Origin of the sequence: Pseudomonas sp. R9.37, assembly GCF_963878885.1 — a bacterium.
Lineage (GTDB): Bacteria > Pseudomonadota > Gammaproteobacteria > Pseudomonadales > Pseudomonadaceae > Aquipseudomonas.
Genome location: NZ_CAWNZA010000008.1, coordinates 56,849 through 101,442, shown reverse-complemented (window position 1 = coordinate 101,442; position 44,594 = coordinate 56,849). Strand labels below are relative to the sequence as shown.

Genomic DNA, 44,594 nt, shown 5'->3' with positions numbered 1-44,594 from the left:
ACCCATTAATCTGTGCCCATGTTGAACGCAACGCCAAACCAACCCAACTAAAAAAAGGATTTCAACCATGAGCACTCCAACCCTCAGCCGCTTGAACAAAGACGACGCCGTAGTTCTGCTGGTCGACCACCAAACCGGCCTGATCTCGCTGGTGCAGGACTTCTCCCCCAACGAGTTCAAGAACAACGTGCTGGCCCTGGCGGATTTGGCCAAGTTCTTCAACCTGCCGACGATCCTCACCACCAGTTTCGAGCAAGGCCCTAACGGCCCGTTGGTGCCGGAGCTGAAGGAAATGTTTCCGGAGGCGCCGTATATCGCTCGCCCGGGTCAGATTAATGCGTGGGATAACGAGGATTTCGTTAAGGCGGTCAAGGCGACTGGGCGCAAGCAGATCATCATTGCGGGTGTGGTGACGGATGTGTGTGTGGCGTTCCCGACGTTGTCGGCGCTGGCGGAGGGGTTTGAGGTGTTTGTGGTGACGGATGCGTCGGGCACGTTCAATACCACGGTGCAGCAGGCGGCGTGGAGCCGGATGACGCAAGCCGGTGCGCAGTTGATGAATTGGTTTTCGGTGGCGTGTGAGTTGCAGGGCGACTGGCGCAATGACATGGAAGGGTTGGGGAATTTGTTGTCCCAGCGGATTCCTAACTACCGGAATTTGATGAATGGGTATGCGGCGGTGACGGCGCGTCAGGGCTGAGGTTGACGGGATTTCCCCAAAAACCTGTGGGAGCGGGCTTGCCCGCGATGGCGGTGAATCAGTCGATATATTCGGTGACTGATACACCGTCTTCGCGGGCAAGCCCGCTCCCACATTTGATCTTCGCTGCCTTGAGTATTGGTGCAGACCCGCTCACCACGGAGGCGCTGTTTGCCCTTACTCAGTCGAGGATCAGGTGCGGCAAGAACCGGCTTGAGTCTTTGGTGATCAAGCTATTGTCTTCTCGCACGCCAATCCCCGCGGCTTGATCGCCAATCACCCACGACCCGATCAGCGTGTAGCTGTCGCCAAAGCGCGGCAGCGGCGCGAATTCCTGGAGGATGAACGGCGCGTCGGTGTAGGGGCCGTCTTCTTTTACGATCAGGCCGTCGGCGGTTTGCAGTTCGATGTTGGCGCCCTCGCGGGAGAAGAACGGTTTGCGCACCCAGCCCTTTGGCACGGCTTTGCCGGGGTCGGTATCCAGGTGGGACGCGAGCAGGTTGGGGTGGCCTTTGTTGAATTCCCACAGCAGCGGCAGGATGCCTTTGTTGGAGAGGATGGCTTTCCAGGCGGGCTCGAAGAACTGGGTATCGCACTCGGCAATCGCGGCGCCGAAGGGCTCGTGGAAGATGAATTCCCAGGCGTGCAGTTTGAACAGGTGCGGGATCCAGCGATCTTCGAGGTCGACGAAACGGCCATCACTGGTCAGGCCGATGTCTTCGATGTCGATGTGGCGTGATTCGATGCCGACTTTTTCCGCGACCAGGCGCAGGTAGTCGGTGGTGCCTTTGTCTTCGACCGAGTCTTTCATCGAGGCGAAGTAGAACGGCTGGTTGACCTGCAATTGGGCGAAGGCCTGGTGCAGTTTGGTGTCGATGCTGTTGAACTGGTCGGCATGCTTGGGCAGCAGGCCGCGTTCGATACATTGTTCCAGCCAGCCCCATTGAAACGCCGCCGCCTCATAAAGGCTGGTCGGTGTGTCGTAGTTGAGTTCCAGCAGCTTGGCGGGCCCGGTGCCGTTGTAGGAGAAGTCCATGCGCCCGTACAGGTGCGGGTGGCCTTCGAGCCATGAGGTTCGGATCATCTCGAAGAACGGCGCGGGAATGCTCAGCCGCTCAAGCAACTCTTCGCTCTGCACCACGCGGGCCACGAGGTCCATGCACATGTCATGGATCTCGGTGGTCGGGTCTTCGAGGTCGCGCTCGATTTGCTTGAGCGTGAACCGGTAGTAGGCGCTTTCGTCCCAGTAGGGTTCGTCGTCGATGGTGTGGAACAGGAAGCCGAGGCTGTCGGCGGTCTGTTTCCAGTCATGACGCTCTGCGCAGTGGATCTTTTTCATGGCCCGTTTTCCTTAACTGCTCGACCCGCCGCCGCCCCAGCCGCTGCGGGCGCTGGCTTTGCTGCCAAAGCCACCACGGGAGGTCGAGGACGCCACGGACACCGGCTTGCTGGAGGAGCGCAGCGTGTTCGTGTAGTTGCTGCTGCCGTACCTGGCCTGGTTGGACCGGCCAAACGTCGCCCCATTCGAGACCCGCTGGTTGAGCGTCGAAGAGCCGTAATCGCCGCGATCATCGCGGTAGCGGTAGATCGGCTCGGAGCGGTAGCTGTTGCGATTGTTGCTGAGCATGTTGCCGATCAGCAGGCCGGTGAGCAGGCTGCTGGTGGAGAAGCCTGAGCCGCCACTGTTCGCTTGGGCGCCGCCGGCTTGAGCGTTGGCCGCATCGACCTGGGATTGCGTCACCTGGCCGGCGGCGGTCAGTTCGAAACCGCCCAGTTTGGGGATGAACTTGCCGTTGGAATCCTGCTGACACCAGTTGGCGACAAAGTCGGCATCGCAATCGGCTTGGCTGTCGTACACCGGGGCAATGCGCCGATGCTCGGCCATGGCCGTCATGTAGGCGTCCGAGCACACGTCCACCGGCAGTTTTTCATCGGCGCATTGCTGAACCGACTGGAAGTTGTACTTCTTTTGCAAATCGTAGGTTTTTTCGGTCGGCCCGCAGCCGGATATCGCCATCGCGACCGACGCTGCCAGCGACAACTGGACGTACTTGCTTCGTTTCATCGGGGGCTCCGTGCGCGATCAGTTCTGGGTAGGCGTCATGCACGCGGCATTCAACATGCCGACGCTGATGGACACGGCGGCCACGTAGATACCGGCGGCGAGTTCGCCATTCTTGATGCGCTCGGACGTGCCTTTGAGCACCAGGCTGGTCAGCAGAAACGCCAACAATTGGACGACGGCGGCGATCACCGCCCAGACGACGAAGTCGAGGAGGCTGATCGAGTAGGCAATCACGTTGCTGGCCGGAATGGCGAAGCCGATGATGGCACCGCCCAGCGCGACCGCAGCCGACACGTTGCCCGCGCGGATCAGTTCGAACTCCTTGTGCGGCGTGATGCGGGTGTAGATGAACTGGAACAGTGCGAACAGCACGGCCGCACCGAGGATGTAGGTAACAAAGCCAAACACAGCGGCTTTGTTCAGAGAGATAGAGAGCGCTTCCAGCATGGGGGTTTCCTTTTTTAAAGCGTAGTCAGGTCAGTTGTGTACAGCGAAATGCCCAGCGACGTACTCAGGCTGACGGTGCCCTCTGCGTCTTCTTCGACGGAAAACAGCAGAAACTCGCGACGATCAGTCAGACCCGTGTCGCGGGCGTACAGCATCGAACGGTGCTCGACGTTGTAGGCGTCCTCGGGGTTTACAACCTGTTCGGTCATCGCCACCAGCTCTGTCTGGCCAGCTTCGCTGCCCCACACACGGGCGTATTCGACGCCGTTGTGGGTGTAGGTCGGCAGCCCGATCAGGCTCTGTGGCCCCGCCAGTCGACGCAGTTCCGCTTCACTGCTGATGGTGACGACACTGAGGTAGTTGAACAGGATCACCGACTCGACCTGCCCGGCGATCTCGCCGGTGGTGTGCACCTGCAGCCAGTAATCTTCGTCGTTCATGTAATAGCGCGACAGCCAGGTCGACTGGCCGAGGTCTACGGTGCCGTTGGCCCAGATTTCCTGGGAGCCGGGGATCACCACCGTGGTTTTTTCATCGAGCAACAATTTCAGGCTCGCGTCGAACATCACGCCTTTGCCGGGTGCCAGGCCTAGTGGCCCGGTGGCCGGCTGGGTGTTGCCGGCTGTCCATTGCGGCGCTGTATTCGCTTTCGGGGCCTCAAGCCCCATCAATTGTTTAAACCATCCCATTGGAGATTTCCTTGAGGCGAGCGGAGGCGATGCAGAAGCGGGGAAAGAGGGAGGCGGCGCGCAGGCGCAACAAAAGAAACATCGACATTTGGCCCCTGACTCCCTGGGTATTTGATTGCGAATGACAAGATCGCCTCGGCGTGTGGAGGCTCAAGCGCGTTCACCCGGCATTAAACCTGCTGCGCGGCGAGGATAGAAGTACCTTGGCTGCAATAAACCCGGCGAACGCGCCAAAGAAGTGCCCCTCGAACGAGATCCCCTGCCGAGGCAGGAAACCCACGACCAGGCCACCATACAGCACCGCTACAACACCGGCCGTTATCAGGTTGCTCCAGCTTCTATGAAACCAGGCGCGAGACAGCAGGTAGGCCCAGAGCCCGAATACCCAGCCGCTGGCACCGATGTGTACGCCGCTGAAACCGAACAGCCAGACCAGCGAACCGCCCAGCAGAATAATGATCGCACTGACGGCAATGAACCGATGGACTCCATCGACAATGACCAAGGTGCCCAGGACCAAAAAGGCGATCAGGTTTGCGCTCAGATGAGCAAACGACGCGTGCAAAAACGGTGAGGTGAGGATGCCGAGCAGCCCCTGCACCGTTCTCGGGATCAGGCCGAATGCCATGAGGCTGTAACCGGTCGCCACATTGACCAGTTGCAGCGCAACCATCAACAGGGCAAGGCCTGCGATTGTCTTGAAACCCTTCAGGGCATCCATCCTGACCTCGATGTAAAAAAAGAAGGGCAGAGCCTGCCCTTCTTGCTTCGGCGCGGCTTACTCGGCCGACTTTTGCTTCAGGCGTTCCAGAATCGCATTGGCGCTGCCTGTGTCCGGCGTGATGCCGGCGTCGCGCAGCTTGCGCTCCAGGTCGGTGCCCGTGGATGCCTCAGCCAGTTCATCCTGGGCTTGCAGCTCAGCGGCACGTTGCTGCTGTTTGGCCTGCAAGCGATTCAGCGTACCGACGGCGGTTTCCAGCTTGCCGTTGGCGCCACCACTGGCGATGGACGCACTGACCTGGGCCTTCTGTACGCTTTCGCGCGCCTTGGCCATGTCCACTTGCTGGCGCAGGCTTTTGATCCGACTTTCGGCTTTGGTGATGTCCTTGCGCATGCCGTCGGCATAGCCGCCGAACTCGGTGGCCTGCTTTTGCTCGACGTCACGTTCGTTGGTCAGGGTCGAAATGGCTTCGGCCACTTCCATGGCCAGGTCTTCACGATTGGCCTGGATAGCGGCCATGGCCTTGGACTCCAGGTCCTTGATCTTGGCGTCGTACTCTCCGACGCGATCAGCCGCCAGTTTGTGCTTGGCCATGATGCTCACCAGCTCACGCTTGGCGTTGGCCAGCGCCGTGTCGGCGTCGCGAATTTCCTGGTCGAGGATGCGCAGGGCTTGTTGGTCGACGATCGATTCGCCGACTTCGCTGGCACCGCCACGCAGCGCGGTGAACAATTTGCTCCAGATGGACTGAGTCATTGGATACTCCCGAATACTTAATTGAAGAAACGTTCGAAGGCTTCGCTGGCGCGCTGCACGTTGTCGACCAGGGTTTTCACCTCAGTCACGATGTTGGTCAGGCTGGAGTCGGAGCTCAACGCACCGAACATGTTGTAAACAACTTGGCCGTTAGGCATGGACTCGATGCCGATCGAAGAAAGCGGGAACATTTCCCGGCTGCGCAGCACCGCGTCATTGAACGCCGTTACGTCATTGATGGACTCGACGTCGACCAGCACGGTGTCCACGATGATCTGTTCGCCGACCACCGCGATGTAAATCGGCAAGCCCCCGAAGTCGTTCATTTCCAGCTTGATGCTGGACTCGGCGCCCTGAACGAGAGAAAGGGTAATGTCGTTGGAAACCACTTCATCCAGAGCCTGAAGCGCTGTGAAGAGGCGATCGATATTCCAGTTAGTACCTGCGCTCATGAAATTCTCCGACATGAATGAGCCAGCCAGAATCGGTTGGCGAAGCTGTTTCTCCATTTGCTTGAGCAGGCTTCGGTTTTCGGGAAGCACCCAAGTCTCGTGTTTCACATAACCGGCGGCCGCCAGGCCCGTGCGCATCTGCTTCATGTAAAAGCTCGATGGTTTTTTCGCGGGCGACTTCAAGCGCTCTCCCTTGCGGCTTGCTGAATCAGGATCGGGCCCTGCTGGCGGGCTCGATGGAGAGCTGCTTTTCATGGTGCTGACCTCGTTGTGAAAAACTCACGCGTGAGAAAATCTACAGACAATGTTGGCGATGCTCAATAGCTCACGCGTGAGATTTTTTCTGGTTCGTCGCACCTGTCAAAAAGCACCCTCTGCTTAAGAATGTCTCTGCCGTCATTGAAATCTGATGAACGGTTCTTCGACGGGAGCGGTGTACCACCACCCAGCTCGACGCGCTCTACGATAAGCCCGCGTTGAACGTCAGGCTATTTTGCCTATACGCGCCCTACGCCATAAATGTTCCGAAATAACCTCGCCGTTGTGAATTGTTGTGAAGGCTTTGCGAATTGGCTAAAAGTCCGTGTTAAGTTCCGTCACGTCATCTTTCACAGCAGCAACGCCCAGCGGCCAACCAACTAAGGCCGCCCTCTCGTTATTCAATAAACCACCTCGGGTAAGTTACCTAGGAAGTTGTGCGGCCCTGCGCGTTTTAAAAGGGGCAGGCGTAATAATTAGATCAGGAGAAGTACCATGGTAGCGAAGGTAGAAACGACCCCAAAGGACGCAGCGGTCACTCAAAAAAGCTCCGTCGCTGCCTGGGAAAAATCCGTCGAAAAAGCGTCTGCACCCAAAGACGAGTTGGGTAAAGGGCAGAAACGCCCCGAAGGTGATACCCGCTCAGCCCAGCAAATTATTGATGACACCCCGCTGCTCGCCCAACTCGGTAATCAAAGTGGCGTGAAAGACAACCTTAAAAAGCAGGTCGGTGATTTTGAGAAAGACGCGGACGCAGCCTATCGCGCCTCGAAAGTGCTGGAGCATGTCGAATACATCGACGAAAACGGCAAGCTGACCGATGGCAAGGATGTGGGCAACAGCAGCATCGACGGCTTCACCAAGGATGGCGAGGCGCGGCATGGCACTGAGGCGGGCCGGCTGCAGGATTTCGGCAAGTATGGCTATTCCAGCCTGCGCGGCGAGGTGGTGAAGTCGGACTTGGGTGACCAGCAGAAGCGCCCCGACGGTGACACGCGCTCGGCCAAGGAAATTATCGACGCCACACCGCTGCTGAAAAACCTCGGCAACCAGAGCGACGTGAAGGACAACCTCAAGAAGCAAGTGGGCGATTTCGAGAACGACGCCGACGCCGCGTACCGCGCCACCCAGGTGCTGGAACATGTGGTGAGCATCGATGAAAACGGCAATTTGCTCACTGGCATCGACGCCAGGAATAAAGACAACGACAGCATCGACGGTTTCACCAAAGACAAGGAAGCCCGCCACGGCACCGAGGCCGGGCGCTTGCAGGATTTCGGCAAGTACGGCTATTCGAGCCTCAAAGGCGACCTCATGCACGTCAAAGACGCGACGCACACCGACAAGGCCGCGCCGCCCGATGAGCCCGAAGACGTGCAGGCCCTGCGCGACAAATACAACATCCCGACCTTCGGTGCCGAAGGGCTGATGGACATGGAGTTGCCCAACGACAAGACCGTGGGCGGCCAGACGGCCGAGAACTTTGTGCAGGGCATTCGCGATGACATCAAGAGCGGCAAGCTGGCCGAAGACTCGGATGAAGCCAAGATCGTCAAGCTGATGGACGCCCAGGCCGCGCTGGACAACGGCTACGACCTGTACGGCTACGCGGAGAGCATCAACCTGGGCAGCGGCACATACCGTGAGACGGATAAGACCCCGACCCAGTTGAACGGCAAAGACGTCAAAGAGATGGTCGACGAGGACAAACTTGCCAAAGAAATTTCCACGTTGATGGGCAAGGAAGGGATTAAGGACCGCTACGACGCAGAACTAAAGAAAAGTGTCGGTAGTTTATCGGAAGATCGGTTGAATGAAGTTCGCGAACAAGTATTCCCGGCCCTCTTCAAAGACGGCACCCGTGATGCCAACTTGAACTTCGAAGAATATGTGATCGCGATGAATGACTCGGGTGATCCGAAGAAATCGGAAATGGCCGAGTTGGACGTCGACCGCTATTTCGAGTCGCTGCGCATTCTTGAACCGGACAGCTACACCGCGCGCAAACAGACGTTCGACCAGAACATGATGACGCACCAGCTCAACACGTACATGGAAAACCCCGACAAGGTCTCGCCGGAAAATACCGAAAGTGGGCTGAAGGCCTCGTTCACGATGATCAAGGGCGGTATCAACGCCGCCTTGGGTGGCCTGGACAAGGGCGACAAAGCCTACGACATGTACAAAAAGATGAAGGATGAGATCGACATCCTCGACGGCCATATCAAAGGGCTGACACCGGCGGAGAACAAACAGATCGCAGCGGCCATTCGTCTCGCGGCTGCCAGCGGCGACCCGAAAGCCATCGACAAGGTGGTCGACACCCAATTGAAGGGCCTGGGCGCCAATCGCGAAGCGGCCGCCGGTTCCTTGAAGACAGTGCTGCACACCGCCAGCTCCACCGGCGGGCTCAGTGCCATGGCGGGCACCATGAACCTGGTCAGCGGCGCGCTGCAGCTCGCCAATGGCGGCGGCAACATGACCGACGACCAGAAGATCGCCGCCGCGAAAGACCTGGTCGCCGGCTTGAGCTTCACCAACGACTTCCTCAAGTTCGGTTCGAACATTGTGGAAACCCTGGGTGGCACTAAACCCTATGAACCTGACGTGGACAAAGACGGTAAAGGCCCGGCAAAAATCAAAGCCACTGAATGGCTCGGCCTGATCGATGAGAACCTCCCGGACATCTGGGGCAAGAAAACCACAGAAAAATCTGACGCGCTGGCCGCATCCATCAGCACCCGCGTCAAGGAAGCTTCCGACACCCTCAAGAAACTCGACGTGGGCAACCTGTCGGCCGATGAAGTGAAGGAGTACGACAGCGCCGCCAAAACCCTCGGCGAGCACATGGGCGTCAAGGACCTTCCCGGCAAAGGTACGCCAGCGTCCAAATCCGAAATTGCGATCGCCTCGGGGCGTTCGTTCCTGCGGTTTATGGGCGGCTCCGGCCTGGACTTGACCGGCGGCGTGATGGACATCGTTTCCGGCGCGCGCAAACTGAAAAACGCCAAGACCGCACTGGAAAAAACTGACGCGGCCTTCACGCTGGGCGGGGGTGCGTCCGGTACCGGCATGGCGATCGCCAATACCATCGCGATGTTCGCCCCCAAAGGTGCTCACCTGGCAGGCAAACTGGCCGGTGATGTTGCCGCGACGGTCATACGCGGGCTCGCCATCGGCGCGCGCGTGGCGGGTCCGATTTTCGCAGTGGCGGGTGTGATCTTCGGGGTCGCAGGCACCCTGATTGCCGAGGCGGTCGAGCATGCCAAAATGCAAAAACTCACCGATTCCCAAGGCAAGTTCTTCAAAGACCTCGCCGACGCCGGCGTGACCAAGGACGACTGGGGCGACAAGCTCGAATACGCGCGCTATGCCACCTATATGTACGGCGGCCGCGACACGCCGGACGACAAGTCGATGTTCGAGTATCAGTCGGATGAGTGGAAACACTTCCAGGAAACCGCAGACAAAAAAGGCAGCTCGCTCGCGCGACTGGCGCCCTACCTGCACAAAGACAGCGACCCGGACAGCAAAAACCTGTGGGAAAAATTCCTCGCAGGCGGCACCAGCTCCAGCGGGCCGCATGGCAGTGAACGGCACACCGACGATTGGCGGCCTTGGGGCAGCACGGACATGGAGACGGGGAGCAAGCACACGGCTTGATGTTGCGTAGGCATTTATCAGACGAGCCCATGCTGTTCAGTCAAGCGTAAATCCCTGTGGGAGCGGGCTTGCCCGCGAAAGCGGTGGTTCAGTCAACATCAATGTTTGCTGGGCTGACGTCTTCGCGGACAAGCCCGCTCCCGCAGTTGATCTTCGCTGCGTGGCGTATTGCGTTCGCTTAACTGAGCGGCCTTGAGGCGCGGCATGGTCCGGCGCTTGACTCTCCCCTATACGGCACACCCTACCCTGAAGGCCCCCTTTTCAGGACCTCATCCCATGCCCCAGCGCATCCTGGTCATCCTCGGCCACCCTTGCGGCACGAGCTTGTGCTCAGCCTTGGCCGATGCCTACATCCACAGTGCAAAAGTCGCCGGCCACCAGGTACGCGTCCTACCCTTGGGCGACCTCTCTTTCGACCCCGTGCTTCACCACGGCTACACACAGATCCAACCATTGGAACCTGACTTGCTCAGCGCCCAGTCCGACCTCCTCTGGGCCACCCATCTGGCATTCGTTTTCCCGATCTGGTGGGGGGGCATCCCGGCGTTATTGAAAGGGTTCATCGACCGTATTTTCCTACCCGGCTTTGCCTTTAAATACCGCGAAGGCAAGTCATTTCCTGACAAGCTGCTGCTCGGCCGAACCGCGCACGTGTTGGTGACCCTGGACACGCCGCCGTGGTATTACCGCTGGTTCTACCGCATGCCCGGCATTCATCAGTTACGCAGCACCACACTGGCGTTTTGCGGCATCAAGCCGACCAAGACGTTGATGTTCGGGCCGGTGTTGGCCTCTACGCCAGCGCAGCGGGCAAAGTGGCTGACTCAGGCTGGCGGACTAATGGGAAAAGGGAGTTTTCATGTACATCGGCAAAGCCGCGCAACTGTCGGGCACGACCATCAAGGCGATTCGTCACTATGAGGCGATAGGCCTGTTGCCTGCGCCGCAGCGGGAAGGGCGTTACCGGGTCTATTCGGCGCAAAGTGTCGAGCTGCTGGCGTTGATCAAGTGCGCCCAGCAGTTGGGGTTCAAGCTCAAGGAGTTGCAGGGAATTCTGCACGGGCACGAGGGCGATGCCTTGCCTTGGGAGCGTGCAGACCAGGCCATCGCCAGCAAGAAGCGCGAACTGGCCGGGAAAATTGCCGGGTTGCAGCAGATGCAGGCGGAGTTGATAGCGTTTGAAGCGCAGCTCAAGGACGCGCAGGGGCAGTGCCCGTCAATAAGCATTTTCGCCAGTTAAGGTAGCCTTTAGCCTCGAATTGACACCGATTTTTTCGTTCTCTACGCCGTCCCTTTCTGATTTTTCCAGCCGTTCATCCAGGCGCTTTTTCCTGCGGCATGCTCCGACGCCTTGCCATTTTGCCGAGACGTCACGGATGACCCACGCCGCCCACATTGCCTTTATCGAACATGAGCTCAATGGCTTCCATCAGAGCCTGGCGGAGTATCGCCAGCAGATGGGCGCCTGGTATGCGCGGGCGCTGGACTCGGTCAGCCATGCAGCGGACATGCCGTCGTTGCTGGGGATGGACAGGGTATTGCGGGTGGGGGATTCGCAACGTTCCTTCAGCATTTCCGATGCGGATTTTTCCACCGTTGCGCGCTGCCCAGCGGGTGGCGAGCTGAAGATCGAGAGCAAGTTCGAGTCGGTGTACGACGTGCCGATCGGCGAAATCCCGGTTGAGGTTATTCGCCTGGAGGACGGCAGCTCTACGCGGGTCATGCTGGATGAACATGGCAAGGCTTCCCACACCTGCGTGGCCGGTGGGCGCTATCAGGTGCGGGTACAGGGCGGCGTCTCCGCACAGCAGGTAGACGCGTTGTTTGCCTCCTACGCTGGGTTGACGGCGGACTTGGAGCAATGGCTGCGCGAGCAATGGAACGGCTTCAAACCGTCCTGGCAGCAATCCACCGCCAGCGCGATTGGCAGCGGCGTGCTCGCGGGCAGTTGGGCGGCAATCAAGGAGGTCTGGGACAGCATCAAGCTGGTCCAGGCGATTCTTGCAGACCCCATGAAGTTCGGCGAGCAACTGGGTGCCGAGGCCGCCAAGTTGGCGCAGTTGGCCACCGATGCGCCGCAGGTCATGGAAAAGGCCATGTTGCTGGCCAGTGACGAGGCGGCGCTGTACCTGATGGTGCGCACGGCGATGCTGTGGCTGGACGCGTTGCCACCGGGCGATATTGCCGAGGCGGCGGCGGGGTTTGTGGTGTCGCTGCTGATCGACCTGGTGATTGGCGCGGTGCTGATGATCGCGCTGCCTGCGGCGGGTGTGGCGTATCTGAGCTTGCGGTTGGTCAAGTATGGCGCACAGGTTCTCGATGCCGCAGTTGGCTTTGTGCGCGGCCTGCTTGGGATTCTGACCAAGTTCATGCAGGCGGTGGATCGCTACAAGGCCGTGGCGGTTCGCGGCGTCGTCGGTGGGCTGAAGCAAGGCACGATGCAGATGCGCTGGCGGGCGCGGCAGAACGCGGTGTTGAAGCAGAAAGAGCATGTGGATGATGTGCCTGCGGCTGCGAAGAATCCCCGTGGAGATGCAGCGGCACCTGCGGACAAAACCGCCACCCATGGCTGCCCGGTGTCGATGGTCACCGGGGAGGAATTGCTGACGCTTACCGATGGTGCGCTGGACGGGATTTTGCCGTTTGAGTGGACGCGGTTGTATCGCACCAGTGCGGTGGAAGCGGATTGTGGGTTGGGGTTTGGCTGGAGTCATGCGCTGGCACAAAGGCTAGTGGTGACGGGTGACTCGGTGGTTTGGACGGATCATGAGAATCGATCGACTGCCCTGCCCTTGCCTACCGCTGCCCGACCGGCGATCACCAACAGCCTGGCCGAAGCGGCGATCTATTTGGGTGCCCTGCCCGATGAGTTGGTGCTGGCCCAGGCATCACGGTTTTATCACTTTCACGACGGTCAGCTGACGGCAATCAGCGATGCGTATGACAACCGGCTGCGGATTTCTCGTGATCATTTGGGGCGGATTGAGCGGCTGGATAACGGCGCGGGTCGGTCGCTGTTTTTGCGCTATGAACTCGGTCGCATTGTGGCGGTTGACTATCAGGTTCATCGCGCCAAAGGCCGTGAGCCGTATGTATGGGTGACGGAGCAGAACGTCGTTTCCTACGTCTATGACGAGGCAGGACGATTGGTTTCGGCGACCAATGCCGTAGGTGAAAGTGAGGTTTATCGGTACGACGATCAGCACGTCATTCTTGAGCGGCAATTGGCCGGTGGGGCGAGTTTCTTTTGGGCGTGGGAACGGTCTGGCAAGGCCGCGCGATGTGTTCGGCATTGGGCCAGTTTTTCGCAGATGGAAACGCGCTATGCGTGGGAAGACGGCGGCAGGGTCACGGTTCACAACGCTGATGGTAGCCAGGAAGTGTATGTCCACGATCAGCGGGCGCGGCTGGTGCAGCGGATTGATCCCAATGGCGCGGAGCATTTCAAATCCTACGATGACAAGGGCCGGCTGACGGTTGAGCAGGATCCGCTGGGGGCGGTGACGGCGTATCAGTATGACGAAGCCGGACGTTTGGTGGCGCTGTTTCCGGGGGAGGATGAGCCGACATCCTACGAGCATGACAACGGGTTCGTACGGGTTGTACGGCGGGGTGAGGCGGTTTGGAAGTATGAGCGTAACGAACAAGGCGACGTTACGCGTCAGACAGATCCTGACGGCCACATTACGGACTACACCTACGACAAACACGGGCAGCTGATTGGGGTTTGGTATCCGGATAACGGCTGTCATCGGCTGGTCTGGAATGAGCGTGGGCAGCTCGTTGAGGAACAACTGCCGAATGGTGGGGTTAAGCGTTATCGCTATGACGATGTTGGACGACAAGTTGCGCGTGAGGATGAGCATGGCGCGCTGACGCAGTATCAGTGGGACGGTGTGGGTCGGTTGGTTCGTGTCGTACTTCCAGGCGGTGCCACGCGGGAATTCAGCCACAACCCCTACGGAAAAATCACCTCTGAACGTGACGAATTGGGCCACGTCACCCGCTACGAATACGCCGACGGCCTGCACCTGATCAGCCGCCGTCTCAACGCCGATGGCACCCAGGTTAACTACCGCTACGACAACACCCGGTTACTACTGACCGAAATCGAAAACGAAGTCGGCGAAACCTACCGACTTGATTACCACCCCAACGGGCTGATCCAGCAGGAAATCGGCTTTGACGGTCAGCGCACGACTTACGTGTATGACCTCAGCGGCAACTTACTGGAGAAAACCGAACACGGCGATGACGGCAGTCAGCTAGTCACCCGCTACGAGCGAGATTTTTCCGGCCGCCTCGTACGAAAAACTCTTCCAGACGGTGGAGTGGTCGATTACGCCTACGACCGCCAGGGCAACCTCCTCAGCGTCGACGACGGCCACTGGGCGTTAGCCTACGAATACGACAGCCAAAACCGCCTCATCGCCGACCACCAAGGCTGGGGCACCCTGCGCTACGGCTACGACGCCTGCGGCCAATTGAAAAACCTGCGCCTGCCGGACAACAACCGCCTCACCTTCAATCACGACAAAAGCGGCCACCTCGCCACCGTCGAACTGAATGGCAAAACCCTAACATCCCACCTCTTCAACACCGGAAAAGAACGCCAACGCCAGCAAGGCCAACTGCTCAGCCGCTACCACTACGACGAGCAAAACCGCCTGCACGCCCACGCGGTGACCCAGGAAGAACACAAGCTCTACCGCCGCCACTACGACTACGACAAAACCGGCAACCTCACCCGCCTGCTCGACACCCGCAAAGGCGAACACCACTACCACTACGACCCCCTCGCCCGCCTGACCCGCGCGGATCATTCGCAAGACGTGCAAGAGCGCTTCGGCCACGACCCGGCTGGTAACCTGCTCATGCAGGATCGTCCCGGTCCGGACATCGTGGCGGGAAATCGGTTGGTGATTCAGGGCGATCATCATTACGACTATGACGCGTTCGGCAATCTGATCCGTCAACGGCGCGGTAAAGGCCATCAACTCGTCACCGAGTACCGCTACGACTGCCAGCATCGGCTTATCGGCATTACCCAGCCGAACGGGCAAACGGCCAGCTATCGCTATGACCCGTTCGGTCGGCGTATCAGCAAAACCGTTGATGGGATAACCACTGAGTTTTTCTGGCAAGGCGACAGGCTGGTTGCGGAGCATCACGCGGACAGGCATCGCAGTTACATCTACGACCCGGACAGCTTTCGGCCGTTAGTACTGCTGGAAGGCTTTGGTCCAAAAGACACCCAGCCCTTCCACTATCAACTGGACCACCTCGGCACCCCGCACGAACTCACCGCCCCTGACGGCGAAATCGTCTGGTCCGCGCATTACCGCGCCTACGGCCAAATCAGCCACCTAGACATCAACAAAATCGACAACCCGCTGCGCTTCCAAGGCCAATACTTCGACCCGGAAAGCGGGCTGCACTACAACCGCCATCGCTACTACAATCCAGATATTGGTCGTTACCTGACACCCGACCCGGTGAAGCTGGCCGGTGGGATCAACACATACCAGTACGTGCCTAACCCTACGGGGTGGATAGATCCGCTAGGATTGAACACATGCCCTGGCGGGGGTGGCTGCACGCCAAGCGTCACCGAAAAAAGCCCGGCAGCTGGTGTTAACAACCGAGAGCCTGCATTACCACAACTGTCACGCGCAGAACGACAGGCGAGAATTGATGATCTTGCAGAGGCAAACGCGTATAGAAGATTGGATGAGCTCGAAAAATCGACACCAGGCGCGCATTTCCTGGAGAAACACGGTAAGCAGACAACGCTCGCCTCTCAACTTGAAAGAGTAATGACAGCTAAAAATCCTACCACCGGAGAAATTGAAAGATTCACAAGAGGACCAAGAAGTGGAGAGCCTAGACCCCCGAGCGCAGCCACTCACTTTTTAAGCCACAGAGATCAATTAAATGCAATTCACCGTGCCCAACTCATTTTCAAATGGACCGACTTATCAATGTCCAAAGCACCAATGAACATGGGAAAGATAATCGGAGAAGGATACAAACGGGACGGCTACGAATATGGAAAACAGAAAAAAGCCAGAGTTTTTTTGAATGAAGACGGAAACCCCATAACAGCCTTTACGGATTTCGAATGAAAATTAAACCAAGCCTCTCAACAATCCAAGGTCTGCTTTTTACATATTGCATCGAAAATACAAGAAACCCTGACAGAGAGGAGCTTATTGCTCTCACAGATGTTAACAACTCGAAAGAGCTTAAAGACCTGTTTGACAAGCTGACCAGACCAGAATTTATCAGATATAAATATGAAGAAAGACAGCGACACATCCAGACCCTAGAACATTTTCTAAATACTGAGGAAACATTCGAAGCTGTTTTTTACCTTTTCGACACTTACTTCAATGACGAAATCATTGATAAAAGACAGTTCATGAAAGTATTACTTGAGTGCCTTATACGTTACAACTTAGAAGCCAACGCATAAACCGTAACGTTGCTCGCGTTGGGCTGCGAAGCAGCCCCAATAAACCCTACGCGTTTCCCAAGCAAAACCCGCATCGCCAGTTTTGAGGCTGCTGCGCAGCCAAACCAAAGGCAAGCCTGTTCGCCACAATAAGCCTGCTCATCACAACAAACCTACTCACCAGATACCAAGGTTCACCCTCAAAAAATGAGTGAACCCGGCGCCCCAATCAACTCATCACCAAATATCGCTACGACTGTCAGCGCCGGCTAATTAACATCACCCAACCCAACGGGCAAACAGCCAGCTACCGCTATGACCCGTTTGGTCGGCGCACCAGCAAAACCGTCGACGACATAACGACGGAGTTTTTCTGGCAAGGCGACAAGCTGGTTGCGGAGCATCACGCGGATCGTCATCGCAGTTACCTCTACGAACCGGGCAGCTTTCGTCCGTTAGCACTGCTGGATGGCTTTGGTCCAAAAGACATTCAGCCGTTTCACTACCAACTCGACCACTTGGGCACACCACAGGAACTCACCGCCCCGGACGGCGAAATCGTCTGGTCCGCGCACTACCGCGCCTACGGCCAGATCAGCCGCCTAGACATCAACAAAGTCGACAACCCGCTGCGCTTCCAAGGCCAATACTTCGACCCGGAAAGCGGGCTGCACTACAACCGCCATCGCTACTACAATCCAGATATTGGTCGTTACCTGACACCCGACCCGGTGAAGCTGGCCGGTGGGATCAACACATACCAGTATGTGCCCAACCCTACGGGGTGGGTGGACCCTCAGGGCTTGCATAGCTGCCCGGGTGAGAACGGTTGCAAGCCCCAAACAGGTGCGGACGATACAGCCCAAATTAACCGGGTAGATGAAGGGCTCCCTCCCGCTCCTCTTATCCATGGAGTTGATGCAGAAACGTTGAGTCGGACACACAGCATTGAAGGGAAGCGTTCAACCAAAAAGGTTGAGGAGATTTCTGGCAATATGCGAAGCAATGGATACGATATTAACCAACCCATTGAAGTGCTTGAGCATAACGAACGGCGCTACATTATAGACGGCCACCATCGAGCTGCAGCCGCCAGACGAACACATACGATGGTCACCATAAAACTGATTGAAAATATAGAAAGCCACGAAAGCGTGTTTAATAACACCAAGGAAGTGGTGGATGCGTCAAATACAGCTGGGCTGGATAGGTTAAATAGGCCAAGACGATGAAAGCTCATACGCTTGAAAATTTGATCGCAGAGTATTTAGAGCACGTAAAGAAGGCAACTGATTTGCTTGAGTGCTCATTCGGCACTAAAAATATTCTCCGACTGTGGCGAACCAACAAAATCCCGCGGTGCGGGAAGGTTAATGGTGATGTAACCTACGAACTGCACGGAATTGGTTGCTGTGTTTACCTATCCGAAATATGTATCGACTTTGATTATGGCCCTGACGGAAGAGTCGACGGCTTCGACGCATGGCGGCTGTACATGTACGCATGTGAGTTACCATGCAAATACAAAAAATACACCAACAAAGAATCTTTGGAACGCGAATTCAACGAGTACCTAAAAAAGGGAAAAGCCAAGAAAATCGAAGGTTCCACATCTAATTTATACTTTATACAGCCTTGAAAGGTGTTGAAAGACTACCTCTAAATAGCCCATTCGATCTTTACCTGTGGCGAGCGAGCTTGCTCGCGCTGCGCAGAAACCCCAATAAGGGCAACGCGCTTTGAAAGCCAAAACCGCGCCGCCAGTTTCGAGGCTGCTGCGCAGCCGAACCAAGGGCAAGCCTGCTAATCACAACAAACCTACTCACCAGATACCAAGGTTCACCCTCAAAAAATGAGTGAACCCGGCGCCCCAATCAACTCGTCTCCGAATATCGCTACGACTGTCAGCACCGGCTAATTAGCATCACCCAACCCAACGGGCAAACAGCCAGCTACCGTTATGACCCATTTGGTCGGCGCAGCAGTAAAACCGTCGACGACATAACGACGGAGTTTTTCTGGCAAGGCGACAAGCTGGTTGCGGAGCATCACGCGGATCGGCATCGCAGTTACCTCTACGAACCGGACAGTTTCCGTCCGCTGGTCCTGCTGGAGGGCTTTGGTCCAAAAAATACCCAGCCGTTCCACTACCAACTCTACCACCTTGGCACCCCGCAGGAGCTCGCCGCCCCCGACGGCGAAATCGTCTGTCTGCGCACTACCGCGCCTATGGCCAGATCAGCCGCCTAGACATCAACAAAATCGACAACCCGCTACGTTTCCAAGGCCAGTACTTCGACCAAGAAAGCGGGCTGCACTACAACCGCCATCGCTACTACAATCCAGATATTGGTCGCTACCTGACACCCGACCCGGTGAAGCTGGCGGGTGGGATCAACGCGTACCAGTACGTGCTTAATCCTACGGGGTGGGTAGATCCGCTAGGCTTAAACACCTGCCCCGGCGCCAATGCATGTAAACCCGAAGATAAAGCCGAGAGCCCAACACGGAACGCAAAAGCTCCCGATGGCGAGCCAACGTTACCAGTTACCACATCAAACCAAGAAAAAACCGTAAGGCTACGACACTATACGAGCAGAGCTGGCTTGGAAGGCATTGAAAAAGAGGGAGCAGGACAACAATAGAGTTTTTCTTGAGCCCGCAAAGAGCAAAGTACTAAACCCGACAGAAGCGCAGAACAAATATCAAATCAAAAAAAATAAAGGTCGAGATTACATTGAAACGGATGTAGAGGAATCACAATTGGAGTTGATACAAACCCCAGATATAACTCTACTGAGCTAACCCTAAAAAGAAACTTGACGTTAAAAAACCCAAAATTCACAAGGAGAAAGTAATGTTAGAAAAAAATGAAAAAATAGAACTTCCCGGAAAAGAAGCACTTGACGCGCTTAAAGAGATCGAGTTTATATTGATATCCTTACACAAAATGGGCAGTTATTATGCTGAAAAGCCTGGTGCTCTAGAAGAGTATCGAAAAGCAACCACTGACTTCATCGACGATTGCGCTGTTACACAGCGCTTGGCAAAGGTACGCCGGATCATATCTATGCCCTTTGACGACTCTCTCGGTGATGATGAGATGGATGACATGGAAAGATATTTCTCCGATTTGAAATTCTGGGAGCCCAGTCAACCGATGAATCGAATAAGCCATAGCACTGAAGAGATTACTATCTCAAAGGGAATCATCGAACAAGTCACTTGCAAAAGAAATGAATTACTAGTTTTTTTTACGGACCAACAAGATCAATCACTGCTGATCACTTTTCATAACGCGGCTGCCTTTAAAAGTATAAATGCGATCACCTCTCGATGTGAGATACACGAGGAAAAGGATTCTCACCTTTCGCAAGAGGTAGCACGCATCGCACCAGACAAATCAGGTAAAAGTTATTGCTTCAAGGACAGCAATAGCGGCGAAGTTATCTTTTCAGTGATAGCGGGTAGCTACAGCATTGAGAGGATATGAGATTAACTGAACACCTGTCTCGGATGTATGGCCGACTTTGTAGCCAGCGACTCGGTAACGGATGGATGAGAAGCTATATCAGCCGGGGAGCACAGACAGTGGATAAATACTCTAAAACTGCCAGCTACCGTTACCCATTTGGTCGACGCAGCAGTAAAACCGTCTACGACATAACGACGGAGTTTTTCTGGCAAGGCGACAAGCTGGTTGCGGAGCATCACGCGGATCGTCATCGCAGTTACCTCTACGAACCGGACAGATTTCGTCCGTTAGCACTGCTGGATGGCTTTGGTCCAAAAGACATTCAGCCGTTCCACTACCCACTCGACCACTTGGGCACACCACAGCCCCCGTCAACCGCTCCAGGCTTGGTATTGCACAATGAGTTACCTAGAAGCAGAGATCGACGAAAGCTTAGAAAACCTGGGTATTCAGAGTAGAAAACTTGCTCCCAAAAACCTAGATATATTAATCACATCTCTTGGCAACGTGTTTTTCTGCGAAAGTGCCAACCCTCTTGATCCAATTCAATTACGGGTTAACCGCACGGAGTACAAGCCTGATTTCTGGCAAGAGGTATCAAAAAACATTGAAAGTGATCAGTTGATTTTCGTTGTGTTCGACACGTCCTATAGAGCATGGGAAATCGCCTCTCCCCAACACCTTGAGCGTATTTTATCTGATACCACTGGATACCCATTCTGGGTGACGGACATGAGCTTTAGATTTTTGATCTACGTGGACGACCATAATTGCGTTAGTTGGGCTTATCCCTGAAAAACAACTTCCCTCACGCGGCCATCAACAAACCCGACAACGAGCAAAACGGCTAATGAAAACACGTATCCAACCGCACCAACCTCCACCCGCCCAGTTTTTTAAACACCTCACCAGCACCGAATCGCTGTTCGCTCAGGCAAACATCACCACTCCTATCGCGCGGCCCGCCAGCGCAGGGTTCATATGAGAACCGGCGAGAAATAAAACCGACCGTATCCCCCTCCGTATGCCAAAAAGACTTCTGAAGGACGACAAATGATTACTCTACTGAAAAAGTCATCAGACCCTATAACAAACCACTGTAAAAAAGGAAAAGTGATAGCACTCAATAAGCATGCAAATGATGATGTGATATTGCTCATTGAGGGAACAGCTATAAACTGTTTTGTCAGCTACTGCCCCTACACTATCGAAGTTGGAGAAACCTACGACATAGAACTCACCCTAAACCTTTCCGACGACTACGAGATTGAACGGGTTGAACCGAGGAAAATACTGGTTGAAAAAGCGAATTATGGTTATTGCTACTTCCTCTACGGAGAGCTACTCAATGAGACTTTTCTTACTTTCACTTCGCTGAGCGATGAAGATATCCACTACGAACACCCCGAATGTAACGAGCACTTTATTAAATTAAAAGTTCAAAGAATTGACGCTAGCTTTCGCTGAGCCTGACAGTGAGATCAGCCCCCATCGCCTTTTTGTATTCACAAAAAGGCGTCCAGCGCAAAGCTCTAGATTTTGAAGCATATCCACGCCGAGGCTTGGAGCAAGCGGTCGATGACTCTCTCGAATAGTTTGAAAACAGCATAATCGGTCAGCGCCGGCCAACGTCGGTGCATGCCGGAGTCATCGGCGCTGAAAAGGACTCGGGTAGGCGATCAGCGCGCGCCGGTTACTACAACGCATTGGAATCCAGCCAGAAGGCCACACTGGGTATCACCGATTGGCTGGAATGGTTCCTGAAAACCTTGCTGTTCAGCCTGGAGCAGGCGATGGCGCGAATTGACCGAGCTCTGGCCAAGACCCGGTTTTGGCAGCAGCACCGCGACCTCTCGTTATCTGCCGAACAGACCAAGGTACTCAACGGCCTGCTCGACGGCGGTGAAAAAGGGCTTCGAACACGGTATCAACGCCGCGCAGTACCAGGCAGAGGCGAAGGTGTCCAAGGCCACCACAACTCGGCATCTTACTGATCTGCTGGAAAAAACTGCCTGGTCCGTTTGCCTGGCGGAGGCCATAGTACGCGCTATCAAATCAAAGGCTGAAGCGACTGAAGCCACCCGCTCATTTGCCCACAATCCCCATGTCTGCTAGTGTCGCGCCGGTTTACCGTCTACCGGAATAGCCGCCATGGCCCGCAAAAAAGTTGCACTCGATTTCGAACAATCCCTCGCCGACCTGCAAACTCTGGTCGAGCGTCTGGAGAACGGCGAGTTGTCGCTGGAAGATTCGTTGACGGCGTTCGAGCAAGGCATCGGCCTGACGCGCGACTGCCAGAGCGCGTTGGCGCAGGCTGAGCAGAAAGTGCAAGTGCTGCTGGAACGTGACGGGGAGTTGGCCGAAGAACCTTTCGATGCGGAACAGCCGGAATGATCGACGCGTATCAGGCCAGTAGCCAAGCCCGGGTCAACGCGGCGCTCGAGCCCTTGTTTGTTGCGCCAAGCCCGGAAATGAAGCGTCTCTACGAAGCCATGCGCTACAGCGTGATGAATGGCGGCAAGCGTGTGCGCCCGTTGCTGGCCTATGCGGCGTGTGAAGCGCTGGGCGCGCCGGCCGAGCAGGCCAATGGTGCGGCGTGTGCGGTGGAGCTGATTCACGCCTATTCCCTGGTGCATGACGATTTGCCGGCGATGGACGACGACGATTTGCGTCGCGGCCAGCCGACTACTCACAAAGCCTTTGATGAAGCCTACGCCATTTTGGCCGGCGATGGCCTGCAGAGCCTGGCGTTCAGCGCCCTGCTGGACCCACGTTTAAATAGCGTGAACGCAGAAAACAGCCTGCGCATGGTGACCGCCCTCGCCCTGGCCGCAGGCCCGGCCGGTATGGTCGGCGGGCAAGCGATCGACATGGGTTCGGTCAGCCTCAAGCTGGATCAACAGGCCCTGGAACATATGCATCGCCACAAGACCGGCGCGCTGATCGAAGCCGCCGTGCACCTGGGTGCGTTGGCCAGTGGCCGTGCCGAAGCTGCGCAATTGGCCGCCCTGCAGACCTATTCCCGGGCTGTCGGCCTGGCGTTTCAGGTGCAGGACGACATTCTCGACGTCGAAAGTGACACCGCGACCCTGGGCAAACGCCAAGGCGCGGATGCCGCACGCGATAAACCGACCTATCCGGCCCTGCTTGGCCTTGAAGCGGCCAAGGCGTATGCCCTGGAACTGCGCGACCAAGCCCTGGATGCCCTGCGACCTTTCGACGCGGCGGCCGAGCCTCTGCGCGACCTGGCGCGGTATATCGTCGAACGCCGCCACTGATAATGGCGGCCATTGCAGCCGCATATCGGCCAAGTTCGGCGCTCTGCGTGGGCAGTTTGCACCGCTTGAGGTAAACTGCCGCCTCTTCTATACCTATAACGATTCGCCTGATGCCCACGACGTTTCAAGAGATTCCCCGCAAACGCCCGTCCACGCCACTGCTCGACCGTGCTGCCACGCCGGACGGCCTGCGTCGACTGGGTGAAGCCGAGCTGGAAACCCTGGCCGATGAGTTGCGCCTGGAATTGCTCTACACGGTCGGTCAGACCGGTGGGCATTTTGGTGCCGGCCTGGGTGTCATCGAGCTGACCATCGCCCTGCATTACGTGTTCGATACCCCGGATGACCGGTTGGTGTGGGACGTGGGCCACCAGGCGTATCCGCATAAAATCCTTACCGGCCGTCGCGAGCGCATGGGCACCCTGCGCCAGAAGGACGGCCTGGCCGCCTTCCCGCGTCGCGCCGAAAGCGAGTACGACACCTTTGGCGTCGGCCACTCCAGCACCTCTATCAGCGCAGCGCTGGGCATGGCGATTGCCGCCCGCCTGCAAGGCAGTGATCGCAAGGCGATCGCAGTGATTGGTGATGGCGCGTTGACCGCCGGCATGGCTTTCGAAGCCCTGAACCACGCGCCAGAAGTGAACGCCAACATGTTGGTGATCCTCAACGACAACGACATGTCGATTTCGCGCAATGTCGGTGGCCTGTCGAATTACCTGGCAAAAATTCTTTCCAGCCGCACCTATGCCAGCATGCGCGAAGGCAGCAAAAAGGTGCTCTCGCGTCTGCCCGGCGCGTGGGAAATTGCCCGCCGCACCGAAGAATACGCCAAGGGCATGCTGGTACCCGGCACCCTGTTCGAAGAACTGGGCTGGAACTATATCGGCCCGATCGACGGCCATGACCTGCCAACCCTGATCGCCACGCTGCGCAACATGCGTGACCTCAAGGGCCCGCAGTTCCTGCACATCGTCACCAAGAAAGGCAAAGGCTTCGCCCCGGCCGAAGTTGACCCGATCGGCTATCACGCGATCACCAAACTCGAACCGCTCAACGCCCCCGCCGCCGCGCCGAAAAAGGCCAGCGGGCCGAAGTATTCCGGTGTGTTTGGCGAATGGCTGTGCGACATGGCCGCCGCCGACTCGCGCCTGGTGGGTATTACCCCGGCGATGAAGGAAGGCTCCGACCTGGTGGCGTTCAGCGAGCGTTTCCCGCTGCGCTATTTCGACGTGGCGATTGCCGAGCAGCACGCCGTGACGTTCGCGGCCGGCATGGCCTGTGAAGGCGCCAAGCCGGTGGTCGCGATCTATTCCACTTTCCTGCAGCGCGGTTATGACCAACTGGTTCACGACGTGGCGGTGCAGAACCTCGACGTGCTGTTTGCCATTGACCGCGCCGGCCTGGTTGGCGAAGACGGCCCGACCCACGCCGGCAGTTTCGATTTGTCCTACTTGCGCTGCATCCCCGGCATGCTGGTGATGACGCCGAGTGATGAGAACGAACTGCGCAAGATGCTCAGCACTGGCCACCTGTACAACGGCCCGGCGGCCGTGCGTTACCCGCGTGGTAACGGCCCGAACGCAGTGATCGAGAAAGACCTGGAGCCGATCGAGATCGGTAAAGGGATCGTGCGACGCCAGGGCAGCAAAACCGCGTTTCTGGTGTTCGGCGTGCAATTGGCCGAAGCGCTGAAAGTCGCTGAGAAGATCGACGCCACCGTGGTCGACATGCGGTTCGTCAAACCGCTGGACGAAGCCCTCGTACGCGACATCGCTGGCAGCCATGAGCTGCTGGTGACCGTCGAAGAAAACGCCATCATGGGCGGTGCCGGTGCGGCGGTCAGCGAGTTCCTGGCGCGGGAGAACATCCTCAAGTCGGTGCTGCACCTGGGCTTGCCGGATGTGTACGTCGAACACGCCAAGCCGGCGCAGATGCTGGCAGAGTGTGGGCTGGACGAGGCGGGTATCGAAGCGTCGGTGCGCGCGCGCATGGCGCTGCTAGGCCTGTAGAAACCGGTTCAAAAAATGTGGGAGCTGGCTTGCCTGCGATAGCATCACCTCGGTCTTACTGACAAACCGAGGTGCCTGCATCGCTGGCAAGTCAGCTCCCACATTGGTTTTGTATTGCTGATAAATGCTATGGACAGCCCATGAACCGCCTTCGCTTTGCTCTGCCCTTGCTGCTGCTCCCCGCCCCTGACCTGCTGGCCGACAGCTTCGAGCGCGACGACGCACTGAAACTTCCCGACGTGGTGATCAGCGCCAACCGCCAGGTCCAGGCGCGCAACGACAGCAGCGCCGCCAATACCGTATTCACCCGCGACGACATCGACCGCCTGCAACCTACCAGCGTGACGGACCTGCTCAGCCGCGTACCCGGCGTACAAGTGGCACCCACCGGCGGCCGTGGCAGTTTGCCGGGCATCTATATTCGTGGCACCAAATCCGCGCAAAGCCTAGTGCTGGTCGACGGCCAGCGCATCGCCAATACCACCTCTGGCGACAGCGGGCTGCAATACCTGAACATCGACCAGATTGAACGTGTGGAAGTACTGCGCGGCTCGCGCTCGGTGATCTACGGCAGTGATGCGATTGGCGGCGTGATCCAGATATTCACCCGGCGTAATGCCGAGCAAGGCCTGCAGCCACGCTTGAAACTGGGGTTTGGCAGCCACCAGACCTGGGAGCGCAGCGTCGGTCTTTCCGGCGGCGATGAGCATACGCGCTTCAACCTTGGGGCGAGCCTGGATGACACGGTGGGAATCAACGCCACGCATGAGTCGTTTCAAAGCGATAGCGACCATGATGCCTATCGCAATCAGTCCATCAGCCTCAACCTCAGTCATGCGTTCAGCGATGAACTGGAGGTTGGTTTCAATCTGTTGGATAACCGTGGCAAGTCAGCGTACGACAACAGCTTTGGCCGCTACGACGCCGCTTCCGGGCAAACGGTCGGGCAGAAACCCTACACCGATTACACCGTGAGCAGCGCCAGCGGTTATGTCGACGCCCAACTCAATGAGCGCTGGCAATCGCGCCTGGAAGTGGGCCACAGCGAAAATCTCGACACCAAGCGCGATAAGCTCAGTGATGATTTCAGCGTGTTCAACACCTACCGCGACTCGGTCAATTGGCAGAACGACCTGACGCTTAACGACCAGAACAGCCTGATTCTGGGCGGCGACTGGTACGAAGACCGCTTCCACGGCAGCACTACCTTTACCGAAAACAGCCGCTGGAACCGCGCCGCCTTTGTGCAGCATCGCTTCCATGGCGAGTGGTTCTCCACAGAACTGGGCCTACGCCGCGACCAGAACCAGCAATTTGGTGGGCAAAACAGCTGGAGCGGTACCCTCACCGTGCCGATCAACCCTGACAATGACGTGCTGCTGAGCTACAGCGAAGGCTTCCGCGCGCCGACTTTCAACGACCTCTATTACCCTGACACAAAGTACAGCAACCCCAACTTGCAGCCCGAAACGTCAAAGAGCTACGAGCTGCAATGGCGCAGCCAACTGAGTGACAGCACGCGCCTGGAAGCCTCGCTGTATCGCACCCAGTTAAGCAACGCGATCATCCTCGACAGCACCAGCAAGCCGCAAAACGTGGCGTCGGCGCGTGTCGATGGGTTTGAAGCGGCGCTCAAGCAGGAGCTGTTTGGTTGGCAGAGTAACCTGGGCGCCGCCTTCATCAACCCGCGCGACCGTGACACGGGCCACACCCTGGCGCGTCGTGCACGCCGCACGTTGAACCTGGACCTGGATCGACAATTTGACAAGGTGGGACTGGGAGCCAGTTGGCAGGTCATCAGCAGCAGCTACGACGACGAAAAAAACCGCAACCGCCTGGGTGGATACGCACTGCTGGGGTTGCGCAGCAGTTGGGCGGTGAGCCGTGAAATCCAAATTTCACTAAAGGTCGACAACCTGCTGGACCGCCAATACGCCCGCGCCCGCTACAGCTATAACGCGTCGGACTTTTCCAACAATCAGGACTACCGCGAAGCGGGACAGACCTGGATGCTCGGGCTGACCTGGACCCCGACGCTGTAACCAACGCCCCGGCGCCTCGACCTATCGATTGACCTTTCAGGCAATGGCTCGCTGCCTGAACGAGTATTGCAGTGGCAGGGTCATGTGCGCCGCTCCCCTTGGCGCCTCAACGACGCTCGCGCATGGGCTCATTCGTGCTCAGATACCCGGCCTTGATGGCCTCGGCGCAGTCTATAAACCCATAGGCGTTAACACGGCCGGCCTCGGTAAAGCCGACGTAGAAGTCCTTTTTTTTGCCTTGGTTTTCCAGTTCAAAATCAAAACACTGTGAGCTGCCACTACGAATCGGGGTGATGCGCTTGGGCTGCTGGATAGCGAGAATGTCCTGCTTGGAGGTTCTTTCGCCTCGGCCAGCCTTCTCTACCAGCGGATCAGCCCAGAAATTCATCAACGTTGAGACACCTTCCAGCGTCGTGCAGCCGGTCAGCAAAAGGGCAGTAGAAACACCGATGATCAAACGACGCATGGCCACCTCCTGTAGTGGAATATCGCCATGCGGCACGCATCGCGGGCCATAGAGTAATCCGCTGCTGGCCGAGCCACTCAACGGAAGAATCTTATTAATCGGTAGGACAACACGCCTCTCGCACGCTAGCGTTGCGGGGCAATCAACGCGCAGAGCTTGGCCACCGCCTCGACCATCTGGCCGCTGGGCCGCTCCAGGCCTTTGTCCGGCACCAACAGCAAGCGTCCCTGCGCCACGGCGGCGATCTGCGGCCAGGCTTTCCAGGCCTCCAGCTGCGGCTGATCCCCAGCCAGAATCACTTCGGGATTGCGCTGCAACACGGACTCGATGCTCACCTGCGGCGCAGGCAGCTTCAAATCGGCGAACACATTGCGTGCGCCGCACACGCTCAGCGCATCGCTGATGATCTGCCCGCCGCCTACGGTGTACAGCGGCTGGTTCCATACCTGGTAAAACACCCGCAGCGGCTCGGCGCGCTGATAGCGCTGGCGCAGTTCGGCCAGGCGCTGACGTAACTGCGCGGCTAAGTGTCGACCGGCGTCTTCGCGACCCACTTGTTGGGCAATGGCTTGGACCTGGGCCGCCAGCTGTTCAAGGCTATGAGGTTCAGCGACGTAGACGGGAATATTCAGGTGCTGTAACTGCTCGCGCTGGGCAGGGCCGACACTGCCGGGCCACAGCAGAATGAGGTCGGGCTTGAGGCTGAGCAGACGCTCCATGTTCAATTGGCCGTAATGCCCCACTGACGGCACGTTCGCCAATGCAGCTGGCCGCTCACCACCGTCGAGCACACCCACCAGCAGGTCGGCGGCGCCCAGTTCCACCACGATCTCAGAGAGTGAAGGCGCCAGACTGACCACGCGCTCGACCGCCATCGCCTGGGCACTCAATACCAGCAGCAGAAGCGTCAGCCAGCGACTTATCATCCCAACTGACGCGGGATGCGATAGAGGTAAAACAGCACCAATGTCGACAATGCCAGCAGAAACAGCGGCACCGCTTCCAGACCGACAAACACCGCCAGCGCGCCGATCCAGGCTGGCAGGGCCGCCACCAACAGCGCCGTACGCCGACGAGCCGCGAGGGTGATCCAAGCCGCCGGTTCTTCGGGCGTATCAAGGGCTTTGGCGGTGGCGATCAGTGCGTGTTTATAGCCGTGAAAATAACGCAGGCTCAGAAACATCGAGGCCACGCCGGCGATAAACAGTGGCATGGCCAAGACGGGAAGCAGGGATTGGGCCTGGCCGAACACCAGGTTGATCACAAATAGCGGCAGCAATGCCAGGGCCAGGTACTGCCACCAGTTAAAGGACAGTCGCCGTTTCACCTGGCCACGGGTCACGCGCGGTCGACCTCGCCCTGATGCTCGTTGCCCATCATGTGGTCGAGCTTGCTGGCTTTGGTGGCCAGGTAGAGCTTGTTGTGCGGGTTTTGCCCGGTGTGCAGCGGCACGCGCTCGGCCACGGTGATGCCCATCTCGGTCAAGGCTTTGACCTTGCGCGGGTTATTGGTCATCAGGCGCAGGGATTTCACGCCCAGGTGCTGCAGCATTGGCAGGCAGATCGCATAGTCACGCTGGTCGGCGGCAAAGCCCAGGCGCTCGTTGGCCTCGACGGTATCGGCGCCGCCGTCTTGCAGTTCGTAGGCGCGGATCTTGTTCATCAGGCCGATGCCACGGCCTTCCTGGCGCAGGTACAGCAGCACGCCACGGCCTTCGCGGGCGATGGCGCGCATGGCGGCTTCCAGTTGCGAACCGCAGTCACAGCGTTGGCTGAACAATGCGTCGCCGGTCAGGCACTCGGAGTGTACGCGGCCAAGCACCGGCGCGCCGTCGGCGATGTCACCCAGACTGAGCACAACGTGCTCGCGACCGGTGGCCTCTTCAAGAAAGCCGTTCATGGTGAACGTGGCAAAAGGGGTAGGCAGCTTGGAAGCAGCGACGAAAACGACGGGCACCGTGTGCTCCTGATTTCAGATTTCACAGAGGGCGCCATTGTAACAGCAGGTTCCTACAGACGCTTAAGCTGAATTATCGCTGATAAAGATCAATAGGTTCGATTGGCCTTCGTCCCGGTTCTATGCAGGTCAGAACGGATAAGGCTGCTTCCAGTGTTCGAAAATCGGCTTCAGTTCGCCACTCTTGACCAAGGCCGTCATGCGCTGGTCATACACCGCCATCAAGGCCCGGCCGCGCTCAGTGTCGGCAAAGCCTATGTAAAGCGGCAGCTCGGCGATAGGCGTGAGCCTGAACTGCGAAGGATCGTGCGCCTGGCCCAGCACGTACCTGGCTTCGGCGAAGGAGTCGATGTAGAAGTCGGCGCGAGCGTGCTGCAGCATCGGCAGGATGCCATCTCGGCGTTCGATCTGGTTGAAGTGGTGCAGGTTGGGCAAGTACTCCTCGTACTTGTAGCCGCGTACCCAGGCCAGGCGGTAATTGCCCAGCGTGGCAAGGCTTGGCGTCGGCGTCGTTGCCAGCCCGAGGGCGTAGATGTGGTCTGAATCGAAATGCCAGTACGGGTACAACACGCCGCTGGCCTCATCGCGATAGGAACCGACCCAGCCATCCACCTCGCCGCGCTGGGCCAGGCCGACCGAGCGGGTATAGGGCTCGCTGCGGGTTTGCAGCGTGATGCCGGCGGGCTCGAAGACTAGGCGCAAAACGTCCCAGGCCAGACCGCTGCCATCTTTGTTGGTGTAGTCGTTCCATTCCTCACTGGCCAGCGTGATTTTGCCAGGCACCGGGGCTTGATCCGCTTGCGCCAGCAATGCAACGGCGCACAGCATACCCAGCAACCCTAGGCGCACATCCATGGTGGCAGCTTCCTACACGGTGAGAACCGTATAGAGGGTAGCGTAGGTGGCCGCCTTACGGCGTCTCGCGAAAATGCTGATAGCCGCGCACGGCCGGGGTGATGTCTTGCCCAGTGGCGTCGAGCAAGGTGACGCCCTGCCCCGCCTCGACCCGACCGATCACGTGGATCGGCCAACCAGCAGCCTGCAACGGCGCCAGCTCGGCCGGCGGCAAGGTGAACGCCAATACGTAGTCGTCGCCACCGCTCAGGGCCGCCACGCGCGCCTGGTCATCACCCAGAAACGCCAGCAAGGCCGCGGACAACGGCAAGTGCTGATGCTCAATCACCAGGCTGACAGCCGACGCCTTGGCGATATGCCCGCAATCAGCCAACAGCCCGTCGGAGATATCCATGGCCGATGTAGCCTTTGCCCGCAGCGCCAGGCCCAACGCCAGTTGCGGTTGTGGCGACCAGTAGTGCGCCAGCAGCGGCTCGGCGATAGCAGCGTCGGCCGTGCGTTGGCCCAGCACCAGCGGCAAGGCACCTGCAGCATTGCCCAGCTCACCGCCGACACACAGCAAGTCGCCCGGTTGCGCACCGCTGCGCGTCAACGCCTGCCCGGCCGGCACACGGCCAAACACGGTCAGGGTCAGGCTCAGCGGCCCGCGCGTGGTATCACCGCCCACCAGGCCCACGCCGCAGCTTTGCGCCATGGCGTTCAAACCCTGGGCATAGCGTTGCAGCCAATCGGCATCGACCGTCGGCGTTGTCAGGGCAAGGGTAAAGGCAAGCGGATGGGCGCCCATGGCGGCCAAGTCGCTCACTGCCACGGCCAGCGAGCGCTGGCCGAGCAGGAACGGGTCACACGGGTCGGCAAAATGCACGCCGGCCACCAAGGTATCGGTGGAGATTGCCAACTGCTCCCCGGCGGGGAGCGCCAGCAAGGCGCAGTCGTCGCCGATCCCAAGAGCAATGCCTTCGCCGCCCTGCGCACAGGGCGCGGCGGCGAAGTAGTTGCGGATCAGCTCGAACTCACCCATTGGGAAGGTAAGCGCGACTTAGCGCTTGTGTTCCTTCACTTCGGCTTCACGCAGGCGCGGGGCCAGCTTGTCGAGCACGCCGTTGACGAACTTGTGGCCGTCGGTCGAACCGTAGACTTTGGCCAGCTCGATCCCTTCGTTGATCACCACGCGGTACGGCACGTCAACGCGCTTGAGCAGTTCCCAGGTGGACAGGCGCATCACGCACAGTTCAACCGGGTCCAGCTCTTCGATCGTCAGGTCCAGGCAAGGCGCCAGCGCCGTGTCGATCTCGGTCAGGTTGGCATGCACACCGTGCAGGATGTCGTGGAAGTAGCTCTGGTCGGCAAACGTGAAGTCGTTGTCGACGCGGAACTGCGCTTCGATTTCGTTCAACGAAGCGCCGGCCATCAAACGCTGGTACAGCGCCTGGGTCGCGAGTTGACGCGCTTTACGGCGCTTCTCGCTTTTGGACGGCTTGCCGGCATCCGCAGGGCGCGGGTCTTGAGGGTTGAACTGATCGCTCTCGTCGGAAATCACTTGGCCTCCAACTGCGACAGCAGGCTGACCATTTCCAGCGCGGACAGGGCAGCTTCAGCGCCTTTGTTACCGGCCTTGGTGCCGGAACGCTCGATGGCTTGCTCGATGGAATCTACGGTCAGCACGCCGAAAGCGACGGGCACGCCGAACTCCATGGACACTTGGGCCAGGCCCTTGGTGCATTCGCCGGCCACGTATTCGAAGTGCGGAGTACCGCCACGAATGACCGCGCCCAGGGCGATGATCGCCGCGTATTCACCCTGCTGAGCAACTTTTTGCGCAACCAGTGGAATTTCGAAGGCGCCAGGGGCACGGATGAGAGTGATGTCGCTCTCGCTCACACCGTGGCGAACCAGGGCGTCAACGGCACCGCTTACCAGGCTTTCAACCACGAAGCTGTTGAAGCGGCCAACCACCAGGGCATAGCGGCCTTTGGGGGCGATGAAGGTACCTTCGATGGTCTTCAGGGTCATTCGACAAATCTCTTAAAGAGCCGGGACGCGAAAAGTGCGTCCCTCAGTGATGATTTAACCGCGAACAAGGGGCAAAAATCGCCAGCCTTTATTCGGAGGGCACGTATTCTACAACTTCCAGATCGAAACCGGATATCGCATTAAATTTCATTGGCGCGCTCATCAGGCGCATTTTGCGTACGCCCAAGTCACGCAGGATCTGCGAACCGGCACCGACGATGCTGTAGGTGGTCGGTTTTTTTACCGGCACGTGGTCGGCGGTTTCGCGGATATGCGCCAGCAATACATCGCCGTCCAACGGGTGACCGAGCAACAGCACCACACCGCTGCCTGCCTCGGAGACCGCAGCCATGGCGGCGCGCAGGCTCCAGCGGCCAGGCTGCTTGACCATCAACAGGTCGCGCAACGGGTCCATGTTATGCACACGCACCAGGGTCGGTTCTTCAGCACAGATTTTGCCCAGGGTCAGGGCCATGTGCACGTCGCCCTCCACTGAATCACGGTAGGTCACCAAATTGAATTGGCCCAGTTCGCTGTCCAGCGGCTGCTCGGCAATCCGCTGAACGGTACGTTCGTGGATCATGCGGTAATGAATCAGGTCGGCAATGGTGCCGATCTTGATGTCGTGTTCGGCGGCAAACGCTTCAAGTTCAGTGCGACGGGCCATGGTGCCGTCGTCGTTCATCACTTCGCAGATCACCCCGCTTGGCTCGAAACCGGCCATGCGCGCCAGGTCGCAGGCGGCTTCGGTGTGGCCGGCACGCGCGAGGGTGCCGCCCGGCTGGGCCATCAGCGGGAAGATATGGCCGGGGCTGACGATGTCTTCGGCCTTGGCGTCTTTGGCGGCGGCGGCTTGCACGGTGCGCGCGCGGTCGGCCGCAGAAATACCGGTGGTCACGCCGGTGGTCGCTTCAATCGATACGGTGAACTTGGTGCCGAAACCCGACCCGTTGCGCGGCGCCATCAACGGCAGCTTGAGCAGCTCGCAGCGTTCGCGGCTCATGGGCATGCAGATCAGCCCGCGAGCGTGCTTGGCCATGAAGTTGATGTGCTCAGCCTTGCAGGCCTCGGCGGCCATGATGATGTCGCCTTCGTTCTCGCGGTCTTCGTCATCCATCAGGATGACCATCTTGCCTTGGCGGATGTCTTCAACCAGTTCTTCGATGCTATTGAGCGCCACGCGGCACCCCCTTGGTCAGGATTTAAGGTAGCCGTTAGCGGCTAAAAAACTTTCAGTGATGTTCCCGGCAGTAGGCTCTGCGGCCTTATCGCCCAACAGCAGGCGCTCCAGGTAACGGGCAAGCAAGTCGACTTCCAGATTCACCCGGCGACCTGGCTGGTACGAGGCCATGATGGTTTCGCTCAGGGTGTGGGGAATGATGGTCAGTTCGAATTCGGCGCCATTGACGGCGTTCACGGTCAGGCTGGTGCCATCGACGGTGATCGAACCTTTGTGGGCAATGTACTTGGCCAGCTCTTTGGGTGCGCGGATGCGAAATTCCACGGCCCGTGCGTTTTCGCTGCGGGACACCACTTCGCCGACGCCATCAACATGGCCGCTGACCAGGTGGCCGCCCAGGCGCGTGGTCGGGGTCAGGGCTTTTTCCAGGTTGACCGGGCTGCCGGCCTTGAGGTCGTTCATCGCGGTGCAGTCCAGGGTTTCCCGGCTGACGTCGGCGGCAAAGCAGTTGCCAGGCAGCTCGATGACGGTCAGGCACACGCCGCTGACGGCGATGCTGTCGCCCAGCTTGACGTCGTCCAGGTCCAGCTTGCCGGTTTCAACCAGCAGGCGTACGTCGCCGCCTTTGGGAGTCATTGCACGGATGCTGCCGATGGATTCGATAATGCCGGTGAACATTTCGTTCTCCTGAAAACGAGGGGCTGTCGCTCAAGCGCGGGCCGGGAATTATACGCTCGCTGCTGGCATAGGGATGGCAGTGACTCGCCAGTCGTCGCCTACAGCGCGCATGTCAGTGATCTTGAGTTGGGGGGCGTCGGCCAGTTTCTCAAGCGGCCAGTCCAGCAGAGGCCGAGCGGCGGAGCCAAGGAACTTGCCGGCGACGAATATCACGTACTCGTCCACCAGCCCTTGCTGGGCAAACGCACCGGCCAGGCTCGGGCCGGCTTCCACCAGCACTTCGTTGACGCCACGGGCGGCCAGGGCCACCAGGGCCGAGCGCAGGTCGACCTGACCATCAACGCCCGGCACCACCAGGCATTCGGGGCCACGGGGGAATTGGTTTTCCGCCGTCACGCAGGTGATGACCAACGCCGGGCCGGCCTTGAAGAACGGCGCGTTGAGCGGCACCCGCAGGCGCCCGTCGATCAACACGCGCAACGGCGGGCGGGACATGGCAAGTGCGGTGGTTTCATCGTCCAGGCCCAACTCGGCGGCGCGTACAGTCAGACGCGCGCCATCGGCCAGCACCGTGTCGGCGCCGGTCAGCACCACACTGGCCTCGGCACGCAGGCGCTGTACGGCGGCGCGGGCGGCCGGGCCGGTGATCCATTGGCTTTCGCCACTGGCCATCGCGGTACGGCCGTCCAGGCTCATCGCCAGCTTGACCCGCACAAACGGCAGACCGTGCTCCATGCGCTTGAGAAAGCCAGGGTTCAGCGCGCGCGCTTCGCTTTCCAGCACGCCGCTGCGGGTTTGGATACCGGCTTGCGCCAAGCGCTGCATGCCACGCCCGGCCACTTCCGGGTTCGGGTCCTGCATCCCGGCCACCACGCGCGCAACACCGGCAGTCACCAGTGCATCGGCACACGGCGGCGTGCGTCCGTGGTGGCTGCACGGCTCCAGCGTGACATACACCGTGGCGCCACGCGCCTTGGCACCGGCGGCGCGCAGGGCATTCGGCTCGGCATGCGGTTCGCCGGTGCGCTCGTGCCAGCCTTCGCCGACAATCTGCCCGTCACGTACAATCACGCAGCCCACACGCGGGTTGGGGTGGGTGGTGTACACGCCCTTGCGCGCCAATTCGAGGGCGCGGGCCATGTAATGGGCGTCGAGGACAGCTTGTTCGGCAGACGGAGGGTTCATTTTTTGGCAGGCTCACGGGCCAGGCGGTCGATTTCTTCGCGGAACTCATTGAGGTCCTGGAAGCGTCGATACACCGAGGCGAAACGGATATAGGCGACTTCGTCGAGCTTTTGCAGCTCGCCCATCACCAGCTCTCCAACCACCAGGCTCTTGACCTCGCGCTCGCCGGTCGCACGCAGCTTGTGCTTGATGTGCACCAGCGCCGCCTCCAGCCGCTCGACACTCACCGGGCGTTTTTCCAGGGCGCGCTGCATACCGGCGCGCAATTTGTCTTCGTCGAAAGGCTGGCGGCTGCCGTCGGACTTGATCAGACGTGGCAATACCAGTTCGGCGGTTTCGAAGGTGGTGAAACGTTCACCGCAGCCAGAGGCCAGGCATTCGCGCCGGCGACGTACTTGATCGCCCTCGGCGACCAGACGCGAGTCAATGACCTTGGTGTCGTTGGCACCGCAGAAGGGACAGTGCATGGTGGCAGGCAACAAAAAAAGGGAGGGCCATGGTAGCGCATCCCTGTGGCAAGACAAGCCATAGCCTTTACGGTATATAGGCAGGCTTATATGTTTCTTTATTTTAAAGCCACGGATTTTGCCCTTTCTGGAGCCGTACATGCAGTTACGACCACTTGTTTTACTCACCCTGTTCAGTTTTCTGGTCGCCTGCAGCAGCGAAGCCCCCAAGCCTTCGGTGCCTCAACCGACGCCTGCCCAAGAGAAAAAAGTGCCCGGCATTGAAGACCTCGGCCCGCTGCCGGCTTACCAGCGCGAAATCAACGGCACCCTCAACGGCGTGCCGGCCAACGCCGAAGTCGAACTGGCCCTGCTGGTGATTGACGAGCGCAACCGCCCGCAACAACTGCTCGCCAGCAGCGTATTGACCGGTAACGGCAAGCCCCTGGCCTTCCGCCTGCGCTTTAACCCGGAAGCGTTCCCGGCCGGTGCGCGGGTTGAATTGCGCGGTCGCGCCAGCCAGTCCGGCCAGTTGATCCTGCACCTGCCCGCCGTGCGTATCACCCAGGCGATTACCCAGGCCACTGGCCCGCTGCAGCTCGTCCCGGCGCCATGACGCCACCGCTGGACCTGCAACGCGCCCTGAGCGCGCTGATCGGCGACGCGCAACTGGTGCCCTGCCCGCTGCCGGGCACCGAGCTGTCGTTGTGGCTGCTGGACGCGGACAATATGGACCGCGCCTTCAGCCAGGAAGAAACCCGGCGCATCCTGCATGAACCGCCCTACTGGAGTTTTTGCTGGGCCAGCGGCCTGGCGCTGGCGCGTTACCTGGCGGCGGACCCCGAGTGGGTCGCCGGCAAGCGCGTGCTGGATTTTGGCGCAGGCTCTGGCGTGGCCGCAATTGCCGCCGTCAAGGCGGGCGCGCTGGAAGTGGTCGCGTGTGATTTAGACCCGCTGGCGTTGGCATCCTGCAGGGCGAATGCCGAACTCAATGGCGTGGAACTGCGTTATTCAGCCGACTTTTTCGCCGAAGCCGATCGCTTTGACCTGATCCTGGTGGCCGACGTGCTTTACGACCGCGCCAACCTGCCGCTGCTTGATCAATTCCTGACGCGCGGCCGTGAAGCACTGGTAGCAGACTCGCGCGTGCGCGACTTCCAGCACCCGGCTTATCAGCGCCTGGAAGTCCTTGATGCGCTGACCCTGCCAGACCTGGCCGAGCCTTGGGAGTTTCGCAAGGTGAGCCTGTACCATTCGCGGCGCGCTTGAGGCCATCGCGGGCAAGCCCGCGCCCACAAGGGAATGCGATCAAGTGTGGAAGCGGGCTTGCCCGCGATAGCGATCTGGACTCCATCACCTTATAGTTGCCCCATTCCCGCTTTATTCGAGACGCCCCATGAGTGAGCCCACGCCGTACATCTTCGACGTCACCACCGCCACCTTCGACCAGGCAGTGATCCAGAACTCTTTCGAGAAACCCGTGCTGGTGGATTTCTGGGCGGAGTGGTGCGCGCCGTGCAAGGCGTTAATGCCAATGTTGGCGAAAATTGCCGAGAGTTATCAGGGTGAGTTGCTGCTGGCCAAGGTCGATTGCGAGGCTGAGCAGGATATCGTCGCGCGCTTTGGCATTCAGAGCCTGCCCACCGTGGTGCTGTTCAAGGACGGCCAACCGGTGGACGGGTTTGCCGGCGCGCAGCCGGAGTCGGCGGTGCGCGCAATGCTGGAGCCGCACGTGCAGATGCCACCACCGGCGGCGGCTGATCCGCTGGAGCAGGCCCAGGCGCTGTTTGCCGAAGGCCGCATCAGCGATGCCGAAGCGGTGCTGGTGACGCTGCTGGGTGAAGACAACACCAACGCCGGCGCGCTGATCCTGTACGCGCGCTGCCTGGCCGAACGCGGTGAACTGAGCGAAGCCCAGGCCGTGCTCGACGCCGTGAAAAGCGACGACCACAAGGCCGCCCTCGCCGGCGCCAAGGCGCAAATCACGTTCCTGCGCCAGGCCGCCGAGCTGCCGGACGCCGCCGACTTGAAAAGCCGCCTGGCGCAAAACCCGCAGGATGATGAGGCGGCCTATCAGTTGGCGATTCAGCAGCTGGCACGCCAGCAATACGACGCGGCGCTGGAAGGCCTGCTCAAGCTGTTTATCCGCAACCGCAGCTACAGCGAAGGCTTGCCGCACAAGACCTTGCTGCAGGTGTTCGAACTGCTTGGCAATGACCACCCACTGGTCACCGCGTACCGCCGCAAGTTGTTTGCTGCGCTGTACTAATCGCCGATCCAGCTGTACAGCGGCGTATCCCCGCCGCTGGTCACTTTCACGCGGGCGCTATGGCGCAAACGCACCAGCAGGCGCTTGCCTGATGCGGCGTCACCGGCCAAGCCTTCCAGCTGATCGAGCAATTCCAGCCCGTTGAGTTGCCCGGCCTTGCGCAACAGGTCCTGGGCGTTCTGCCACAGATCATCAGTGTGTTTGACCGGTGCGACAGCGGGCGCGCTCGGCGTGGGCGCGGCCTGCAACTGGGCGCCCAATCGCGCCCAATCGCCGTCGTCCAGCTCCAGGGTCAAGTCCACCGGCATGTCGCCGACAGTTCCACGAATTCGCAACATCGTCCTTACTCCTGCACTTTTCTGACGGGCATGCTCCCACGCGGCTTGCGCAACGCCAAGCGGGCGGTCAAACTCTGGCACTATTGTTATAAGATCACATAACAAAACTTTCATGTTCTGGAGCCTTCTCATGCGCCGTCTGCTGCTTGCTTTGCCGTTTGCCCTGCTGCCACTGGCAGTTGCCCATGCTCACGATGATCACGAACATGAGCACGGCAGCCTCGGCGCCCACGAGCATGGCGTTGGGCGTCTCAATGCGGTACTCGACGGTCAGGCACTTGAGCTGGAATTTGACAGCCCGGCCATGAATCTCGTGGGTTTTGAACACCAGGCCAGCACGCCCGCCGACAAAGCCAAGGTTGCCGCAGCCCGCAAGTCACTGGAAAACCCACTGGCCCTGTTCAATGTGCCCAAGGCCGCCAGTTGCGTGCTCAGCACCCAGGAACTCAACAGCCCGCTGTTCGGCGACAAGCCGGAAGCCGACCATGACGACGACGACGATGATGACCATGCCACCGACGGCAAAGGCGCAGCCGCCCACGAACATCATCATGACCACAGCGAAATCCACGCCCACTACCAATTCACCTGCGCCACGCCGACGGCCTTGAGCAACCTCGACCTGACCCAGGTGTTCAAGACCTTCCCCGCCACTCAGAAGATTCAGGTACAACTGATCGGCCCAAGCGGCCAGCAAGGTGTGGAAGCCACGGCACAGGCAGCTACCCTGACATTCTGATTTGAAACCCCAATCACTGTGGGAGCTGGCTTGCCTGCGATGCAGACGACTCGGTCAGTCAGATGCACCGCGTTGATGCCATCGCAGGCAAGCCAGCTCCCACATTGGATCGGCGCCACGCTCTACAACCAGGCGATATTGATTTCACATGACCCAAGCACTGATCGAACTGTCTGACCTGGGCTTCAACTGGCCCGGTCACCCACAGTTACTGGACATCCCCGCGTTTAGCCTGCAAGCAGGCGAAACCCTGTTTCTCAAAGGCCCGAGCGGCAGCGGCAAAACCACGTTGCTCGGCCTGCTTGGCGGCGTGCAGAAACCCAGCCGGGGCAGCATCCGCCTGCTCGGCCAGGAGCTGACCGAACTCTCGGCCGGCGCCCGCGACCGCTTTCGCGTGGACCACACCGGCTACATCTTCCAGCAGTTCAACCTGCTGCCGTTTCTGTCGGTGCGCGAGAACGTCGAGTTGCCCTGCCACTTTTCCAAGCTGCGCGCGCAACGCGCGGTTCAGCGCCACGGCAGCGTCGACCAAGCCGCCGCGACCTTGCTCGCGCATTTGGGCTTGAAGGACAAAGACCTGCTGGAACGCCGCGCCGACTCACTGTCCATCGGCCAACAACAACGCGTCGCCGCCGCCCGCGCGCTGATCGGCCAACCGGAACTGGTGATCGCCGACGAACCCACCTCGGCGCTGGACTACGACGCCCGCGAGGCTTTCATTCAATTGCTGTTCGCCGAATGCCGCGACGCTGGCGCCAGCCTGCTGTTTGTCAGCCATGACCAGAGCCTCGCGCCGCTGTTCGACCGCCACCTGTCGCTGGCCGAACTCAATCGCGCCGCCACGCACGCAGAGGTTTGAGATGTATTTGTTTCGTCTAGCCATGGCCAGCCTGGCTAACCGCCGCTTTACCGCGATCCTCACCGCCTTTGCCATCGCGCTGTCAGTCTGTTTGTTGCTCGCGGTGGAACGCGTGCGGGTTGAGGCGCGCAACAGTTTTGCCAGCACCATCAGCGGCACCGACCTGATCGTCGGCGCGCGTTCGGGCTCGGTCAACTTGCTGCTGTACTCGGTGTTCCGTATCGGCAATGCCACCAACAACATCCGTTGGGACAGCTACGAGCACTTCGCCGCCAGCCCGCAGGTGAAATGGGCGATCCCGATTTCTCTCGGCGACTCGCACCGCGGCTATCGGGTGATGGGCACCAACCAATCCTACTTCGAGCATTACCAATACGGTCGCAAACAGAACCTCGAACTGGCCAGCGGCCGCGCCTTTGCCACCGACCCGTTTGAAGTGGTGCTCGGTGCCGAAGTCGCCGAGGCGCTGCATTACACGCTGGGCGACAAGCTGGTGCTGGCCCACGGTGTCGCGGTGGTCAGCCTGGTCAAACACGATGACAAACCGTTCACCGTGGTCGGTATTTTGAAACGCACCGGCACGCCGGTGGACCGCACGCTGCACATCAGCCTGGGCGGCATGGAAGCCATTCACATCGACTGGCACAACGGCGTGCCGGCCCAGGGCAAAGGCCGCATCAGTGCCGATCAGGCGCGCAACATGGACCTCACGCCACAGGCCATCACCGCGTTTATGCTCGGCCTGAACAACAAGATTTCCACCTTCGCCCTGCAACGCGAAATCAATGAATTCCGTGGCGAGCCGATGCTGGCGATATTGCCGGGCGTGGCCCTGCAAGAGTTGTGGAGCATGATGGGCACCGCCGAAAAAGCGCTGTTCGTGATCTCGCTGTTCGTGGTGCTGACCGGTTTGATCGGCATGCTCACGGCGATCCTCACCAGCCTCAACGAGCGCCGCCGTGAAATGGCAATTTTGCGCTCGGTGGGCGCGCGGCCGTGGCACATCGCAACGCTGCTGATCTTTGAAGCCTTCGCTCTGGCCTTGTCCGGCGTGGTCGCTGGCGTCGGCTTGTTGTACGTGTGCATCGCCGCCTCGCGGGGGTATTTGCAGGCCAATTACGGCCTGGACCTGCCGATGTCATGGCCGAGCGAATATGAATGGACCTTGCTCGCCGGCATCCTCGCGGCGGCGCTGTTAATGGGCAGCGTGCCCGCGTGGCGCGCCTATCGACAATCACTGGCCGATGGCCTGTCCATACGTTTATGAGGAAGGCTTCGATGCGTCGCGCCCTGTTTGCAATGTTGCTGTTGGTGGCAGTGCCCGTCTGGGCCGAAGACCAGCCCAAGGATCTGTCATGGCAGGAGATGATCCCCCCGGACGCGCCGCCGGAAATCCCCAACATGAAACCGCTGCACGACCTGTCGAACATGGCCGACGCGCTGTCGGTCGAGTCGGCGCCGGCCGCCAAGCAGGATTTGCCCAATGCGCCGGTGGTGCAAAGCCTGGACGGCAAGCACATCCGTTTGCCGGGTTACATCGTGCCGCTGGAAGTCAGCGAAGAAGGCCGCACCACCGAGTTTTTGCTGGTGCCGTATTTCGGCGCGTGCATCCACGTACCGCCGCCGCCCTCGAACCAGATCGTGCATGTGAAAAGCGAAGTCGGGGTGAAACTCGATGAGTTGTATCAGCCGTACTGGATCGAAGGCGCGATGCAGGTCAAGCCGTCATCCAGCGAACTGGCCGACGCCGGTTATCAAATGGATGCCGACAAGATTTATGTCTACGAGCTGCAGGAATAGGGGCTGATCGCCCTTTCATTGAGCTGAGTCAAAGGATCGAACGGAACGATCTTTACCATTGGACGTACAACTTTTAACGTCCTTTTGGAGCTCCCATGAACAAGTCTCTGCTCGGCGCGTCCCTCTTCGCGCTCGCCCTCGCCGCCCCTGCCGTCCACGCTCACGAAGCGGGCGACATTCTGATTCGCGCCGGTGCAATTACCGTGAATCCGAAAGCTGACAGCGGCCATGTGAAGGTTGATCAGGGCCCATTGGCGGGCACCAACCTGGGCGGCAAGGCGACCATGAGCAGCGACACCCAACTGGGTTTGAACTTCGCCTACATGCTGACCAACCACGTCGGTATCGAGCTGCTGGCGGCCACGCCGTTCGAGCACGATGTGAAGATCAAGAACACCGCCCTCGGCGCCGCCAATGGCAAGCTCGGCACCCTCAAGCACCTGCCGCCAACCTTGAGCGTCGTGTACTACCCGCTGGATAGCAAATCCGCCTTTCAGCCGTACGTGGGCGCCGGCATCAACTACACCTGGATCTACGACGAGCACGTCGGCAGCCGCGCCGAACAAGCCGGTTTCAGCAACTTCAAGGCCGAAAACTCCTGGGGCTGGGCCGCACAGATCGGCGCCGACTACATGATCAATGACAAGTGGATGATCAACGCCCAGGCGCGCTACATCGACATCAGCACCAAGGCCACCGTCGATAACAACGCGCTGGGCCAAGGCACACGCGCCAAGGTCAATGTGGACGTCGACCCGATGGTTTACATGGTGGGTATCGGCTACAAGTTCTAAGTCACACGGCATAACCCATGTGGGAGCGGGCTTGCTCGCGAAAGTGCAGGGTCAGTCGACGATGTGTTGACTGACCTTGCGCATTCGCGAGCAAGCCCGCTCCCACATTTGGTTTTATAGCGTGTCAGCTGTGGCGGTAGAACCTGTCGGGCATCGCAGGCAAGCCCGCTCCCACACCAAACCGGCGCCCACATTCCGGTTTTGTGTGGTGTCAGCTGTGGCGGTAGAACCGGTCCAGCAACGCCGGTAACCCCGCCCGCCACGCCCGAGGCTTGATGCCAAAGGTGTGCAGGATTTTCTTGCAGGCCAGCACCGCGTGTTGCGGTTCATCTGCCGCATCCGGGCGTGCCGCGTGAGCCTGGGCGGTAGGCGACTCGATCGCCAGCGGGTGGAAATTGCGCGCTTCGGTAAGGATCGCCTGGCCCAGCGCCAACGGTGTGGTCGCCTCCTGCCCGGCGTAGTGATACGTGCCCCACAGCGGCGCCGCGCAATCAAGTTGCTTGAGCACCGAGATGATCACCCGCGCGGCATCGTCCACGGGCGTCGGGTTGCCCCGGCGATCATCGGCCATCAGCAACTCGTCCGGCTTCTCGGCCCGCGCCAAAAAGCGCCCGAGCGTGCCGTCGACGCTGTCATCCAGCAGCCAACCAAAACGCAGCAGCACATGCTGCGGGCAGGTGGCGCGCACGCTTTGTTCGATGCGCCACAACGCCTGGCCGCGCAGGCCCAGGGGCACCGGCTCGTCTTTCTCGCTGTAGGCGGTGGCGCGGGAGCCATCGAACACGCGGTAGCTGGACGGTTGCAGCAAGGTGATGTTGTGGTGCTGGCACAGCTCGGCCAGGCGCTCGATGGCGAATTCCTGAGCGGCCAAACGGCTTTCGCTGACCGCTTCGGCCTGAAACCAGTCGAAATAGTAGGCGAGGTTGATCAACGCATCGGGACGGGTGTCGTCGAGCAATTGGGTCAGGCTCGCGGCATCCCAGCCGTCTTGGGGCGGTTTGGGTGCGAGGAAACCGATGTCTTCCTCTGCACCGAGGCGAATCAGCGCTTGCCCGAGGGCATTCCCGCCGCCCAGTAACATAAGGCGCATTCGCATAGAGTGTGCAGGCCCGGTCTGTTTGGAACGATGGTTATTGTCGGCAGGCGGATGAAGCCGGCCGTAGGTTTATTCCAGAATCGTTGCATTTTGCGGGTTTGTAGCGCAACCGTCACGGATAAAGTGCGGGGTTGCAACTTGGCACCGCCGGTTGCATATAAGGGGTATGAACCTTCCTGAAACCACGGACACGGTCTTGAACGGCTTTCACCCCGCTGTCAGCGCCTGGTTCCGCAGCTCTTTCCCTTCGGTCACCAGCGCCCAGGCCCAGGCGTGGCCGCTGATTCGCCAGCGCCGCTCCACCCTGATCGCCGCGCCCACCGGTTCGGGCAAGACCCTGACGGCGTTCCTCGCCGTGCTGGATGACCTGGTGCACCAAGGCCTGGCGAATGGCGGGCAACTGCCGCATGAGACGCTGGTGGTGTATGTCTCGCCGCTCAAGGCACTGTCCAACGACATCCAGATCAACCTGCAAAACCCGCTCACCGGCATCACCGAGCAACTGCAGGCGATGGGCTTGCCGCCCTTGGTGATCCGCACCGCCGTGCGCACCGGCGACACCCCGCAAAAAGACCGTGCGCAGATGCGCAAACGCCCGCCGCATATCCTGGTGACCACCCCGGAATCGCTCTACGTGCTGCTGGGATCGGACTCCGGTCGGCACATGCTCGCCAGCACGCGCACGGTGATCGTCGACGAAATCCACGCCATCGCCGCCAGCAAGCGCGGCAGCCATATGGCCCTGAGCCTGGAACGCCTGCAAGGCTTGTGCGCCGAACCGCTGACCCGCATTGGCCTGTCTGCCACGCAAAAGCCCATCGAGGCGGTGTCGCGCTTTTTGGTCGGCACCGACCGCCCCTGCGCAATTGTCGATATCGGCCACGCCCGCCCGCGTGACCTGGATATCGAAG

Annotated in this window: 44 protein-coding genes and 4 pseudogenes (1 of these 48 cut by a window edge); 27 read left to right on the top strand and 21 right to left on the bottom strand. The window is 59.3% G+C overall.

All coding sequences use genetic code 11. The features are described from left to right. Positions 1–67 precede the first annotated feature (67 nt). Positions 68–700 carry an isochorismate family cysteine hydrolase YcaC gene (ycaC, locus tag AACU78_RS06030; protein ID WP_064454308.1) on the top strand — a complete coding sequence of 211 codons (633 nt, stop codon included), beginning with the start codon at positions 68–70 and terminating at the stop codon, positions 698–700. A 181-nt stretch (positions 701–881) separates the two neighbouring features. On the opposite strand, the gene AACU78_RS06025 is transcribed toward ycaC, so the two are convergent. From AACU78_RS06025 to AACU78_RS05995, 7 genes are all read right to left on the bottom strand, one after another. Further along, entirely contained in the window at positions 882–2,039 is a 1,158-nt protein-coding gene (locus AACU78_RS06025) for a glutathionylspermidine synthase family protein (protein WP_106580267.1), read from the bottom strand. 12 nt (positions 2,040–2,051) lie between these two features. Beyond that, on the bottom strand, positions 2,052–2,765 hold the full coding sequence (locus AACU78_RS06020) for a DUF1190 domain-containing protein (RefSeq protein WP_106580266.1): 714 nt from the start codon (positions 2,763–2,765) through the stop codon (positions 2,052–2,054). Positions 2,766–2,783: 18 nt separating this feature from the next. Next, positions 2,784–3,212, bottom strand: coding sequence for a DUF350 domain-containing protein (locus AACU78_RS06015; RefSeq protein WP_106580265.1), 429 nt, complete (start codon positions 3,210–3,212; stop codon positions 2,784–2,786). A gap of 14 nt (positions 3,213–3,226) precedes the next feature. Next, complete coding sequence (locus AACU78_RS06010) at positions 3,227–3,901, bottom strand: DUF2491 family protein (protein WP_106580264.1); 675 nt, start codon at positions 3,899–3,901, stop codon at positions 3,227–3,229. 160 nt (positions 3,902–4,061) lie between these two features. Then, positions 4,062–4,622 carry a rhomboid family intramembrane serine protease gene (locus AACU78_RS06005; protein WP_106580263.1) on the bottom strand — a complete coding sequence of 187 codons (561 nt, stop codon included), beginning with the start codon at positions 4,620–4,622 and terminating at the stop codon, positions 4,062–4,064. 57 nt (positions 4,623–4,679) lie between these two features. Continuing rightward, positions 4,680–5,378 carry a PspA/IM30 family protein gene (locus tag AACU78_RS06000; protein WP_106580262.1) on the bottom strand — a complete coding sequence of 233 codons (699 nt, stop codon included), beginning with the start codon at positions 5,376–5,378 and terminating at the stop codon, positions 4,680–4,682. Between the two features lie 17 nt (positions 5,379–5,395). Continuing rightward, positions 5,396–5,977, bottom strand: a complete 582-nt coding sequence (locus AACU78_RS05995; protein ID WP_106580261.1) for a YjfI family protein — start codon at positions 5,975–5,977, stop codon at positions 5,396–5,398. A gap of 606 nt (positions 5,978–6,583) precedes the next feature. Here AACU78_RS05995 and AACU78_RS05990 point away from each other — a divergent pair. The 17 genes and pseudogenes from AACU78_RS05990 (at position 6,584) to AACU78_RS05920 (ending at position 27,009) form a co-directional block, all read left to right on the top strand. Then, a complete protein-coding gene (locus tag AACU78_RS05990) occupies positions 6,584–9,751 on the top strand; it encodes a hypothetical protein (protein ID WP_106580260.1) in 3,168 nt (1,055 codons plus the stop codon). 276 nt (positions 9,752–10,027) lie between these two features. Then, the gene (locus tag AACU78_RS05985; protein ID WP_106580259.1) at positions 10,028–10,672 is read left to right on the top strand and encodes an NAD(P)H-dependent oxidoreductase; all 645 of its coding nucleotides are present in this window, start codon (positions 10,028–10,030) and stop codon (positions 10,670–10,672) included. Beyond that, positions 10,611–10,991 carry a MerR family transcriptional regulator gene (locus AACU78_RS05980; RefSeq protein WP_106580258.1) on the top strand — a complete coding sequence of 127 codons (381 nt, stop codon included), beginning with the start codon at positions 10,611–10,613 and terminating at the stop codon, positions 10,989–10,991. Before AACU78_RS05985 ends, AACU78_RS05980 begins: the two co-directional genes overlap by 62 nt. A 136-nt stretch (positions 10,992–11,127) precedes the next feature. Further along, positions 11,128–15,876, top strand: coding sequence for an RHS repeat-associated core domain-containing protein (locus AACU78_RS05975; protein ID WP_106580257.1), 4,749 nt, complete (start codon positions 11,128–11,130; stop codon positions 15,874–15,876). Beyond that, the gene (locus AACU78_RS05970) at positions 15,873–16,226 is read left to right on the top strand and encodes a hypothetical protein (protein ID WP_106580256.1); all 354 of its coding nucleotides are present in this window, start codon (positions 15,873–15,875) and stop codon (positions 16,224–16,226) included. The genes AACU78_RS05975 and AACU78_RS05970 overlap by 4 nt, the downstream gene beginning before the upstream one ends. A gap of 209 nt (positions 16,227–16,435) precedes the next feature. Then, a pseudogene (locus tag AACU78_RS05965) lies at positions 16,436–17,437 on the top strand (RHS repeat-associated core domain-containing protein); the annotation flags it as partial. Further along, entirely contained in the window at positions 17,434–17,844 is a 411-nt protein-coding gene (locus AACU78_RS30045) for a DUF6896 domain-containing protein (RefSeq protein WP_106580255.1), read from the top strand. The pseudogene AACU78_RS05965 and the gene AACU78_RS30045, both read left to right, overlap by 4 nt. Before the next feature lie 236 nt (positions 17,845–18,080). Beyond that, a pseudogene (locus AACU78_RS05960) lies at positions 18,081–18,676 on the top strand (RHS repeat domain-containing protein); the annotation flags it as partial. A 386-nt stretch (positions 18,677–19,062) separates the two neighbouring features. After that, on the top strand, positions 19,063–19,698 hold the full coding sequence (locus tag AACU78_RS05955; protein WP_106580254.1) for a hypothetical protein: 636 nt from the start codon (positions 19,063–19,065) through the stop codon (positions 19,696–19,698). 113 nt (positions 19,699–19,811) lie between these two features. Next, positions 19,812–20,075: pseudogene (locus tag AACU78_RS30040) on the top strand (RHS repeat domain-containing protein); the annotation flags it as partial. A 4-nt stretch (positions 20,076–20,079) separates the two neighbouring features. Next, positions 20,080–20,475: a hypothetical protein gene (locus AACU78_RS05950; RefSeq protein ID WP_106580253.1), complete on the top strand. Its 396-nt coding sequence runs from the start codon at positions 20,080–20,082 to the stop codon at positions 20,473–20,475. 258 nt (positions 20,476–20,733) lie between these two features. Then, a complete protein-coding gene (locus AACU78_RS05945; protein ID WP_106580252.1) occupies positions 20,734–21,147 on the top strand; it encodes a hypothetical protein in 414 nt (137 codons plus the stop codon). A 218-nt stretch (positions 21,148–21,365) separates the two neighbouring features. Next, positions 21,366–21,746 (top strand): annotated as a pseudogene (locus tag AACU78_RS05940) (DUF4172 domain-containing protein); the annotation flags it as partial. Positions 21,747–21,831: 85 nt separating this feature from the next. Beyond that, entirely contained in the window at positions 21,832–22,074 is a 243-nt protein-coding gene (locus AACU78_RS05935; protein ID WP_003176346.1) for an exodeoxyribonuclease VII small subunit, read from the top strand. Beyond that, entirely contained in the window at positions 22,071–22,958 is an 888-nt protein-coding gene (gene ispA, locus AACU78_RS05930) for a (2E,6E)-farnesyl diphosphate synthase (RefSeq protein WP_106580251.1), read from the top strand. Before AACU78_RS05935 ends, ispA begins: the two co-directional genes overlap by 4 nt. Before the next feature lie 110 nt (positions 22,959–23,068). Continuing rightward, positions 23,069–24,967, top strand: a complete 1,899-nt coding sequence (dxs, locus tag AACU78_RS05925; RefSeq protein ID WP_106580250.1) for a 1-deoxy-D-xylulose-5-phosphate synthase — start codon at positions 23,069–23,071, stop codon at positions 24,965–24,967. Positions 24,968–25,107: 140 nt separating this feature from the next. Then, a complete protein-coding gene (locus tag AACU78_RS05920) occupies positions 25,108–27,009 on the top strand; it encodes a TonB-dependent receptor domain-containing protein (RefSeq protein ID WP_106580249.1) in 1,902 nt (633 codons plus the stop codon). Between the two features lie 106 nt (positions 27,010–27,115). Here the strand turns inward: AACU78_RS05920 and AACU78_RS05915 are convergent, their stop codons facing one another. From AACU78_RS05915 to nrdR, 12 genes are all read right to left on the bottom strand, one after another. Then, on the bottom strand, positions 27,116–27,475 hold the full coding sequence (locus AACU78_RS05915) for a transcriptional regulator (protein WP_106580248.1): 360 nt from the start codon (positions 27,473–27,475) through the stop codon (positions 27,116–27,118). A gap of 125 nt (positions 27,476–27,600) precedes the next feature. Beyond that, positions 27,601–28,401 carry a cobalamin-binding protein gene (locus AACU78_RS05910; protein WP_106580247.1) on the bottom strand — a complete coding sequence of 267 codons (801 nt, stop codon included), beginning with the start codon at positions 28,399–28,401 and terminating at the stop codon, positions 27,601–27,603. Continuing rightward, positions 28,398–28,817 carry a nuclear FMR1 interacting 1 family protein gene (locus AACU78_RS05905; protein ID WP_106580246.1) on the bottom strand — a complete coding sequence of 140 codons (420 nt, stop codon included), beginning with the start codon at positions 28,815–28,817 and terminating at the stop codon, positions 28,398–28,400. The genes AACU78_RS05910 and AACU78_RS05905 overlap by 4 nt, the downstream gene beginning before the upstream one ends. Beyond that, positions 28,814–29,431 carry a GTP cyclohydrolase II gene (gene ribA, locus AACU78_RS05900; protein ID WP_106580245.1) on the bottom strand — a complete coding sequence of 206 codons (618 nt, stop codon included), beginning with the start codon at positions 29,429–29,431 and terminating at the stop codon, positions 28,814–28,816. The genes AACU78_RS05905 and ribA overlap by 4 nt, the downstream gene beginning before the upstream one ends. A 129-nt stretch (positions 29,432–29,560) precedes the next feature. Next, positions 29,561–30,286 (bottom strand): substrate-binding periplasmic protein, encoded by a 726-nt coding sequence (locus AACU78_RS05895; RefSeq protein ID WP_106580244.1) that lies wholly within the window; start codon positions 30,284–30,286, stop codon positions 29,561–29,563. Positions 30,287–30,341: 55 nt separating this feature from the next. Further along, on the bottom strand, positions 30,342–31,307 hold the full coding sequence (gene thiL, locus AACU78_RS05890) for a thiamine-phosphate kinase (protein ID WP_106580243.1): 966 nt from the start codon (positions 31,305–31,307) through the stop codon (positions 30,342–30,344). Positions 31,308–31,325: 18 nt separating this feature from the next. Next, a complete protein-coding gene (gene nusB / locus AACU78_RS05885) occupies positions 31,326–31,826 on the bottom strand; it encodes a transcription antitermination factor NusB (RefSeq protein ID WP_017135996.1) in 501 nt (166 codons plus the stop codon). After that, positions 31,823–32,299 carry a 6,7-dimethyl-8-ribityllumazine synthase gene (gene ribH / locus AACU78_RS05880; RefSeq protein WP_003194576.1) on the bottom strand — a complete coding sequence of 159 codons (477 nt, stop codon included), beginning with the start codon at positions 32,297–32,299 and terminating at the stop codon, positions 31,823–31,825. Before ribH ends, nusB begins: the two co-directional genes overlap by 4 nt. Positions 32,300–32,387: 88 nt before the next feature. Further along, entirely contained in the window at positions 32,388–33,479 is a 1,092-nt protein-coding gene (ribBA, locus tag AACU78_RS05875) for a bifunctional 3,4-dihydroxy-2-butanone-4-phosphate synthase/GTP cyclohydrolase II (RefSeq protein WP_106580242.1), read from the bottom strand. A gap of 15 nt (positions 33,480–33,494) precedes the next feature. Beyond that, a complete protein-coding gene (locus AACU78_RS05870) occupies positions 33,495–34,157 on the bottom strand; it encodes a riboflavin synthase (protein ID WP_106580241.1) in 663 nt (220 codons plus the stop codon). 48 nt (positions 34,158–34,205) lie between these two features. After that, the gene (gene ribD / locus AACU78_RS05865; protein WP_106580240.1) at positions 34,206–35,342 is read right to left on the bottom strand and encodes a bifunctional diaminohydroxyphosphoribosylaminopyrimidine deaminase/5-amino-6-(5-phosphoribosylamino)uracil reductase RibD; all 1,137 of its coding nucleotides are present in this window, start codon (positions 35,340–35,342) and stop codon (positions 34,206–34,208) included. Beyond that, positions 35,339–35,809, bottom strand: a complete 471-nt coding sequence (gene nrdR, locus AACU78_RS05860) for a transcriptional regulator NrdR (RefSeq protein ID WP_164487963.1) — start codon at positions 35,807–35,809, stop codon at positions 35,339–35,341. The genes ribD and nrdR overlap by 4 nt, the downstream gene beginning before the upstream one ends. A 139-nt stretch (positions 35,810–35,948) precedes the next feature. On the opposite strand from nrdR, the gene AACU78_RS05855 reads away from it, so the two are divergent. From AACU78_RS05855 to trxA, 3 genes are all read left to right on the top strand, one after another. Then, positions 35,949–36,404 (top strand): YbaY family lipoprotein, encoded by a 456-nt coding sequence (locus AACU78_RS05855; protein ID WP_106580239.1) that lies wholly within the window; start codon positions 35,949–35,951, stop codon positions 36,402–36,404. Beyond that, positions 36,401–37,057 (top strand): class I SAM-dependent methyltransferase, encoded by a 657-nt coding sequence (locus tag AACU78_RS05850; RefSeq protein ID WP_106580238.1) that lies wholly within the window; start codon positions 36,401–36,403, stop codon positions 37,055–37,057. The genes AACU78_RS05855 and AACU78_RS05850 overlap by 4 nt, the downstream gene beginning before the upstream one ends. A gap of 127 nt (positions 37,058–37,184) precedes the next feature. Continuing rightward, a complete protein-coding gene (gene trxA, locus AACU78_RS05845; protein ID WP_106580237.1) occupies positions 37,185–38,057 on the top strand; it encodes a thioredoxin in 873 nt (290 codons plus the stop codon). On the opposite strand, the gene AACU78_RS05840 is transcribed toward trxA, so the two are convergent. Then, positions 38,054–38,395 carry a hypothetical protein gene (locus AACU78_RS05840; protein ID WP_106580236.1) on the bottom strand — a complete coding sequence of 114 codons (342 nt, stop codon included), beginning with the start codon at positions 38,393–38,395 and terminating at the stop codon, positions 38,054–38,056. The genes trxA and AACU78_RS05840 overlap by 4 nt on opposite strands. A 130-nt stretch (positions 38,396–38,525) precedes the next feature. Between AACU78_RS05840 and AACU78_RS05835 the strand changes: the two genes are divergently transcribed. The 5 genes from AACU78_RS05835 (at position 38,526) to AACU78_RS05815 (ending at position 42,587) form a co-directional block, all read left to right on the top strand. Further along, positions 38,526–39,134, top strand: a complete 609-nt coding sequence (locus tag AACU78_RS05835) for a DUF2796 domain-containing protein (RefSeq protein ID WP_106580235.1) — start codon at positions 38,526–38,528, stop codon at positions 39,132–39,134. A gap of 148 nt (positions 39,135–39,282) precedes the next feature. Further along, a complete protein-coding gene (locus tag AACU78_RS05830; protein WP_106580234.1) occupies positions 39,283–39,993 on the top strand; it encodes an ABC transporter ATP-binding protein in 711 nt (236 codons plus the stop codon). Between the two features lies 1 nt (position 39,994). Beyond that, positions 39,995–41,260: an ABC transporter permease gene (locus AACU78_RS05825; protein ID WP_106580233.1), complete on the top strand. Its 1,266-nt coding sequence runs from the start codon at positions 39,995–39,997 to the stop codon at positions 41,258–41,260. Between the two features lie 11 nt (positions 41,261–41,271). Then, a complete protein-coding gene (locus AACU78_RS05820; protein ID WP_106580232.1) occupies positions 41,272–41,793 on the top strand; it encodes a DUF3299 domain-containing protein in 522 nt (173 codons plus the stop codon). A gap of 95 nt (positions 41,794–41,888) precedes the next feature. Beyond that, positions 41,889–42,587 carry an OmpW/AlkL family protein gene (locus AACU78_RS05815; protein ID WP_106580231.1) on the top strand — a complete coding sequence of 233 codons (699 nt, stop codon included), beginning with the start codon at positions 41,889–41,891 and terminating at the stop codon, positions 42,585–42,587. Between the two features lie 211 nt (positions 42,588–42,798). On the opposite strand, the gene AACU78_RS05810 is transcribed toward AACU78_RS05815, so the two are convergent. Further along, entirely contained in the window at positions 42,799–43,683 is an 885-nt protein-coding gene (locus AACU78_RS05810) for a sugar nucleotide-binding protein (RefSeq protein WP_106580230.1), read from the bottom strand. A 166-nt stretch (positions 43,684–43,849) separates the two neighbouring features. Between AACU78_RS05810 and AACU78_RS05805 the strand changes: the two genes are divergently transcribed. Further along, positions 43,850–44,594: the beginning of a DEAD/DEAH box helicase gene (locus AACU78_RS05805; protein ID WP_106580229.1), read on the top strand. It continues 3,503 nt past the right edge of the window; only the first 745 of its 4,248 coding nucleotides appear in the window; it begins with the start codon at positions 43,850–43,852; the stop codon falls past the right edge of the window.

What these genes read in the sequence shown, in the direction of transcription:
- AACU78_RS05920 (WP_106580249.1), top strand. Translation starts at nt 25,108, where the DNA reads ATGAACCGCCTTCGCTTTGCTCTGCCCTTGCTGCTGCTCCCCGCCCCT.
- AACU78_RS06000 (WP_106580262.1), bottom strand. Translation starts at nt 5,378, where the DNA reads ATGACTCAGTCCATCTGGAGCAAATTGTTCACCGCGCTGCGTGGCGGT.
- AACU78_RS05975 (WP_106580257.1), top strand. Translation starts at nt 11,128, where the DNA reads ATGACCCACGCCGCCCACATTGCCTTTATCGAACATGAGCTCAATGGC.
- dxs (WP_106580250.1), top strand. Translation starts at nt 23,069, where the DNA reads ATGCCCACGACGTTTCAAGAGATTCCCCGCAAACGCCCGTCCACGCCA.
- AACU78_RS05985 (WP_106580259.1), top strand. Translation starts at nt 10,028, where the DNA reads ATGCCCCAGCGCATCCTGGTCATCCTCGGCCACCCTTGCGGCACGAGC.
- AACU78_RS06025 (WP_106580267.1), bottom strand. Translation starts at nt 2,039, where the DNA reads ATGAAAAAGATCCACTGCGCAGAGCGTCATGACTGGAAACAGACCGCC.
- AACU78_RS06020 (WP_106580266.1), bottom strand. Translation starts at nt 2,765, where the DNA reads ATGAAACGAAGCAAGTACGTCCAGTTGTCGCTGGCAGCGTCGGTCGCG.
- AACU78_RS05815 (WP_106580231.1), top strand. Translation starts at nt 41,889, where the DNA reads ATGAACAAGTCTCTGCTCGGCGCGTCCCTCTTCGCGCTCGCCCTCGCC.
- AACU78_RS05915 (WP_106580248.1), bottom strand. Translation starts at nt 27,475, where the DNA reads ATGCGTCGTTTGATCATCGGTGTTTCTACTGCCCTTTTGCTGACCGGC.
- AACU78_RS05950 (WP_106580253.1), top strand. Translation starts at nt 20,080, where the DNA reads ATGAGTTACCTAGAAGCAGAGATCGACGAAAGCTTAGAAAACCTGGGT.
- AACU78_RS05830 (WP_106580234.1), top strand. Translation starts at nt 39,283, where the DNA reads ATGACCCAAGCACTGATCGAACTGTCTGACCTGGGCTTCAACTGGCCC.
- AACU78_RS05990 (WP_106580260.1), top strand. Translation starts at nt 6,584, where the DNA reads ATGGTAGCGAAGGTAGAAACGACCCCAAAGGACGCAGCGGTCACTCAA.
- nrdR (WP_164487963.1), bottom strand. Translation starts at nt 35,809, where the DNA reads ATGCACTGTCCCTTCTGCGGTGCCAACGACACCAAGGTCATTGACTCG.
- AACU78_RS05835 (WP_106580235.1), top strand. Translation starts at nt 38,526, where the DNA reads ATGCGCCGTCTGCTGCTTGCTTTGCCGTTTGCCCTGCTGCCACTGGCA.
- trxA (WP_106580237.1), top strand. Translation starts at nt 37,185, where the DNA reads ATGAGTGAGCCCACGCCGTACATCTTCGACGTCACCACCGCCACCTTC.
- AACU78_RS05910 (WP_106580247.1), bottom strand. Translation starts at nt 28,401, where the DNA reads ATGATAAGTCGCTGGCTGACGCTTCTGCTGCTGGTATTGAGTGCCCAG.
- AACU78_RS05855 (WP_106580239.1), top strand. Translation starts at nt 35,949, where the DNA reads ATGCAGTTACGACCACTTGTTTTACTCACCCTGTTCAGTTTTCTGGTC.
- AACU78_RS05820 (WP_106580232.1), top strand. Translation starts at nt 41,272, where the DNA reads ATGCGTCGCGCCCTGTTTGCAATGTTGCTGTTGGTGGCAGTGCCCGTC.
- AACU78_RS05995 (WP_106580261.1), bottom strand. Translation starts at nt 5,977, where the DNA reads ATGAAGCAGATGCGCACGGGCCTGGCGGCCGCCGGTTATGTGAAACAC.
- AACU78_RS05970 (WP_106580256.1), top strand. Translation starts at nt 15,873, where the DNA reads ATGAAAATTAAACCAAGCCTCTCAACAATCCAAGGTCTGCTTTTTACA.
- AACU78_RS05895 (WP_106580244.1), bottom strand. Translation starts at nt 30,286, where the DNA reads ATGGATGTGCGCCTAGGGTTGCTGGGTATGCTGTGCGCCGTTGCATTG.
- AACU78_RS05935 (WP_003176346.1), top strand. Translation starts at nt 21,832, where the DNA reads ATGGCCCGCAAAAAAGTTGCACTCGATTTCGAACAATCCCTCGCCGAC.
- ribD (WP_106580240.1), bottom strand. Translation starts at nt 35,342, where the DNA reads ATGAACCCTCCGTCTGCCGAACAAGCTGTCCTCGACGCCCATTACATG.
- AACU78_RS05980 (WP_106580258.1), top strand. Translation starts at nt 10,611, where the DNA reads ATGTACATCGGCAAAGCCGCGCAACTGTCGGGCACGACCATCAAGGCG.
- AACU78_RS05850 (WP_106580238.1), top strand. Translation starts at nt 36,401, where the DNA reads ATGACGCCACCGCTGGACCTGCAACGCGCCCTGAGCGCGCTGATCGGC.
- AACU78_RS05870 (WP_106580241.1), bottom strand. Translation starts at nt 34,157, where the DNA reads ATGTTCACCGGCATTATCGAATCCATCGGCAGCATCCGTGCAATGACT.
- thiL (WP_106580243.1), bottom strand. Translation starts at nt 31,307, where the DNA reads ATGGGTGAGTTCGAGCTGATCCGCAACTACTTCGCCGCCGCGCCCTGT.
- AACU78_RS30045 (WP_106580255.1), top strand. Translation starts at nt 17,434, where the DNA reads ATGAAAGCTCATACGCTTGAAAATTTGATCGCAGAGTATTTAGAGCAC.
- AACU78_RS05825 (WP_106580233.1), top strand. Translation starts at nt 39,995, where the DNA reads ATGTATTTGTTTCGTCTAGCCATGGCCAGCCTGGCTAACCGCCGCTTT.
- ycaC (WP_064454308.1), top strand. Translation starts at nt 68, where the DNA reads ATGAGCACTCCAACCCTCAGCCGCTTGAACAAAGACGACGCCGTAGTT.
- AACU78_RS05810 (WP_106580230.1), bottom strand. Translation starts at nt 43,683, where the DNA reads ATGCGAATGCGCCTTATGTTACTGGGCGGCGGGAATGCCCTCGGGCAA.
- AACU78_RS06005 (WP_106580263.1), bottom strand. Translation starts at nt 4,622, where the DNA reads ATGGATGCCCTGAAGGGTTTCAAGACAATCGCAGGCCTTGCCCTGTTG.
- AACU78_RS05945 (WP_106580252.1), top strand. Translation starts at nt 20,734, where the DNA reads ATGATTACTCTACTGAAAAAGTCATCAGACCCTATAACAAACCACTGT.
- ispA (WP_106580251.1), top strand. Translation starts at nt 22,071, where the DNA reads ATGATCGACGCGTATCAGGCCAGTAGCCAAGCCCGGGTCAACGCGGCG.
- AACU78_RS06015 (WP_106580265.1), bottom strand. Translation starts at nt 3,212, where the DNA reads ATGCTGGAAGCGCTCTCTATCTCTCTGAACAAAGCCGCTGTGTTTGGC.
- AACU78_RS06010 (WP_106580264.1), bottom strand. Translation starts at nt 3,901, where the DNA reads ATGGGATGGTTTAAACAATTGATGGGGCTTGAGGCCCCGAAAGCGAAT.
- ribH (WP_003194576.1), bottom strand. Translation starts at nt 32,299, where the DNA reads ATGACCCTGAAGACCATCGAAGGTACCTTCATCGCCCCCAAAGGCCGC.
- AACU78_RS05955 (WP_106580254.1), top strand. Translation starts at nt 19,063, where the DNA reads ATGTTAGAAAAAAATGAAAAAATAGAACTTCCCGGAAAAGAAGCACTT.
- AACU78_RS05840 (WP_106580236.1), bottom strand. Translation starts at nt 38,395, where the DNA reads ATGTTGCGAATTCGTGGAACTGTCGGCGACATGCCGGTGGACTTGACC.